Raw genomic sequence first — 57,671 nt, 5'->3', positions numbered from 1 at the left:
CGATTATGACGATGGGTTTGCCAGCGTTTAAACTGAAACGTCCGATCATAAAATCCTCCCCCCATCCCTGTTCGATGTCCTTGTAAGTCAAAGCAGGTCAGCGGCATTAAAACCAGGTCGAGTTGTTGACCGGTTAAGTGATATTGGTTCTGGATTTGTGGCTCTAAAATACCAAAACGATTTGGTGCCAAGACGCTCTCAGGGGTATATTCAGCAAATGCCATATGACGCCCTCGTAAGGTTTTCAGCACGGGTAAAAAAACCTGATGATTTCGTTGCCACAGTGCGTCAATGAGTGAGTCGGTATTGAGTTCACCATCTTGTGAAAAATAAACAGCAATGCGTTTGGGGCGTTGTAGCCAATTGGATCGCAATAATAAATGGGAAGCTTGTCTAGCGTGATGAAATTGTTGCTCAGGGCTCAGCTGGTTGCGTCTTTCTCGACACGTATTTCTTAAGTTCATGCGGGATGAATCTCGTTGGTCACTAAAATCGATGAGACCCTGATGTCTCAAATAAGAAATGGGAATACGAACTAGGCCATTAATCCCTGAACCGTTAAGTTCAGGTGGCAGCCTCGACTAAAGACTTAGGATTCTCGGACATAAGCGAGATTCTCACCATCTAAAGTTTCTGGCCCCGAGATCATAGCTATCGGCAGGGGATTTGAACCTAGTCCGTATGAGTCATTATTATAACAATTTATAGAGTTATTAATAGGGTCAAAGCGGTTTTTCTTATCAGTTGTTTTGATTAGAAACCGGTTACAAATTAAAACATTCTATAAACAAAGGCAAAACTCAGGGGAGTGCTTGATTTAGCGATATTAAATTAAAGGAAGAAGTTATCAGTTTTCTTTTGAAGTGTTGGCAACCTGCGTGATGGCATCTTCAATTTGTTCGTCTAGTCGTAAGCAATATTGTGTGGTTTCTTGTTTCATTTGCAGGTGGTCGTAACATAAGTTTAACGCCACCATTAGAACTTTGCTTTCTCCCTTTAAAGTCGTGACTTGGTCTAGCTTATCTTCCAACATGGTGGCCGCTTCAATCAAGCGTTCACGGTCCTCAGGCTCGCACGGTACTTCAAAAGTGTGGTTCATTAAAGATAACGTTAGCATGGAATTCTCACGTAAAAGGGGTTAAATAAAAAGCCAGTAAGCATTGTGACAAAATCAACCAGTCAAAGTCGATACACAACTTAATCTAAGTTATATATTACGCATTTCGTTTGGGTTTGTCATCCTAGAAAAAATTTAAAAAGACCTTGTCCATTTGGTTAAGCAAAACGCTCATGGTATTATTTGCTCATAAATGCATGAATTCTAGCAAATTAGCTTCTCCTTTAGGTTTGGAGGAGAGTTTGAAAAGAATTTGGAATTTTAATAAATAAAATAAAATGGATTCGTCTTGAATGGAATTTGATCAAATAAATGACGCTTTGCAAGCGTACCCCGAATTGGAATCGCCTTCGTTTTTGCAAGGGATGCTGGTCGGCTTGATGTGTGGTGATGCGAATTTAAAAGAAAGCGCTTGGATTAAAAAAATTCTGGAAGAAGCGAATGTGAAGTCGGTGAAAGAAAGTTTTCTGATCGCATTGCACGAGCTGTATTTAGAGACCGATAAAACTTTGAATGGATCAGGGTTTGAATTGATTCTTTGTCTGCCAGATGAAAATGATCCTTTGCCTGCACGCGCTGCTATGTTGGGTCAATGGTGTGAAGGATTTTTATATGGCATGGGCTTAGGAGGTCAATCAGAGCAAAAACTCAAGGGCGAGGTGGCAGAATTATTCCGCGATTTCGGTGATATTGCTCGCATTGAAGTAGATGGACTTGACGATGTCAGTGATCAGGACGAGTCAGATTTTATGCAGCTTGTTGAGTTTGTCAAAATTGGTGTTTTAACGATTAATGAAGAGCTGAACCCTGTTGAAGGCTCTCCTATCATGATGCAGGATGCGCCCACGGATACATTGCATTAATTATGATTTCAATGACTTTATTTCAAGCCCGTAGAAAGGCCTTGTTGGAAAAATTACCTGACAACAGTGTCGCTTTTATTGCTTCCGGAGAAGAAAAAATTCGGAATCGAGATGTTGAATATGAATTTCGTGCCGAGTCGGATTTTTATTACCTGACGGGATTTGCCGAACCCGATGCGGTTTTGATGTTAATCAAACGCACAAATTCTTCTGATGTGACACAACAGAGTATGTTGTTTTTACGACCGAAAGATGAAGAACAGGAGATCTGGCAGGGTCGACGTTTAGGTGTGGATAAAGCGCCCGAAACATTAAATATTGACCAGGCCTGGTCTATTGATGATTTTGAAGAGCAAGTGCCAGAGTTAATGGAGGGAATGAGCAGCCTCTTTTTTACCTTCGCACAGTTGTCGGAATGGTCAGAGCTGGCTTCAAGTTGGATTCAAGCGCAAAAAGCCAAAGCTCGAAAAGGCATTCAAGCTCCAACTCAGTTACAGGATTTAGATGCAATCTTGCATGAAATGCGGGTGATTAAATCGGCAGAAGAAATCGACTGGATGCGTCAAGCTGCCCAAATAACCGTCAAAGGGCATTTAGCTGCGATGCGATCGGTGGCGCCGGAGAAATATGAATATCAAGTACAGTCCGATTTAGAGAATGCCTTTAAGCAAAACGGTTCCCCGCGTGTGGCTTTTAACACCATTGTGGCGGGGGGAGAGAATGCGTGTGTGCTGCATTACACCGAAAATACCGCGTTGATTCAAGACGGAACGCTTGTCTTGGTTGATGCCGGCGCTGAATTTGCCGGTTATGCAGGGGACATTACGTCAACTTTTCCTGCAAATGGTCAGTTTTCAGAATCTCAAGCGGCTTTGTATGAAATTGTACTGGCTGCTCAAAAAGCAGCCATTGAAGTCATTCAGCCAGGCCTTCGTTATGATGTGATGCATCAAGCTTCCGCAAAGGTTTTAACTGAAGGGTTGGTTCGTTTAGGTATTTTGCGAGGGGACGTGGATCAACTCGTTGAAGAAGAAGCGTATAAACGTTTCTTTATGCATGGCACCGGACATTGGTTGGGAATGGATGTGCATGATGTGGGGCTTTATAAGCACCAAGGTGAATGGCGAACTTTGCAGGCCGGAATGGTCGTCACCGTTGAACCGGGAATCTATATTTCAAGTGATTGCGTAGATGTAGACGCTCAATACCGTGGTATTGGAATCCGGATTGAAGATGATGTGGTGGTGACAGAAACCGGGCATGATGTGCTAACGACAGGGCTACCAAGAACCGTGGCGGAAATTGAACAATGGATGGCACAAAATCGTGATTAAGCGGGCTTTACATGACAATTGAGAAGAAAGACGTCTTTATTTCAGGCGGTGGCCCGGTTGGGTTGATTTTGGCGATCGGGCTTGCACGTGCCGGAAAATCGGTTGTGTTGGCTGAAAAAAATGCGTTTGATCAAGGCGAAAAAGGGTCCTTTGATGGGCGGGTGTTGGCGTTAACGTATGGCAGTGTCTGTTTTTTAGAGTCGTTAGGCATTTGGCAAGAGCTCAAGTCATATGCTACACCGATTGAGCATGTTCATGTCTCGCAAAAAGGGTATCTGGGGTTAACACACCTGCATGCGGCTGAAATGAAGGTACCTGCTTTGGGGTACAGTGTCACTGCCTCTGATTTAGGGAATGTATTATGGCAACTGGCGACCGACTTAAAAGAGGTGGCTTTATTTTCCCGGTCAGGCCTGGCTGATTTTCAGCAAAAAGACTCTTTTCAGCAAGTTTGTCTGGATACTCCTAGTGGTCAGCGAAACTTTGAGGTCAGCTTAGTGGTGGGGGCGGATGGCACTCAGTCAACGGTTCGACAGGTATTAGATCTTCCCATCGAGGTTAAAGATTATCAAGCGTTTGGTGTGATTGCTAAAATCGAAACGGAGCAGCACCCTAATGGTTGGGCGTTTGAACGTTTTACCGAGCAAGGCCCCGTCGCATTGTTACCGATGCACGGTCATGAAAGTAAAGCTGTCTGGGTGGTGCCCGCCGATGAAATCGAACAGGTAAGAGCATTGGATGATAAAGCTTTTATGCAGACCTTTTCTCAAAGAATGGGGGAACGCTTGGGGGGCTTTGTCTCAGTCAGTGAGCGAGTGTTTTATCCGTTGACGGAAACGTATGTTCCAACCTTTATCAAGCCTCGTGCAGTATTGATGGGGAATGCTTCGCATACACAGCATCCGGTTGCCGCTCAAGGATTAAACTTGGGTATCAGTGACATTCAGGCCTTCTTGGAGGAGTCGCAAGAGATGACTGATTTAGGTGAATGGACGTTGTTATCGAGCTATGCCGAAGAGCGTAAAGAGCATCATGAAAAAATCATGGGGTTGACTGATGGGTTGATTCAGTTATTTCAGACGGAATCTCCTGCCATAGGTCATATGCGAGGCTTGGGTTTGATGGCGATGAATGCCATTCCATCTTTCAGAAAGCGGTTTACTAAAATGACGATGGGCATGAAATGATTGAAAACACACATTCAAAATCCACTTTAGAGTCCAGCGTTTGGGATGTTGTGGTTGTCGGTGGCGGAATGGTCGGTGCCACAGTGGCGCTAGGGCTTGCAAAAAGTGGGTTTGAAGTGTTGATGCTGGAACGCCAAGCGCCTGACTTAAATTGGGATGAAAACGCACCAATGCAAACACGAGTCAGTGCTTTAACACGGGCTTCCGAACATATTTTAAAAAATCTGGGAGCCTGGACGGGAATTCAAAATCGTCGTTATCATGCTTTTACAGACATGCATGTTTGGGAGTCTATATCGGATGCTCAAGTGCATTTCGCGTCTAAAGAAATCAATGAACCTAACTTAGGGTATGTGGTTGAGAATCAGGTGATTCAAGCTGCGTTATGGGAAGAGATTATTTCCCATGAAAATGTACACGTTGCCGTGGGACATGCTTTAACCGGATTGGTATTGTCCTTAGATCATGCGAGCTTAGAGTTAGACGCTTCTATTGAAATAAAAGCCAAGTTGGTTGTAGGGGCTGATGGCGCATTTTCGAAAACCCGAGATATGGTTGGTATCGCTATTGAAGAGCATGATTATAATCAGTGTGCCGTGGTGGGCTGTGTGAAAACAGAGTTGCCTAACCAAGATACGTGTTGGCAACGTTATCAACCCGATGGGCCTTTTGCCTATTTGGCCATGCAAGACAGCTGGAGTTCGATTGCTTGGTATTTACCGACAGAAAAAATGCAATGGGCACTGTCGTTGTCTGATAACGCTTTTGCTGAAGCCATTGCCGAAGCATCGGCTTATAAGTTAGGAAATGTGATAGAAGTAGCTGATCGTACTGCTTTTCCATTGGTTCGGCGTCATGCGGGACATTATGTGAAGCCGCATTTTGCATTGGTAGGCGACGCAGCGCATACCATTCACCCGCAAGCGGGGCAGGGGGTGAATCTCGGTTTGTTGGATGCCGCTGCCTTGGTCGAAACCTTGTCTCAGGCACGTCAAGAATCTGATAAAGATTGGAGTCGTTTAAGTGTTTTGCGGCGTTATGAACGTTGGCGTCGAGGCGATAATGCGATTGTGCAGCGCTCAATGGAAGGGTTTGATTGGTTGTTTAAACAAGAAAATACATTTAAAAATGAAATTCGTAAACGGGTTTTGCCATTAGCTGATCAAGCTGTTCCGATTAAAAACTGGTTGATGGGGCAAGCGCTAAAAGGTCGGGGTGTGTTGCCGGAGTTAGCACAAGTATGAGTTTTAACTTTCGAAGTGTGAATATCAAAGCATTTTTGGGTGTTGAAGGGGTGTCGCCTTTTGAAAATACCCGTGCGATTAAGGTAGGGGGGTATCTTTCCTACGCGGTTTTTTTAGCGTTATTGATTGTTGTCGTGCAATTGGTGTTGGATTATTCCGATACCATTCAGGATGGCTTCTGGGTCTCCGTATTGGTTTGGCTGGTGTTCACAACTGAGTTAGTGATTAATTTATGGTTGGTGGATAATCGAAAGCGCTACCTCAAACATAATTGGTTAAATGTTTTAATCATTATTATTGTGTTTCCGTGGTTCAGTTATGGAAGTGAATGGGCCGCGATTCTGCGAGGACTCAGACTTCTTCTCTTTTTAAGAGTGGTGCTGGATGTGTTTGGCGATGTGGTCAACTTGCTGAAACAAAACAGCTTTGGATTGGTTCTGGCCGGTGCTTTCTTTTTCATTATCCTTGCAGGTGCTATTTTCTCGGTAATTGAGGGTGTCGACTTCACTGATGGTGTTTGGTATGCCCTAGTGACGATTACCACTGTGGGGTATGGTGATGTGGTTCCGCTGACAGGGGAAGGTCGGCTGTTTGGCGGCGCTTTAATTATTATTGGGGTTGCACTGTTTTCATTGGTTATGGCAAATATCTCAGCTTTTTTGATTGGATCAGAGCAAAAAGAAAGAGAAAAAGACATCTTGAACCATGTCAAAAAAATGCAGGATCACTTGGATGTTCAGGCGGAGCTGAATGAAAAACGACTAGCAGAGATATTGTCTGAAATGTCATCCAAGGTTGATGATTTGGAAAAAAGAATGCAAGCATTTCATGCGGAAAGATTTGATAGCAGCTTGGGACTTTTGGATAAAAAAGTTCGTATGGAAAAAGAAGAAATTCTGCAAAAAATGCGGCAAGAGAATGAAGCTGTTTTATCAGAACTAAGACGTACGACTTTAAAAAAAGAAGATAATAAAAAAACCTAATAAATTCATAAAGAAAAGTGCTTAAGTGTTTGTCGATATAAGCTTTATTGGGGGGTAGCCATAAAATTAATTTTGACATTTTTTTAAGATAGAACTATAGTCTATTCACGATAGTTTTATAGACGAAAAGGCATTTTCATAATGGCTGATAGACGGCTTCAAGTATTTTACACAGTAGCAAAAGTATTAAGTTTTACTAAAGCAGCTGAAACGCTTCACATGACGCAACCTGCGGTGACTTTTCAGGTTAAGCAGTTAGAAGAGTTTTTTAACACTCGGCTATTTGACCGAACGCATAATAAGATTACCCTGACTGATGCGGGAAAGATTGTTTACGATTATGCGGAAAAAATACTGGATCACTATGAGAAGATGAATAGTGAGGTCAGGGAGTTGACCGGGGAAGTCACCGGCAGCTTGTTGATTGGAGCCAGCACCACGATTGCCGAGTATATGCTGCCAAGTCTACTGGGCGCATTCAAGAAGCAGTTTGAAGATGTAAATATTCGTCTTCAAGTTGGTAACACCGATGCGATTGTTGCCATGGTCGAAAACAATATGATTGACCTTGGGGTGGTTGAAGCGCCGGTTTATAACAAAAACCTGGAAGTGGAAGTGTGTCGTCTAGATGAGATGGTTCTGATTGTGCCACACGGTCACCCACTTTCTAATCGTGACAAGATTTCAATCGAAGATATGCGTAAGTATCGCTATATCTCCCGAGAAGAAGGGTCTGGTTCACGCTCCGTGATTGATAATTACATTCGTGAGCAAGGTTTGAGCTACTCTGATTTGAATGTTGTGATGGAGTTGGGAAGCCCAGAAGCCGTCAAGATGGCTGTTGAATCAGATGTTGGTTTGGCCATTGTCTCGAGAACCACGATTTCTAAAGAATTGAAGCTTGGAACGCTGAAGGCGTTGCCACTTGATCCTCCGCTGAATCGACCATTTTCGCATGTACGACAGAAGCACAAGTTCCGTCACCGTGCCGTTGGCGAGTTGCTTGATTTTGCAGTGGATTACTGCAAAGAAAAAGCCGTTGAGCAAGGGTTTAGATTGCCGAGCGAAGAAGATATGGAGAAGTACACTTCTAAATAACTTGGAAGTGGCTAGAAAGATAAAAGCCCTAAAAACAACCAGGCCTGGTTGTTTTTAGGGCTTTTTTGTTTATGGCGTTATGGCATGAATAAGCAATGGCTCTGTGTCTGAATGCAGTGTGACGAAGAGCCATTGTCAAAGGAAGTTATAAAGAGTCGGAGGCAAACTCTGCTAAACGGGAGCGTTCTCCTTGTCTAAGAGTGATGTGCGCACTGTGAGGCCAGTTTTTGAATCGATCTACAATGTAGGTGAGCCCTGTTGTGGTTTCGGTTAAGTAAGGGGAGTCAATTTGCCCGATATTCCCCAGGCAGACGATTTTAGTTCCTTCACCAGAACGTGTTATTAATGTTTTCATTTGTTTCGGTGTCAGGTTTTGTGATTCGTCAATAATGATGAATTTATTTTGGAAGGTACGCCCGCGCATAAAGTTAAGAGATTTGATTTTAATACGCTTGTTGAGCAGTTCCTGGGTCGATTCTTTTTCCCAGTCTGTAACATGTCCATCTGAATGCGTTAACACTTCCAAATTATCCATCAATGCGCCCATCCACGGCGTCATTTTTTCTTCTTCCGTGCCGGGTAGGAACCCGATGTCATCCCCAATGGGGATGGTAGCGCGAGTCATGATGATTTCGTTGTAGATACCTTCATCAAGGGTTTGTTCGAGTGCTGCGGCCAAAGCTAACAAGGTTTTCCCTGTTCCAGCCGTTCCCAATAATGAAACAAAGTCAATGTTAGGGTCCATTAAGAAGTTTAAAGCCAAGTTTTGTTCTTGATTACGTGCGGTAATACCCCAAACACTGCGTTTTGATTGCTCAAAGTTGTGCATGTATTCCAAGGTGGCAATGTTATGTTCCACTTTGCGAACAATGGCGCTGAAGCCAGATTCGTTTGCACTGAGTAAACACTGGTTTGGATACCAATGATGCGTTTCATCTAACTCCAGTTCATAGAAGGTTTTGTTGTCTTCCTGCCAGGATTTCATTTTGCTGAAGTTCTCTTCAAAAAAATGTTCAGGCAAGATCTCCCAGCCGCTGAACAATAAGTCCGCATCTTCCAATACGCGGTCATTGTAATAGTCTTCAGAATGGAGACCGACTGTAGAGGATTTGATGCGCATGTTGATGTCTTTTGTCACCAAAGTGACGTTGCGACTGGGGTATTGTAGTTTTAGGGCTAAGCCGGTTTGAAGGATGTGGTTGTCTGCTTTGTGGCTTGGCAAGGTTTCAGGGAGTTGAGCCACCATTGGTTCAGTTTCGAAAAATAGTTTGCCTAAATGCAGGTTTTCGCGTTCTTTATTCGGATGAATGCGCTCCAAATCCAATCCTAACTTAATTTGTTCAAAGCTGGCGTTGCTAATGATCTGATCGATCAAACGGTTGGTTTCACGTACATTACGGGAGACTTCAGACATCCCTTTTTTGCCGGCATCAAGCTCTTCGAGTACCGTCATGGAAATGAATACGTCATGCTCTTCAAAATTGAAAAGTGCCATCGGGTCGTGCATTAAAACGTTGGTATCAAGAATGAATAATCTTTTTGGGCTGTCGGTCATTTAATAGCATCCTATGTTAATGCGGCTTGCGCCAGAATCAGGTTAATTCTTTACATTTTGTACGGCTTCCAAAACTTCTTTTACATGGTTAGGAACTTTGACTTTTCGCCATTCCTGAATCAGTTCTCCTTCTGGGTTGATTAGAAAAGTGCTGCGCTCAATTCCCATGTATTCACGACCATAATTTTTTTTAAGTTTGATGACATCGAAAATATTGCATAAGGTTTCGTCAGGGTCTGAAATTAGCTCAAATGGGAAATCGAATTTGCTTTTAAAGTTTTCATGTTTTTTGATGGAGTCTTTTGAGACGCCATAAATGACAGTATTCTCTGCTTCGAAGTTCGGATAAGCCTGGGTGAAGTCTTGGCCTTCTGTGGTGCACCCCGGGGTGTTGTCTTTGGGGTAAAAGTAAATGACAGTGTAATGGCCTGTTAGGTCTTTTTCGGAAACGGTTTGGTTGTTTGTGGTTTCGAGTGAGAATGAAGGGACTTTTTGCCCGATTTGTAGAGAAGGTGTTGTGGTCATTTGTACTCCTTTTTTTAATCAGTATGCAAGGTTTAAATTAATTGTTCAATGAAAAATTTATGAAAAAGAAATTATCCTGTCGAAACTGTGAATAAGCGAAATAATCGCTTGAAGAAAAAGGGGTGAAAAGGTAATATTACTCTTTTATTTTACATTCATTTTGTTGGAGAAAATCATCGTGTTTAGAGGGAGTATGGTGGCCTTGGTCACACCCATGATGGGGGACGAATCTGTGGATTTTGATGCACTTGAAAGATTAATCGAGTTTCATATCAAATCCAAGACTAAAGCCATCGTTGCGATGGGAACAACAGGTGAATCAGCTACGTTGGATTTCCAAGAACATCGTGACGTGGTACGTTTTGTGGTGGAAAAAACAGCAGGTCGCATCCCGGTAATAGCAGGAACGGGTGCTAATTCAACGACAGAAGCGATTGAATTGACACAATATGCAAAAGAAGTGGGGGCGGATGCCTGTTTATTAGTAACGCCTTACTACAACAAACCAACCCAAGAAGGGTTGTATCTTCATTATAAGAAGATTGCTCAGACGGTTGATATCCCTCAGATTCTTTATAATGTGCCAGGTCGAACAGCTTGTGATTTGTTGCCTGAGACCATTGGGCGATTATCCACTATCAACAACATCATCGGTGTGAAAGAAGCCACCGGAGACGTCAGTCGTGTTGGTCAGATTAAAGAGCTGGTTGATGAAGACTTTGACTTATACACCGGAGATGATGCGACAGCGGTTGACTTCATTTTAGAAGGTGGACATGGAGGCATCTCGGTTACCGCGAATGTGATGCCGGCATTAGTGTCAGAAGTGTATGATGAAGCTCTGGCAGGTAATGCAGAAAAAGCGAGAATGATGGATGCACCGTTAACCGAGCTGCATAAAAATTTATTTGTGGAAGCTAACCCGATTCCTGTGAAGTGGGCGATGGCAGAAATGGGATTGATGGGTGGGGCAATTCGTTTGCCTTTAACACCGTTGTCTGAAAAGTATCATGCTTTGGTGCGTCAAGCTTTACAAACTGCAGGAGCGTTATAACTTTATGTTTCTGCTAACTCAGAACCCCTCTCTTAATCCTCGCAGCGTGTCTATTATGGCGGCCGCTATCAGTTTCTCATTGCTTGTAACCGGCTGCTCTTCAACGCCTTCAAGTCAAAAAAATGCTGATAGTGTATTGGACTATGATGCCGATACTTCTTATCGGGAGACTGAAAAAAGCCTGTCAAAAGACCTTGCGGTTCCACCTAATCTATTTTTACCTTCTAAAAAGCAAGATGAATTTGATATTGCCATCTCAAACACAGGTAAGTTAGAAGAAGAATATCGCTATATCCCAACGTACCGTGCTGACCATTTAGCGGTTAAATCAAACTTATCTGGACGTTGGCTTGAAATCAAAGGAATGTCGAGTGAAAAGGTTTGGCAAGGGGTTCAATCCTTCTTAGTGTCGTTGGGGATGCCTGTTAAAGAAGCCCGCAAAGATACCGGGTTTATCCGTACAGAGTTCGTTCCCCGTAAAGAGCTTGTTCCCTTGGATGATCAAGGGCCTTTGACGAAACTGTTGAACAGTTGGCGTCCAGAATTGGCAGATGGTCTTTATGATCGTTTGATTGCTCAAGTGGAGTATGATGCGGGTCAAGACGTTACCCGTGTTTATTTCCACCACTATATGGTAGCCGATCCAAGTGTGGCGGACTCTGAAGATGCTGCAGTTGTTGTAGATTCAGGCTGGAAGGTGAAGCCTTACAACCCCTTGATTGAGGCGGAAGCAACATATCAGGCCATGATTTTCTTTGGTGCCTCTCAAGGAGAGTCCTTAAAAGCCATCCAAATGACCCAAAACCAAGTGCATTCGGAACAAGAGGATTCCACGAATGGTTTAAAAGTGGATGCTTCTGCTGCGGAAACTTGGTCTTATTTAAAAGCCATGTTGTATCGTTCTGGCTGGTTCTATGAGCATATCAAACCAGTTACTAAGGAAGTTTGGGTGGTTGTTCCGGCATCGGTGCGTAAAGAAAATAGTTTAGGGTCAAAATTAGCCTTTTGGCGTAGTGACGATGATGCTGAAAAATATATTCCAAAGCGCATCAAGTTCACTGTTGAAACGCTTAATGAGCAAACGCCAGATCGTTCCAGCGGAAGTTTGTTAAAGGTGGATACGGCTGAGTCATCTGAACCTTTAACGCCTGAGAAACGCCGTTATATTTTTGAGTCCTTAGGCTTGCTGAAGCCGTAAAACTCATTCATTTCAAATCATTTACTATTCACCCTTGGTTACATACCGAGGGTTTTTTGTATAAGGAAAGACTATGCAAATTATCTGGGGAAATTCGGCTCATTCTGAGTATCGTTTAAACCAACTTTTAAATAAACTCTCGAAAGTAGGGTCTATTTCAAGCTTAAAATCACAATTCATTTACGCAGTTGATTTGAATGATGATGCCTCTGAACTGAGCGCTTCTGACTTAACAAAGTTAGGTGTGTTGTTAAACGATACAGAAAAGGATCTGTCGTCTGAATTCAACGAGACGGCTTGTGTTGTAACGCCGCGTTTGGGTACGATTTCTCCTTGGGCTTCTAAGGCAACTGATATTACTCACACATGTGGTATTGAGACTATCCATCGAGTTGAACGTGGTATTGTGTATTTTCTGGAAGGGGTAACATCAGAAGATCGCGCTGCGATGGAAGCCTTGTTGTTTGATCGTATGGTTGAGCAGGTTTTCCATTCCTTAGAAAATTTGAAAGGCCTGTTCTCGCATCAGTCACCTAAAGCATATGAAACGGTTGATGTGTTAAATAGTGGTGCTGAAGCACTTCAACAAGCGAACTCTGCAATGGGGTTGGCTTTATCAGATGATGAAATCGATTATTTAGTCTCGGCTTTTAAAGGGTTGGAGCGAAACCCGGTGGATGCTGAGCTGATGATGTTCGCGCAAGCCAATTCCGAGCATTGTCGTCATAAAATTTTTAATGCCGATTGGACCATCGATGGCGCGGATAAACCGAACTCGTTATTTGGTATGATTCGAAACACGTATCAAAAGAATCCGCAAGGCGTATTATCGGCTTATAGTGACAATGCCGCGGTGGTGGAAGGGTATAAAGCGACTCGTTTTTTTCCGAACCCTGAATCTCGTCAGTATCAATACAGTGATGAAAATGTTCACTTCCAAATTAAAGTAGAAACGCATAATCACCCAACCGCGATTTCGCCTTGGTCAGGTGCCGCAACAGGATCCGGTGGTGAAATTCGAGATGAAGGTGCGACTGGACGAGGGTCTAAACCAAAAGCCGGTTTAACGGGCTTTACGGTTTCCAATCTAAATATTCCTGATTTCAAGCAACCTTGGGAATCGGTTTATGGAAAACCAACACGAATTGTCAGTCCGCTTGAAATTATGATTGAAGGCCCTCTTGGGGCTGCAGGATTTAATAACGAATTTGGTCGTCCGGCCATCAATGGATATTTCCGTACTTATGAAAATGCATTGATTACGCATGATGGAGAAGAAATCCGTGGGTATCACAAGCCTATTATGCTGGCAGGTGGGCTAGGCAGTATTCGTGAGCAACATATTCAAAAGAACGACATTCCGGTCGGTGCGAAGCTTGTCGTATTAGGTGGCCCTGCCATGCTAATTGGTCTAGGTGGTGGTGCAGCGTCATCGGTAGACAGTGGTGCAGGCTCAGAGACATTAGACTTTGCTTCGGTTCAGCGTGAAAACCCTGAAATGGAGCGTCGTGCTCAAGAAGTGATCGACCGTTGTACTTATTTAGGCGATCAGTCTCCTATTGCCTCTATTCATGATGTTGGGGCTGGTGGACTATCGAATGCTTTCCCTGAATTAGTGAATGATGCTGGACGGGGTGGAAAATTCCAGTTGCGCGATATACCGAATGATGAGCCAGGTATGTCTCCAATGGAAATCTGGTGTAATGAATCACAAGAGCGGTATGTTATTGCGATTTATCCGGATCAAATTGAACAATTTGAAGCCATTTGTCAGCGTGAAAGATGTTTATACGCCATTGTCGGTGAAGCAACCGAAGAACAAAAATTAGTGGTGAATGATACGGTGTTTGATAATAACCCGGTCGATATGCCATTGAATGTCTTGTTAGGGAAACCGCCTAAAATGCATCGTACCGTTGAATCTCGTTTGATTCCTCAGCCGGGGTTTGAGCCAGCGGTTCTTGATTTTAATGATGTAACTGAGCGCTTGTTGAAGTTGCCGACGGTTGCGAACAAAAGCTTTTTGATTACCATCGGAGATCGTAGCATCACTGGGATGGTCACACGAGATCAAATGGTCGGCCCATGGCAAGTTCCAGTCGCGAATGCTGGGGTTACCTGTTCTGATTATCAAGGGTATACGGGAGAGGCGATGGCAACAGGCGAGCGTCCTCCTGTGGCTTTGATTAATCCGAAAGCTTCTGCGCGTTTATCCATTGCAGAAGCCATTACCAATATTGCTTGTGCCAAAATTGAAAAGATGAGTGATATTAAGATTTCGGCAAACTGGATGGCAGCAGCCGGACACCCTGGTGAAGATTCAGCTTTGTATGATGCTGTTGAAACCGTTGGATTGGAACTTTGCCCTGCCTTAGGTATTGCGGTTCCGGTTGGAAAAGACTCTATGTCGATGAAGACGGTTTGGCAAGACGGTGATGAATCAAAATCAGTGACTTCTCCGGTTTCTTTGAATATCACCACGTTTGCACCGGTTCAGGATGTTCGTAAGACTGTCACACCTCAGCTGAGAACCGATTTGGGTGAAACCGAGCTGTTAGCGATTGATTTAAGTCGTGGGCAAAACCGACTGGGTGGAAGCTGTTTAGCGCAGGTTTATAACCAAGTAGGTGATGTGTCGGCCGATTTAGATTCGGCCGAAGACTTACTGAACCTCTTCAACTTCGTACAGACTTTAATGGCCGATGATTTGATCCAAGCTTACCATGATCGTGCAGATGGTGGCTTCCTTGTGACGCTATTGGAAATGGCATTTGCAGGGCATTGCGGGTTGAACTTGGATACGAGTGCATTAGGTGAGGAAGCGATTTCCGCCTTGTGTTCCGAGGAAGTAGGGGTCGTGGTTCAAGTGAAGGCCGATGATAAGACTGCTGTTGAAGCGCTGCTCAACTCATATAATTTATCGGATGCTGCTCATTGGGTCGGAACGCCTTCTGATTCCGATCAAATTGAAATCACGGCGCATGGCAAAACGTTGTTGAAAGGTTCTCGTAAAACTTACCAGGCCTGGTGGTCAGAGACCAGCTATCGCATGCAAGCGTTGAGAGATAACGAAGCTTGTGCTAAACAGGAATTTGATGCTATTCAGCAAGATGCCAATACGCGTATTCAGCCTGTTGTGACATTCGACCAGAATGAGGATATTACGGCAGAGTTCTCTCGAACTAACCGTCCGAAAGTTGCGATTTTACGCGAACAGGGCGTCAATGGTCAGCAAGAAATGGCGGCGGCATTTGATCGTGCCGGCTTTGAAGCCATTGATGTTCATATGTCGGATGTGCTTTCTGGAGAAGTGTCATTTGAAGATTATCGAGGCTTAGTCGCCTGTGGTGGTTTCTCTTATGGGGATGTATTGGGTGCCGGACGCGGTTGGGCAAATTCGATTCTATTCAACGAGACGGCTCGCCAAACCTTTGAAGGATTCTTTAAGCGAGAAGATACGTTTACGCTGGGGGTCTGTAACGGCTGCCAGATGCTATCAAATCTAAAAGAGATCATTCCGGGTGCGGACAGCTGGCCGAAGTTTGTTCGAAATGAGTCTGAACAATTTGAAGCTCGTTTTTCTTTGGTGGAGATTCAAGAATCCCCTTCTATTTTGCTAAAAGGAATGGCTGGGACGCGTATTCCCGTTGCTGTTGCACATGGAGAAGGTCGTATGGACTTTGGTCAGCGCTCAGCGCAAGAGGTCGATGGTTTGGTTGGCGTGCGATATGTGGATTCTGCAGGGAATCCTACTGAAGCCTATCCCTTTAACCCAAATGGATCTGAAGCGGGTATGACAGGATTAACCACAACCGATGGTCGTGTCACCATCATGATGCCGCATCCAGAACGCGTATTTAGAACTGTTCAGAACTCATGGCACCCAGATGACTGGTTAGAAGATGCCCCTTGGATGCGTTTGTTCCGTAATGCACGTAAATGGGTGGGGTGATTTCTAACTTATTGAATGTCATGTGAAAGGTTTGTCTAAAGTCAAAGCTGAGTCGATTTCACTATAAGTGATTTTTATAATGTATAAATAAAATTATTTTTGTGATAACTTTAGTTTATTTGACTTTTTATAGGCCTTTCTTTAATGTTATACAACTTTATTTTTCGACCTTGTTTCAAGTCAGAGGCTTGAAACGGCTTTTTTAAATTTCAAACGGAGTAGGGCACTATGTCTTTAAATCGTCGTGAATTTCTTCATGTAATGTCTATGGCTGCAGCAGCCGGTATGCTACCTGGTACAGCCAGCGCTATGTCTACAAGCCCAGATTATAAAGGTGCACCAGCATCAATGGATATGTATAACTTGCCAATGAAAGGGAAAGTTCGTTTATTACATATTACAGACACACACGCTCAGTTAAAGCCTATCTACTTCCGTGAGCCTAATGTTAACTTAGGAACAGGACCTGCATTTGGTAAATTGCCACATGTTGTAGGGCACAAACTATTAAAAGAATTAAACATCAAAGAAAACACGCCTTTAGCGCATGCTTTCACTTACCTAAACTTCCAAGATGCTTCTGAGCAATATGGTAAAGTTGGTGGGTTTGCTCACCTTAAAACATTGCTAGACAAGTTGCGTGAATCAGCAGGTGGGCGTGAGAACACTTTATTAATGGATGGTGGTGACCTTTGGCACGGTTCAGGGACAGCTCTTTGGACACGTGGTGCGGACATGGTTGAAGCATCAAACCTAATCGGGGTGGATGTGATGACAGGTCACTGGGAGTTCACTTATAAAGAAAACGAAGTTTTAACAAACTTAAATAACTTCAAAGGTGAATTCTTAGCGCAAAACATCCGTGTTAAAGAAGATTCACTATTTGGTGATGCATACCGTGATATGGTTGATCGTCATAACGGTACCGGTCTGTATGATGAAGATGAAGGGCGTGCATTTAAGCCTTACACAATCAAAATCATCAACGGTGAGCGTATTGCTGTTGTAGGTCAAGCGTTCCCTCGTACTGCGAATGCTAACCCACAATCTAACTTCCCAGATTGGTCATTCGGTTTGCGTGAAGATGCACTACAAGAAACGGTTAACGAAATTCGTGAAACGAAAAAAGTAGCAGCGATTGTAATGATCTCTCATAACGGGATGGACGTTGATTTGAAGATGGCTTCACGTATCAACGGTATCGATGCAATCTTCGGTGGTCATACACATGATGGTATTCCGAAAACAACACCTGTTAAAACACCAGAAGGCGGTGTTTGTCACGTAACAAATGCTGGTTCTAACGGTAAGTTTGTTGGTTGCATGGATTTAGACATTCAAAACGGTAAGCTACGTGGTGTGAACTACAACTTGTTACCTGTTTTCTCTAACATCTTACCAGCCGATGAAACGGTTCAAACTTTCATTGATCACCTATATACAAAAGTATATGACAAGTCGATCGTTGAATCTCGTGACCCATCTCGTGCGTATAACAAAGATCGTCTAGGTAAAACGTATGGCGATATCCTAAATGAAGAACTAGCGGTTGCAGAAGATACTCTGTATCGTCGTGGTAACTTCATGGGTACATGGGACCAAATCATTGTAAACTCTCTACGTGAAGAGCATGACGCACAAATCGCGATGTCTGCTGGTGTACGTTGGGGGACATCTGTTCTAGCGGGTGAAATGATCACTATGGAACGTGTTATGGATGAAACGTCAATGACTTATGGTGAAACTTATAAGTCTGAAGTGACGGGTGCTCAAATGAAAGATATCCTAGAAGGTATCTGTGAAAACCTATTCCAAAAAGACCCGTACCTACAGTCTGGTGGGGACATGGTTCGTCTAGGTGGTATGGATTACACATGTGAGCCAAATGCAACTTTAGGTAACCGTATCTCTGACATGCGTTTAGATGACGGTACGCCACTAGAAGCAAACAAAACTTATAGTGTTGCTGGTTGGGCGCAAGTTGAATCTGTTGGTGATGGCCGCTTAATGTGGGATGTTGCAGCAGACTACCTACGTAACCACAAAAACGACATGAAGCTTAAGAAAGTAAACCATCCTAAGCTGAAAGGTGTTAAAAACAACCCAGGTATCGAAGACTACCCAGGTGAAATGGCTTAATTGTTAAAGATTAGCTATGAATAAAAAAGCCCGCCATTGAGCGGGCTTTTTTATTTAAACTCTTAAATATTTATTGTGTATATATGCGATTTCTTAATCCAATTCATGTAACTTTTAGGATATAAATTTTGTAATATTTACACGACTAATGATAGTTAAGAATAGGTAAACTGCATTCCGCATTATTATATTTTTGGTTTGAATTTAGGTCGTTGGTTATATCCAACTTCGGGATTATTTGATTGGTACTCTCTGATAAGTTCAACTTCCTTTCGATTTATTTCTTTTGTGTTTTCTGATTCAAAGATAATTTCTTTCCTGATGCTAAAATCTTTTTGTTGCTCTGTAGAAAAATCTTTAGATACTAAATTAGTATCAACACTTCCAAAATAAGTGAGAGTATTTGTTAAGTCCTTACCTATATAGATTTTACCGTTTGGGTAAGTGATTTTATAGATGACCTTATTGCTCATATAACTATCCTGACGTGAAAACTATTTTTACTGTAATGATACAAGGTAATAACTTAGGTTAGTTCAAATTCTTTTTGTTCCTATTTATTGTTTTGGGCATAAAAAAACCACCAGGCCTGGTGGTTTTTTATAGGAATGGTGGGGCATTAACTTAAGAAGTTGTTTCTTGTGTTTTCTTTTCCTCAGCCGGTGTATCGACAGTCTTACTTAAATATTGTTTTAAAGCACTGGATTTACTTCGGATATGAAAAGTCAGCTTCGCTACATCATCAAAATGTTTTGCAAAGTGCAACGTCATGCCTTCTTTTAAGTAGTCCGGCAGTTCATCATAATCTTTACGGTTTTCATCCGGTAAAATCAACTCCTTGATGCCAACACGTCGAGCAGCGATGACCTTTTCACGAATGCCTCCGACAGGCAGAACTTGTCCGGTTAAGCTCAGCTCACCCGTCATCGCCAGTGGTTTTTTAATCGCTTCATTACGTGCCAGTGAGAGCAACGCGGTTGCCATAGTGACACCTGCACTGGGACCATCTTTCGGCGTAGCACCATCGGGAACGTGTAAGTGCACAAATGCTTTATCGAAAAACTCCGGGTCCGCTTTATACTTATCCAGATTAGATGCGATATAACTGTAAGCAATGCTGGCCGATTCCTGCATCACATCACCTAATTGACCAGATAATTTAAACCCTCTATTCAACGTATGAACTCGGCTGGCTTCTATCGTTAGGGTTGCGCCCCCCATTGAGGTCCATGCCAAGCCGGTCACTGTTCCCATTTGTTGGCTGGTTTTTTCAGGGGTGAAGCGCGGTTGTCCTAGCATTTCTTCCAAATCATTGACGTGCAAAGTGGTTTGTTCCATTTCACCATTGACGAATTTAATCGCCTGTTTACGAATCAATTTGGCTAATTGTTTTTTCAGGTTTCGAACACCAGCTTCACGTGCATAGCCTTCAATGACATGACGTATGGTTGCTGGTGTGATCTGGATCTGTTTTTTATTCAGCCCTGCATCCTCCAGCAAAGACGGCCATAAATGATGTTTGGCAATCTGGATTTTTTCTTCGGTGATGTAACCGGATAAACGAATCACTTCCATTCGATCCAATAATGGCCCTGGAATACTGTCTAGCGTATTCGCCGTACAAACAAATAGGGTTTTGGATAAATCGAAACGAATATCCATATAATGATCCATAAATTCTGAGTTTTGTTCAGGGTCCAGTACTTCCAATAGCGCTGAAGCAGGGTCGCCTTGGTAAGAAGACCCTATTTTATCGATTTCATCGAGCATAATGACCGGGTTGGCGGTTTCACAATCTTTCAAAGCCTGTACAAACTTACCGGGCATTGCCCCAATATAAGTACGACGATGCCCTTTGATTTCAGCTTCATCTCGCATGCCTCCCACGGAAAAACGATAAAATTTACGTCCCAGTGTATCGGCGATGGAGCGCCCAATAGACGTTTTCCCTACTCCCGGAGGACCGACCAAGCAGATAATCGAACCTGAAATTTCGCCTTTTAACGCACCTACTGCTAAAAATTCCAGAATACGGTCTTTAACATCATCCAGACCATCATGGCCTTTGTTAAGGATTTTACGGGCACGACCAAGGTCAAGTTTATCGTCGCTGTATTTCCCCCAAGGAAGCTGTGTCAACCAGTCTAACCAGTTGCGAGCCACGCCATATTCAGGTGATTGAGGATCCAGCATATTAATTTTACCGAGCTCTTCTTCGGCTTTTTTGGTTGCTTCTTCTGACAGCTCAAGCTTGTCTAAGCGCTCCTTGAACAAATCGGCATCCGCAGTACGGTCATCTTTGACCATGCCCAGTTCTTTCTGAATCTCTTTTAATTGCTGGTGCAAGAAGAATTCTCTTTGTTGTTGACTCAGGTTTTCTTCCACGCGCTCACGGATATTAAATTGAAGTTTGGTCACTTCAATCTCATGTTTGAATAAAGAGAGTACTTTTTCCAAGCGCTCACTTAAATCTAATGTATCTAACAAGTCTTGGAGTTTTTCATTGCTGGCAGCTGTCAAACTGGCTGCGAAGTCAGCTAAGTGCTGAGAGTCAGATGCACTGTATCGATTTAAGAAGTACTTCAACTCTTCGCTGTATAGTGGGTTGAGCGGAAGCAATTCTTTAAAAGCGTTCATAATCGCTAGACCATATGCCTTAAACTCTTTCGGGCTGCCATTGCGAATATCGTTTGGATAATTGACCCGAGCGCGAAAAGGCGCAGAGCTACTGAGCCAGTCGGTTATTTGAAAACGACAAACCCCTTCCGCAATCAGCTGAATATAATCGTCTTTGATTTTAGGTTCGTGGATACGAATCAACGTTCCAGTCTTGGCAAAATCTTTCGGTTTGGCTTTATGGTGATCTTCTGCTTCGACGTAAATGATTCCGATATAGTGAATTTTGTCATCAATTACTTTTTGGATGGTTTTAGACCAAGAATTTTTATCCAGAATGATCGGCAATGTCTGACCCGGAAAGAAAGGACGCTCCTTAACCGGTAATAGATATAACGAGTCTGGTTTGGAGCTATTGGCAGTAACCAATTGCGTCATGGTGGAATCCATGTCAGATTGGTCATTGGCAATGTGCTCTCCGTCGATTGCTTCACTTTGCTGATTTAACTCAGTCTCTTCAAACTCGGAAGTGTTGTCTACAAATTCATTAAATTCGATTTCTTCTTCATGCATAGAATCGTCCATTTCTGCTTCAAGCTCTTGAATTTCTACGGTTTCTAAATCGGTTGAGTCATTGTCGTGTGTCATGTAAACAGTCTTCTTTATTTCAATGGGTTTTTTATGGGGGGAAAAGCTGTAAATTCAAGGGAAATCGGGATAATTTTTGAAAATTTTGTAGGAAATTTCAGCGAGGTAAAAAAACAGCTTTGGTTCTTTGTTTTCTGGTTATGCAGTATGATATGCACAATTAAGAAAAAATAGTAGAAAAGAAGGTAAAAAAGAATCATGAAAGAAATCAAAATAGGATTTGTCACCGTTTCCGACCGAGCAAGCCGTGGAGAATATGAAGACCTGGGTGGTCCGGCTATGCAAGAATGGATTGGAAAAGCACTGACTTCTGAATGGACGCCGGTTGCAAGAGTGATAGAGGATGAGCAGGGTTTAATTGAAAAAACGCTGAAAGAGCTAGCGGATGAAGAAAATTGTGATTTGATTTTAACGACCGGTGGTACAGGCCCTGCCAAACGAGACGTAACGCCTGAAGCGACTGCTGCGGTGTGCGATAAAATCTTGGACGGGTTTGCGGAACAAATGCGAGCGGTTTCCCTCCAGTATGTACCGACCGCGATTTTATCTCGACAAATCGCAGGGACTCGTGGCGCCAGCCTAATTATCAATTTACCAGGAAAACCTTCTGCCATCAGTGAGTGTTTAGAGGCTGTCTTTCCGGCCGTGCCTTATTGCATTGATTTGATTGAAGGGGCGTATTTGGAAACGGATGATGATTTTGTTAAAGCGTTCCGCCCAAAACACGCGAAAAAACCAAACTAAATTGACCTTTTGAGATGTCTAAAAAAGAGAGAACCGCATGACTAATTTTAATTATCAATATGAACACTTGGAAACGGTGAGTGACTTTGTCAGATGGGGAGGCACATTGTTTCAAAAAGCGGGACTCTCTTTTGGTCATGGGACAGACAATGCGTTTGACGATGCCCGAGTGTTGGTGTTTTATGCTTTGAGGTTGCCATGGGATATCCCTGAAACGTATCTATTGTCCCGTTTAACGATTACCGAAAAACGGGAAGTCACCGATCTTTTTCGTCAACGGATTGAAAGTCGAAAACCTACGCCTTACTTAACGGGGGAGGCCTGGTTTGCCGGTCTTAAATTTAAAGTCTCCGAAGCGACATTGGTACCGCGTTCTCCGATTGCTGAGTTAATCGCCCAAGAATATCGACCATGGGTTGAGCCTGAATCAGTTCATCGTATTTTGGATTTATGCACTGGAAGTGGTTGTATTGGTTTGGCCAGTTTACAAGCTTGCCCAAATGCAACAGTTGATTTAGTGGACATCTCTCCAGAAGCATTGGAAGTGGCGCAACAGAATATTGAAATGTACCATTTGGAAGAAGTGGCCAGTGCGATTGAATCTGATTTATTTTCAGCCTTGAATGGTCGAAAGTATGATTTGATTGTTTCAAATCCTCCTTATGTCGATGCGATTGAAATGGATGCTTTACCTGAAGAATTTCACCAAGAACCGCGTTTGGGATTGGAAGCTGGACAAGATGGTTTGGACTTGGTTCGTCGTATTCTTGCCGAAGCCTCAGCGCATTTGACCGAAGAAGGGACATTGATTGTGGAAGTGGGCGTCTCTCAATTTTATTTGGAGCAAGCGTATCCGGAATTGCCTTTTTATTGGTTTGAGTTCGAGCATGGTGGGGAAGGGGTTTTTGCGATTCAAAAATCTGAATTAGATGCTTTTCAAGCGCTTTTAAATCAACGTGTAAATCCTTAGAAAGGGTGTAAGTTTTCTTAAACTCATGGTCAATAGCGCAAATTGGTTAATTATTTGCTTTAAAAAGTTTCATTAGGAACTTGCTGTCAAAAAAATGCTAATTTTAAGGAAGACAAATGAAGAAACGGTTTAGCTTTATTGTTATTTTGCTGGTCGCTTTGCCTCTTTATTCAGCCAACAATGTGGCTGCACCATTGATTGATTTAGGTGCTGAAGCAAAAAAACAAGCGCAGAAATCGACCACGACTCAGCCTGCCGAGCCTGAAAAAGAAGCGGCTACTAAAGTCGCTGAAAAGCAGAAAGAAAGCCAAAAGAAATCCAAACCAAAACCGAAAAAACCACCACATTGGGGATACTTTGGTGAAGAAGGGCCGAAATATTGGGGTGAGCTTGCGCCTGAATTTGCCACTTGTAAAACTGGCAAGAACCAGTCACCGATTAATTTAAAGCCTAAAGAAGCGATTGGAACCACCAGTTTGCCAGGGTTTGATGTGTATTATCGTGAAACGGCGTTAAAACTGGTGAATAATGGACATACGCTGCAAGTCAATATTCCATTAGGCAGTTATATTAAAATCAATGGTCATCGATATGAATTGTTGCAATATCATTTCCATACGCCTTCAGAGCACCAGAGAGATGGCTTTAATTATCCGATGGAAATGCACCTCGTGCATAAAGATGGCGATGGAAATCTTGCCGTGATTGCGATTTTATTCCAAGAAGGGGAAGAAAACGAAACCTTAGCGAAATTGATGTCGTTCTTACCTCAAACATTAAAGAAGCAAGAAATTCATGAATCGGTCAAGATTCATCCGGCAAAATTTTTTCCAGCAGATAAAAAGTTTTATAAATACAGTGGCTCTTTAACCACGCCGCCTTGCTCAGAAGGGGTTTACTGGATGGTTTTCAAACAGCCGATTCAAGCTTCTGTGATGCAACTTGAAAAAATGCATGAGTATTTAGGTTCCAATGCACGTCCTGTGCAGCCTAAGAATGCCAGAACCCTTTTGAAGTCTTGGCCGGATCGTAATCGAGCCAACACGGTTTACGAATTTTACTAATCGGTTAACGGGATTCCGTTTTATAAGGCGTTGTCTCGAACCTCCAAAAACGGCCAGGCCTGACCGTTTTTGGAGGTGGTTTTGTCATCTATGGCATTTAAAATCTTTCTGTTACAATGAATTAATATCATTATCTGAGAGCTGAAAGACGCATGAAAGCCATTCTGTTACGCTGGAAATCCCTTAAAACACGTTATAAATCTTTTATTATTACGGCTCTTGTTCTGGCTGTTTTCTTATTCTTTTTACCCTTAATGCTTAAAAAAACCATTGAATATGCACTGGTTCAGCAAGGAGCGGAATCGGCTCAGGTCGAAAAAGTGATTATTAACCCTTTCAGTGGTCGCTTGGAACTGTTTAACCTTTCCGTGTCAACGAACCAGCAACAGCAGCTCAATCTGGGGCATTTAAAAGTTAATTTGGGGTGGTTGGACTTGCTGCAAAGGCATATTAATCTGCAAACCTTAGAGTTGTTCGACACAACATTGTTTCTGACATATCAGCCGAATGAGTACATTCGAGTGGGAGGCATAAGCTTTCCTTTAAACACCAAACAATCCGTGACGACGCCTGAAGAAGCGGCAAAAAAGCCTTTCTTTTGGGGGTTGGGGTTTCAAAACCTGGTTTTAAAAAATGCGACTTTAAACCTTAAGACACCCGAATTGAATAAGGTTATTCAGTTTGAAGACGTCTCCGTGTCCAGAACAGCTAATTGGAAACCAGAACTGTATTCACAGCTGGGTTTTCGTATTCAGGATGATAAAGGACTGTTAACGGGGAATTTAGATACCAAGATATTCTCCGATACTCAGGTCATTAAAGGTCAAATCCAAATTTCAGATTTTGATTTGCACTCTTACCAAGGGTATTTGCCAAAAACATGGGAAATGTTTTCGGGATTAGCTTCCGGTGAACTGGAGGTTAAGGTAAAAAACCACTATGGTGCAGTTGATATTCAGCAAAGTGGTCAAATTGGTGTACGTAATCTAACCTTGCAACAGCAAGATTTTCAAATCCAATCCAATGCGGTTGACTGGAACGGTCAGCTGACTTTTAGCATTGATAAAAATGACGGTTACACACTGCAGGCGAATGGCGAATGGCAATTGAATCAGTTTGCTCTGACGCAACCACAGCAACTCATTCACCTGGAGGATTTGAAGTGGTTAGGGCAAGTCAATATAGAACAGCAGTCAAAGAAGCTACAAGTTGAAAGTCGTAATCAATTAATGGTATCCGAGTCTGGATTTAAGCAAGATCATTTGGATACCAAGATTAAGACGTTGTTCTGGAAAGGGCCTCTCACCTATCAAGAAACAACAGCGACCCCATCGCAGAAAAAATCCAAGATTATGTTGCAAGGAACGCAATTGGCGTTAGAAAAAACATCCGTGGCTTTGGACGATCTGCGAGTCAGTAACGATTTGCTTCAATGGCAAGGCGGTGTAAATATAGAGCCAAATGCAGAAAAGCCTATGGACATGTCGGGGCAGTTAGGGAGCTCGAAACTGATTGTTCGCAATGCAACATTGAACAAAAGGGTTCTACAATTAGCGCAAATGAAATCAAATGTGCAGTTTCAGTCTCCAAAAACCATTCAATTCAAACAGTTGTCATTGGATGATATTGCGGTCGGTCAGAAAGTTGATTCCGCTGCGCCATTTCTACAGGTGGCGGGAATACAACTGTCAGATTTGATGATGGATGGTAATAGTAAAACCGAATTAGGAAAAGTGACCGTTCACAATGTCGATGCCCATTTAACATTAAATGCGCAGCATGAATTGGAAGAAGTGCAGGCGCTGATTAAATCTTTGGGTGAAACCAGTGAATCCCCATCCAGCAAAATGAAATCTGAATCGACACAGAACCCGGTTGAACCTGTATCCAGTGAAACAAAAAATGCAGCCATAAAATTAGAGCAATTTTCCGTCACCGGACAGAAGAATCACATCGTTTTTGAAACGCACGGGCTGGATTCAAAAATGAAACAGAATATTCATTTAAAGCGGGTTGAATTGGGCTCTTTAAATTCTGAAAAACCGTTATTAAAGACACCTGTCAAACTGGAAGCGACGGTTGGGAAATATACTAAAATTGGCCTAGAAGGGAGTCTTCATCCTTTTACTCAAAAAACGAATATGGATGTAAGGTTTAACGTGGATGAATTGGATTTGTATGCCTTTTCGCCTTTGATTAAAGATGCTTTGGGTTATCGAATTCAAAGTGGAGCGCTGACTCTGGAATCGGATATTCAAATCCAAGAGGACATGCTCAAATCTAAAAACCATCTGGCCTTGAAAGGGTTTGAGCTAGAGAACAGTACAGAAGAAAGTACTTCTACCGACGCATCCAACAGCCAAGATATTCAAGCAGACGGATCATTAACAGGTGGGACAGCGAGTCTGGCATTGAACCTATTGCGCGATAATGAAGGAAAAATAGAACTGGATATTCCTATTGAAGGCGACTTGTCTGATCCAAGTTTTCGCTTAGATCAAGTGATACAAAAAGCCGTACTTAACGCTTTGCAAAGTGGTTCAAAAACGATGTTAGCCATGACGCTTCAACCCTATGGTGCGATTTATCTGGCGGCAGAGTATGCTTTTAAGCAAGCTAATACCGTGACGTTACAACCGATTTCTTATGAAGTTGGGCAGAATAAAATTAAACCGGGCATGGCACAATATTTACAAAAAATTGTGACGTTATTGGAAGATAAAAAAAAGATTACTTTAAAAGTGTGTGGTTTCTACAACCAGCAAGATCGAAACTATTGGATTCAGAAGGGACTGAAAGATCAAGCATTGCAAGACACGCTTTATTCTTTAGCTCAAACGCGTCAAAACCAGGTTAAAGACTGGTTGGTTGAGCAAGGAGGCATTCATTCCAGTCGATTGACGACGTGTCACCCTTCCTTTGAAGATTTACCCGAGACCGGTGTTTTGTTGTCAATGTAGTCTTTTAAAGATTTTAATGAAAAAGTAGCTGTGGAGCTTTCATGTTAAGCAAAGAAGAATTAATTTCAAAACCGATTGTTTTAAATAAGTGAGAGGTCAGTAGCAAACGGACTGAAATCAAAGCGTATTTTAATGCGACTTATAATGCGTATGAAACCTTGTTTGAAACCCTCACAGCCGAGGATGCTTTTTATGAAAGACCCTGTGAACTTCGTCATCCTTTAATTTTTTATTTCGGTCATACGGCCACTTTTTTTGTAAATAAATTGTTGTTAGCCAAATTGCTACCTAATCGTATCAATCCTGAAATTGAGTCGATGTGCGCCATCGGGGTGGATGAAATGTCTTGGGATGATTTGGACGAAACACATTACGACTGGCCAAGCGTGGAAGCTGTTCGCGAGTATCGAAATCAGGTGCGGGATGCCGTGAATCACTTGATTGATACGATTGACTTCAGTCTGCCGATTGATTGGGAAAGCCCAATGTGGCCCATCATGATGGGGATTGAACATGAGCGTATTCATTTAGAAACCTCATCGGTGCTGATTCGGCAGTTGCCGATTCACTTTGTGAAGCCTCACCCACTATTTCCAGTTTGTCCGGACAGTGATGATGCTCCGGAAAATATTTTGTTTGAAGTGCCGGCTGGAGAAGTGCAGATTAATCATCAGGATCCAGCAGAGACTTATGGCTGGGATAATGAGTACGGCATGCACCAAGCGGAAGTAAGTACATTTAAAGCGGCCGCCTTTTTGGTTTCCAACCAGGAGTTTTTGGCCTTTTTGGAAGCCGGCGGCTATGACAATCCAGAATATTGGGATGAAGAGGGGAATCGTTGGCGACAATTTACGCCTGATAAGCATCCAACCTTTTGGGTTAAGAAAGGGGAAGATTGGTGGCTACGCTGTATGACCGAAGAAATTCCAATGCCTTGGGATTGGCCGGTTGAGGTCAATTATCTGGAAGCGCACGCTTTTTGTAACTGGAAAGGTCATGAAACGGGGCGCCCGATTCGGCTTCCCAGCGAAGATGAATATTTACGGTTGCGTGATCACACTGATGCGCTTTCTTATCAGTCAGAGGCGAACATCAATTTACAGCAATATGCCTCATCGATACCTGTTAACCAATTTGAAACGGGCGATTTTTTTGACGTAATCGGGAATGTCTGGCAATGGACGCAAACCCCGATTTATCCTTATGAAAGCTTTAAGGTGCATCCCCTATACGATGATTTCACGACGCCCACATTTGATAATCAGCACAATTTGTTTAAAGGCGGCAGCTGGATCTCGACCGGCAATGAAATCAACGGACATTCACGTTATGCATTTCGTCGTCATTTTTTCCAGCATGCTGGGTTTCGTTATATCGAGTCGGCAGAGAAAGTGCAAACCCATTTTTCCACCTATGAGACCGATGCGTTGGTATCGCAATATTGTGAATTTCACTATGGAGAAGAGCACTTTGGTGTTGCTAATTTTGCTCAAGCCTATGCTGAATTAGCAATTCAAATGATTCAGTCGGATAGTGATTTTGCCGGGCGTGATGATTTAAGTGTTTTGGAAGTGGGGTGCTCAGTTGGGCGAGCCAGTTTTGAGTTAGCGCATTATTTTGCACAGGTGACGGGGTTGGACTTTTCGGCTCGTTTCATTCAAGTGGCGAATCAATTAAAAGAGACCGGGTCGGTACTTTACACTTTGCCCGTGGAAGGTGAGATTGTTGATTTTAAAGAACAAACATTGGCGGACTTAGGGTTAGCGGCCGTTACGTCGCGTTGTGAGTTCTTACAACAGGATGCGGCTAACTTGAAACCTCATTTAAGCGGGTATGATATGGTTGTGGCGGTCAATTTGATTGATCGTTTGTATGAACCGAACCGTTTCTTGAAAATGATTCATGAGCGGTTGAATGCCGGCGGGATTCTGATGTTGGCATCGCCTTATACTTGGTTGGAGGAATTTACTGCCAAAGAGCATTGGATTGGGGGATATAAAGACCCTGACAGTGGTGAAAATGTCACCACCTTAGAAGGGTTGCATAAGATATTGGATGCGGAATTCGAGTTAATGAAAACGCCGCTAGAATTGCCCTTTGTTATTCGAGAAACACAACGTAAGTACCAGCACACATTGTCTGAAGTGACGTTTTGGAAAAAGAAATCTTAAATGAAAGTGGAATTTATCAATTCTATCTCCCGGTTGGGTACGGATGCGGAAAAGTATGAGTTGCGCCAAAAACTGTTTGGTACGGACGATGTGTTGCCCATGTGGGTGGCAGATCAGGATTTGCCTACCCCCTCTTTCATATTAGAGGTGTTGAAGAAGCGTCTGGAGCATCCCATTCTAGGGTATAACCATATGCCAGATTCACTGTATCAATCAATTGTAGATTGGCAAGCGCAGTATTATTATGAGGTTGATTCCTCTGATATTGTGTTTACCCATAATGTTGCGAATGGGTTTTTTATGGCCGTTTCTGCGTTTACGAATCCCGGCGATGCCATTTTGGTTCAGCCTCCGGTTTATCCCCCTTTTTTGACGGCTTCGGCAATTGAAAGTCGTCAGTGTGTCGAAGCGCCATTGATATTGCAAAACGATCGTTATGAAATTGATTTTGACGTTTTTGAACAAAAAATCATCGATCACCAAGTGAAATTATTTTTGTTTTGTAACCCTCAGAACCCTTCTGGACGGGTTTGGTTAAAATCGGAACTGGAAAAACTCGCAGCGATTTGTTTAAAACATGACGTGGTTGTGGTGTCGGATGAAATTCATGCGGATATGACGTATCCAGAGCATCAGCATATTCCGATGGCATCTATAACAGAAGAAAGTCAAAACAACACCGTTACGTTGAGCTCTCCCGGTAAAACCTTTAATTTGGGTGGGTTGCAGATCGGCTATGCCATTATCGCCAATCCGGAGTTAAAAGCGGCTTACTTGAAAATTTGCCAAGCCAATGCCATTCAAGATTTGAACTTGTTTGGTTATCTAGCAACGCAAGCGGCTTATTCAGACGAGGGCCGTCAATATCGTGATCAGTTATTACAGTATTTTTTAGAAAATATTGAGCGCGTGAAAACCTTTTTTCATCGTTTTTTACCTCAGGTAAAAGTAATGATACCGGAGGCTTCTTATTTGGTTTGGCTGGACTTTTCAGCCATTTTTGAGTCCCAAGAGGCGTTGAAAGACTGGCTGGTTTACAATGCGAAGCTGGGGTTGAATGACGGTGAAAGTTTCGGCAAAGCCGGCAAAGGATTTATGCGAATGAATTTAGCCGTTCCAGAAGAGACATTGACTCAAGCCCTTGCCCAGCTTAAACAAGCGATTACATCAAATACGTTGCCAAAATAGCCAGGCCTGGCCGTTTTTTTGTGGTTTTTATCTAATAATGGAATTTTCATCAAGGAGTTTGCATGATTTATAACACGTTAGGACACTCTGATATCCAAGTCAGCCGTATTTGTTTAGGCACGATGACATGGGGCGAACAAAATACCCAGGCAGAAGCGTTTGAGCAAATGGATTATGCGCTGTCACAGGGAGTGAATTTCTGGGATACGGCCGAGCTTTATGCGGTGCCTCCTCGTGCGGAAACTTATGGAAAGACTGAAGAAATCATTGGGCATTGGTTGACCAAAACCGGAAAACGTAATGAGATCGTGTTGGCTTCGAAAATTGCCGGACCTTCAGATCTTTCCCTTCATATTCGTGACGGTAAAACAAAATTCAATCGGGCGCATATTACGGCGGCTTTGGAAGGGTCTCTAAAGCGCCTTCAAACGGATTACCTTGATTTGTATCAATTGCATTGGCCGGAAAGACAGACTAATTTCTTTGGCGATCTGGGTTATACACCTGCCGACGAAGATGTTTTTACCCCGATTGAAGAAACATTGGAAGTTCTGAGTGATTTTGTGAAGCAAGGCAAAATTCGTCATATCGGTTTGTCGAACGAAACGCCTTGGGGCACGATGAAATTCATCGAAACGGCAGAACGTTTAGGGTTGGAAAAAATCGTTACGGTTCAAAACCCATACAGTTTGTTAAATCGAAGCTATGAAGTCGGGTTAGCAGAAGTATCACACCGTGAAGACGTGGGGTTATTAGCCTATTCACCGTTAGGGTTTGGGGTGCTAAGTGGTAAATACTTAAACGGAACGGCGGCTGAAAATGCCCGTTTGAATTTATTTCCGGGCTATGATCGCTACTCCAATAATAATGCCGTGAAAGCGACGGAGTTGTATGCTGCATTGGCGCATGGTAACGGGTTGACGCCAACCCTGTTGGCCTTAGCATTTGTGAACAGCCGTCCGTTTTTGTCAGCCAACATCATCGGCGCAACCACGATGGCACAACTAAAGGAAAATATTGACTCCATCAATGTGACACTGGATGACGAAACATTGCATCAAATTGAACGCATTCACGCACAATACACCATCCCTTCTCCATAAATAAATGTGAGAGGTATTACTTAAGTTTATTAGCATCTCATAATATTCTATTGTTATTTTATGAGTGAAACACAGTAGGATAGACTTTGTCTGTTTTAGACAACTGCTTTGACGTTGGTGTTCAGCAGCAAGGCAAGCGTATTACAAAAGGGGATTTGCTATGCGTATTAAAGAGCTTGGTTATGGCGTTGTATTCAGTCTGTTTGGAGGTATTTTGTCTGCCCAAGCCTCCGATACTGAAGCGATTTTCTTAAATGGCCTGTATGGTGAAGCCACGCAGCAAAATCCTTTGCCAGTAAAATTGAAAGTCATCAGTGGCAAAGCGAAAGGGTGCATTATTAAAGGCAAAGCAGTCCTAAATAAGAACCATCGACGCTATGAATACAGCTTGGAAACGCCAAAATGCTTTCATCAAGGTGAAGCCGTGCCGGTTGGAACTGTACTAAGAGGGCAACACAATATTCCCGGTACGATGGCGAATAGCGGCATGGGGCGCGGGTATTGGTTTTCTAATAAAGGACTGATTGTCACGCTGTCCGACCAATAAGCCGTCAATGTTTAAGATAGGGTTGGATAAACTCGTCAGGAATGACGCTGGCGCGATAGGTTTTTAAGTCCATGCACGCCCATAGTGTGTGACCTGAGAACACCAAGCGTTGATCTGATTTTCTAAAAATTTGATAAAAACGCTTACGCTGACAACAACCGATTTGCTCTCCAACCCAAGTGCCAATAAGCAGCTCATCGTCTAAAAAACAACCCGCGTGGTAATTCAATTCATGCTGCTTAACCACCATGATTTTGCCAACTTTCTGCTGTAATGCCTGGTCAATGCCAACAGACAGGCTGTGTTGCCAAGAAACCCACTCAAGCCAATTTAAATATTTTTTATTATTCACGTGTCGAAGAAAATCCAAATCTTCTTCTGAGACGGTATGTTCTAAAATAAATGGTGAGGGATGCTGCCATTTCATAAATAAAAGCCGTTTTTTACGTAAATTGAAAGAGATAATTTTGAGTGCGCTTGGGCTGGTCTAGTATAATGCACAGATTATAATATTAAAGCGATTTGAGAAATACGTTATGTCGGGTAATACATTAGGACAAAATTTTCGTGTCACCACGTTTGGCGAAAGTCATGGCATTGCATTAGGCGCCATCATAGATGGCTGCCCGCCGGGGATGGAACTGTCGGAAGAAGACATTCAGATTGAATTGGATCGTCGCAAGCCGGGTACCTCAAAGCATGCGACTGCCCGTCGTGAAGACGATAAAGTACAGATTTTGTCCGGTGTGTTTGAAGGCAAAACCACCGGTACGCCGATTGGTTTAATGATTCACAATACTGATCAACGTTCAAAAGACTATTCAAAAGTAGCGGAAACGTTTCGTCCGGCGCATGCCGATTATACCTATACCCAAAAATACGGTATCCGAGACTATCGTGGCGGCGGGCGCTCTTCTGCGCGCGAAACGGCCATGCGGGTTGCAGCAGGTGCCGTGGCGAAAAAATACCTGAAAGAACGCCTTGGAATTGAAATTAAAGGCTACCTGTCTCAGTTGGGTCCGATTACGGTCGACCATGTTTCCTGGCCATTTGATAACGATAATGAATATTTTTGTCCGGATAAAAACAAGCAAGAAGAAATTCGCCAGTACATGGATAACCTGCTAAAGCAGAAAGATTCTGTTGGGGCTAAGATCTCTATTATTGCGAAAAATGTACCTGTGGGTCTGGGTGAGCCGGTGTTTGATCGGCTAGATGCCGATTTAGCCCATGCGCTGATGAGTATCAATGCGGTAAAAGGGGTCGAGATTGGTGACGGGTTTGCCGTGGCGGCACAACGTGGGACGGAACATCGAGATGAAATGACACCGGAGGGGTTCGTTTCCAATCATGCCGGCGGTATTTTAGGCGGCATTTCTACCGGACAGGATATTGTGGCACACATTGCTTTGAAACCAACCTCTAGTATTATGACGCCTGGTCGAAGCATTAATACTGAAGGGGAGGCCATTGAAATGGTCACGAAAGGGCGCCACGACCCTTGTGTGGGTATTCGTGCCACCCCGATTGCGGAAGCAAAAGTGGCGTTAGTTTTGATGGATCATTTTATGCGTAATCGTGCTCAAAACGGGGATGTGATTCCTCCAGTCATGGACTTGGCACACCCTGAAACCTAAGCGTGGTGTATTCCCCTTTCTTTGAACGCGCGATTGGGTTCAAGAAAGGGGTGATTTTATGATTGCTGTTATTTTTAACCTTTTTGAGGTTTTTCATGCCTGATCAGCATTACCGAGCTGCCTACCCAAAACTTTCCAGTTTTTATTTTTTCTATTTCATGCTGTTTGGCGCCTTAATTCCCTATATTGGTTTGTATTATCAATCGTTAGGGTTTAATGCCATTCAGATCGGCCAACTGATGGCGGTGTTTATTGGCACCAAAATCGTGGCTCCGAATGTTTTAGGGTGGTGGGCAGATCGAACGGGCGAAACCATTCGCTGGCTTAGATGGACCGCCTTCCTGACGTTGTTGTTTTCTTTTGGATTAGTGTATTACCACTCTTTTATCGGTTTGCTGCTTACTGTCTTTGGGTTCAGCTTTTTCTTCCATGCTGCCTTACCTTTGTTTGAGTCCTATACTTTCAAAAACTTGTACGGTGTTAAAGAGCGGTATGGTCTGGTGCGTCTGTGGGGGTCAGTTGGCTTTATCGTTGCGGTATTGTGGGTGGGATGGCAAATCGATGTCTTTGCCATTCAAACCTTTCCTTGGTTGTTATCTCTGTTAGCACTGATTATCTGGTTGGCGACTTTTTGGGTGAAAGAACAAGGGCGGTCGTTCAAAAAAGAATCAAGCGCTTCTTTTTTTAAAGTTGTGCAACAACCCTGGGTCGCCAGTTTGTTGGTTGTGAGTATCTTAATTCAATTTTCGCATGGCACCTATTACAGTTTTTACAGTATCTTTTTGTCGGATTATGGGTACAGTAAAACGCTGATAGCTTGGCTGTGGGCTGTAGGGGTCATTGCTGAAATTGCGGTATTTTTTTGGATGGTGCCGCTTTTTCAACGTTACTCCGTCAAATTCTTATTGATGTTCAGTTTGATTCTGACTTTATTACGCTGGGTTATGATTCCTTTGGTACCCGAGTCATTGATTTTACTGGTGTTCGCACAAACACTGCATGCCGCCAGTTATGGATTGTTTCATGCGGCCGCCATTTATTTGATTGATCATCATTTTCGAGGCGATAACCAAAGCAGAGGTCAGGCAGTGTATGCTTCAGCCAGTCATGGTGTTGGTGGTGCTTTAGGGATGTTGATTGCAGGATATGCCTGGCATGATGGTGGCGCTTATTTAGCTTTTGGTATCAGTGCTGTTGCCATTGTGTTTGCAATGCTTATTGCGCAGAAATGGATTGAATCTGATCAAAATGAAAAGATTTCAAGAACAGGTTAAAAGCTTTCATTTGACAGCTATTAAAAAGCATTCTAGGATTCTTATTCACGACTCAAAAATAATAAAACACAGGAAGGATATGGATGAAACTTGAATCAATTGCGTTACATCATGGTTATGAATCTGAGGCGACAACCAAGGCAGCGGCAGTGCCGATTTACCAAACCACCTCTTACACGTTTGATAACACTCAGCACGGTGCAGACTTATTTGATTTGAAAGTACCCGGTAATATTTATAGTCGCATTATGAATCCGACCAACGATGTTTTAGAAAAACGGATGGCGGAAATGGAGGGTGGCGTAGCCGCATTAGCGGTTGCATCGGGAATGTCTGCCATTACTTATGCCATTCAAACGATTGCCCAAGCTGGCGATAACATTGTCAGTACGAGTCAATTATACGGCGGGACCTATAACCTGTTTGCGCACACCTTGCCGCGACAAGGAATTGAGGTTCGAATGATTCCTGCAGACGATTTTGACGCATTTGAAGCCGCCATTGATGAAAATACCCGAGCGATTTTTTGTGAGTCGATTGGGAATCCTGCCGGTAATGTGGTCGATGTCGCAAAGTTGGCCGAGATTGGTCATAAACACGGTGTCCCCTTGATGGTCGATAATACCGTCGCAACCCCTTTTTTGTGTCGTCCTTTTGAGTTGGGGGCAGATATTGTGATCCATTCCTTGACGAAATTTATTGGTGGACACGGTACCACCATTGGCGGCATTGTGATCGATTCAGGAAAGTTTGATTGGGTGGAGAATAAAGAGCGTTTTCCAATGTTGAACGAGCCTGATCCGTCTTATCACGGCGTGGTGTATACGCGTGATATTGGCGCGGCGGCTTTCATTGCACGCTGTCGTGTCGTGCCTTTGCGTAATACGGGCGCCGCATTGGCACCTCACAGTGCATTTTTGTTGATGCAAGGTTTGGAAACACTTGGGTTGCGAATGGAACGTCATTGCGAAAATGCATTAAAAGTGGCAGAGTACTTACAACAACATCCTAAAGTATCCTGGGTCAATTATGCGGCGTTACCGAATGACAAATACCATAGTATTTGCCAAAAAACGACAAAAGGGTTGGCTTCGGGCATTTTAAGTTTTGGCATAAAAGGTGGACGTGAAGCCGGCGGTCAGTTCATTGATGCGTTACAAATGATTTTACGTTTGGTCAATATCGGTGATGCGAAGTCATTAGCCTGTCATCCTGCGACAACGACCCATCGACAATTAAGTGCGGAAGAGCTTGAAAAAGCGGGCGTTTCAGAAGATTTGGTCAGACTGTCTGTTGGTATTGAGCATATCGATGACATTCTGGCAGACATTGAACAAGCGTTAGATAACGTTAAGGTTTAAATTTTAACCCTATGGTGATTGATCTCATCAAACTTAATAGGAGAGTATATGCGTTTTTTACATACCATGTTACGCGTGGGTGACTTACAGAAATCGATTGATTTTTATACCAACGTTCTTGGAATGAAGTTATTGCGTCAAAAAGAGTACCCAAAAGGGGAGTTTACCTTGGCTTTTTTAGGCTATGGCAGCGAGGAAGATCATACGGTACTGGAATTAACCTATAACTGGGATGTCAGCTCTTACGATTTGGGCGACGGTTATGGGCATATTGCCATTGAAGTAGATGACGTTTATAAGGCTGCGGAAGCAGTGAAAAAAGCAGGCGGAAAGATTATTAGAGAAGCTGGTCCCATGAATGCCGGCACAACTATCATCGCCTTTGCTGAAGATCCCGATGGGTATCAGATTGAATTCATTGGCGCAGATCATACGCGCGGTTAATTGAAATTTTCTGAATTTTATTCATAACTATACTTAAAGGGTTATCAATGTCTGAAGATTGGAGGTTATTAATTGAAGCCATCGAAGGTCTAAAGCAAGAATCAAGTTTTTTGAAAGATTATTTATGGCCAATTTTAACAGGACTTTTTTCAGCTTTGCTTGGTGCAGGAATCGCGTTTTGGACTATAAAGCACCAAGAAAGGGTTCAGATAGAGAAAGAAAAATTAGACAGTGTAAACTCTTTAATGCTTACTGTTTTGCAAGCACAGGCTAACTTGCTTGCTTGGAAGAATAATTATGCCCAAACTATTAATATTGATCAATCAGTAAGTACTGATCCGCTATATAGATTGCTTTCCATACCAAGAATGGTTGGTGTCAAAAATTCAATAGACTATAAAACGGAATCAATTATTTTTATTGCAAAAAATGAGCAAGAAGTATCAGAATTTTCTGATTGGCAAAACATTGCAAGAATCTTTTCAATGATTGGGAATTATAATGAACTTCAAACAGTTTTAGACAAACGGAGTGAGTCATATGAAAAGGTAGTGAAAATTATTGCTGCATCGCAGAATGGGACAGACATAAATCGTACAGAGCTCTATCAATTAATACCATGGGATCTTCTTAAAGAGACCATTGACTTAACAGAAAAGATGATAGTAATGGTGGATGATTTAATAATTGAAATGACAAGCTTTCTCCAAAAATTTCCTGATATTTCTAAAAATTCAATTAAAACTAAAAAAATAAAACATTATGGAAATGTAATTACGGCTAGTTCACCACCTGATGAATTTCTTTATCTATATCAAAGATGTATGGAAGTTAATTACCAAAAGCTCGCAAAAATTTTTCATGAAAATGAAGAGCTTGTTAAAGTTCGATATAAACGTGGACAAATGACATCTGAAGATTAGTCGGAGCGGTGTAAATTAAGTTTGTTAAATATGTCTTTTTGTTCTTAAATTTGAAGTATATGGAAATCGTCAATATATTTTATTATTCATCAGAGTAAGTCATATAGTACTTAAACGATCATTAAATAGAAGGAATCGGCGATGCTGGAACTCTTTTCCTCTGAAGTCAGTTCGGTCAACACGGTGTCTCATTTGATTCAGCTTTCGGTCGCGCCGGTTTTCTTACTTGCCGGTGTAGGTAGTTTGCTGGGCGTACTGGTTAGCCGACTGTCTCGCATCGTTGAAAAGTCCGAACGGCTGAATGCCCTTCTGATGACAGAAAAAGCCGATAATCCTATCGATAAGCGTTCAAGCGAAATCAGGTTGGAAAGGCAAGCTTTGGAAAAGCGTCGACACCTGTTAAATCAAGCCATTTTAGCCTGTACGATGACCGGGCTGTTTGTCGCTTTGGTGATTATGATCATGTTTTTAAGTGCTTTTTTCGCATTTAATGGGTCTTTGGCCATCGCTGTATTATTCATTGTTGCAATGGGATCTCTCATTGCCGGCTTGTTACTCTTTTTAAGAGAGATTTATTTCGCCTCTCATTAATGCTAAATAGATTTTAAACGTATTTTTGGAAAAGCTTTCCGTTATAATGGCGCGCGTTTTTAATCGGTTTGATGAAGGAAAAATGATGTCTCAATTTGAAAATGTAACGGTCGTTAAAGCAGCGAACGTATACTATGATGGAAAAGTCAGCAGCCGTACGGTTTTATTTGCGGATGGTTCGAAAAAAACCTTAGGCTTATTGTTACCGGGTGAATATGAATTTGGTACGGAAGCAGCAGAAATTATGGAAATGTTAGCGGGTGATGTTGAAGTATTGCTTCCCGGTGAAACAGCATGGCAAGCGGTGTCTGCTGGAGAATCTTTCAATGTGCCAGCGAATTCAAAATTTGGTATCAAAGTAAAAACAGTTACGGATTATTGCTGTTCTTATATCGATTGATGTCTGAATGACTTTACCTTGTTAAAAATGACCAGGCCTGGTCATTTTTAACGGGTTTCTCTCTTTTTGATTGGTTTTTCAAGAAGACTCTTTTTTTGATCCCTCTTTATTTTTTTCTTTTTTACGTTTGACGTATTTAAAATAAAAATGCAATCCGAAGTGTGCCAAAATAAGTAAGCCAAGCACGGCAATCATGATTTCTCCGATATGATGAATCCACATATTTTTCCTTTTATTTTATAGAGTTATTTAATTTTTCGTATTTTCATTGTATTGATTAAACCTTAATTTTACGTGTTTTTCTGTTAAAATTTGCGCGGTCTTAAATATTAAAGGATTTCAAATGAATCAAGCCTCTCCCAACGCTTTCGATTGGCGTAAATATAAAGCGGATACTTTATCCGGTATCACCGTTTCATTAGCCCTTGTTCCAGAAGCCGTAGCATTTGCTTTTGTAGCCGGTGTTCACCCCTTAGTTGGGCTTTATGCCGCGATTATTGTCGGATTTATTACCGCCGTCTTCGGGGGGCGTCCAGGGATGATTTCTGCAGCTGCCGGTTCATTGGCCGTGGTTATGATGCATTTGGTGATGGAGCATGGCGCTTCGTATCTATTTGCCGCGGTTATTATGATGGGAGTCTTTCAAATATTTATTGGTTGGATGAAATGGGGGCGGTTTATTCGAATGGTGCCCAGTCCCGTCATGCTCGGATTTGTTAACGGGTTGGCGTTGGTTATTTTGATGGCGCAATTCACTCAGTTCACAGATTCAACTGGGGCTTGGTTGAGCGGTGATGCGTTGATGATTATGATTGGTATTATCATCGCAACTATGGCGATTATTTATTTGTTACCTCGTTTGACAAAAGCGGTGCCTTCAGCGTTAGCAGCGATTGTTTTAGTGACTTTGGCTGTGATCTTTTTTGATATGAATGCGGTCACTGTTGGCGATAGAGCTTCTGTTTCGGGCACATTGGAATCATTAGTGTTTGGTGACGGCAATGAAGGTGGTTTCCAAGGCTTGAGTTGGCTGACAGCCTTGCCAGAAGGGTTTTTCAGCTTGGAGACACTTTGGATTATTTTGCCTTATGCGCTTATCTTAACAGTCATCGGGTCAGTGGAATCATTACTGACCATGACTTTAATTGATGACATTACGGAAACACGTGGTCAAGGTAATCGTGAGTGTGTTGCATTAGGCGCAGCAAACTGTACTGCTGGTGCGTTTGGTACAATGGGCGGCTGTGCTCTGATTGGCCAATCGATGATCAACGTGAATTCGGGGGGAACAGGGCGGTTGTCTGGTATTTCAGCCGCGCTGGGTCTACTGGTGATTGTCTTGATTGCCTCTACCTGGATTGAAATGGTTCCAATTGGTGCTTTGGTTGGTTTGATGTTTTTTGTGGTCATTGCAACCTTTAACTGGTCAAGTTGGAACATCATGCGAGGTATGTCTAAAATGGATGCCTTTGTGATGGTTCTGGTAACGGTGTTGACGGTTATTTTCGACTTGGCAATTGCCGTAATTGCTGGGGTGATTGTTTCAGCACTTGTGTTCGCCTGGCAACATGCTCAGAAAGTCATGGTTGAAACCGAAGAAATGGAAATTGACGGTAAGAAAGGTAAAGTTTATCGGGTTAACGGTCCTTTATTTTTCGCTTCGTCTCAGAACTTTATTGAAATGTTTAGTCCGAAACACGATCCGGAATGTGTTCAGATTGACTTCCAGCGTTCACGTGTTTACGACCATACCGGTGTGGAAGCCATTAATAATCTGACACAAAAGTATAAAGCCGAAGGTAAAAAAGTGGTCTTAAAACACTTGAGCCCAGAATGTCAGGCCTTGTTGAAAGATGCAAAAGACTTGGTGGAAGTGAATGTATCGGAAGATCCGCATTATCACGTTTCACTTGGGAAGTAAGGTTCCCTTTCACGTTGCTTGATTGAGTCAGCGTGATTAATAAAAAACCTCGCCAGATGACTTTCTGTGCGAGGTTTTTTTATGCCTATAGGTTGTTGGGATAGGTTGGTCTGTTATAAAAGTGGATAGATAGAAAAGGGAGCATGACAAGGTATTGCCTTAACGTTGCATGATGTTGTCGGCGCTTTGTTACCACTCAGTATTCATTGGGATTGTTAAGAAAGGATTTAAGACAGGTGAACAGCATATAAAAAAAGCCCTAGAAAGATGACCAGGCCTGGTCATTTCTAGAGCTTATATGTTTGATCTTTTTGTGACGCTATGGGATCTAGGATTTCATCTTTTTAATAAACCATTGTTCGACAATCACAAAGAACATCGGCACAAAGAAGATGCCCAGTGCGGTGGCACTGATCATTCCACCTAATACACCGGTTCCAATAGCGTTGTGAGCGCCGGAGCCAGCGCCGGAGCTGAGCGCAAGGGGTAGCACCCCAAACCCAAAGGCTAAAGACGTCATTAGGATAGGGCGTAAACGCATGCGTGCGGCGCGAATACTTGCCTCAACAATGTCCATCCCATCTTCCACCAGTTCTTTGGAAAACTCGACGATTAGGATGGCATTTTTGGTCGCTAAGCCGACAATGGTGAGCAGGCCAACCTGAAAATAAATGTCACTGGGTTTCCCTGTTAGGAAAGCCGCGACCAAAGTTCCAAGAATACCCAGCGGTACAATCAGCATGACCGAAATCGGCAGGCTCCAGCTTTCATACAAGGCCGCCAAAGCCAAAAAGACTACCATGATCGATAGGATATACAGCAAGGAGGCTTTATCGCCAGCCGCTTTTTCTTCATAAGATAATCCTGTCCATTCGATGCTGGCCCCTTTTGGCAGTTGCTTACTTAAAGCTTCAACGGTTTCCATGGCTTGACCGGAGCTGACAGAAGGCGGAGACATGCCTAACACTTCCAACGCCGGCTGCCCATTGTAGCGTTCCAGTTTGGGAGATTCCTTTGTCCAGTAAGTGCTGATAAAGGAAGAGGCTGGAATCATTTCACCTTCCTGATTTCGAACATACCAGTCATTGAAGTTTTCTGGTGTTGAACGGAAGTCAGCTTCTGATTGAACATAGATTTTTTTCACTTTGCCTTGCTTGATGAAATCGTCGACATAAGCACTTCCCCAAGCAATGGAGAGAGATTGATTAATGTCGGCAATAGAAAGTCCAAGCGCTTCCGCTTTTTGTTTATCGACTGTAATGCCTAGTACCGGAGCGGGTTCTTGGCCATTGGGGCGAACAGCAACCAAGTTAGGGTTTTGGCTTGCCATGCCCAAGAGTTGGTTTCGCGCGTTATAGAGTTGTTCACGTCCCATACCGATGTTGTCTTTAACATACAGGTCAAAACCGCTGGCATTCCCTAACTCCAAAACCGCTGGCGGTCCAAAAGCGAACACCATTGCTTCCTTGATTTGGCTGAAAGCGCCCATCGCTCGGCCGATAATCGCCTGTACACTTTGGCTTGGATCTGTTCTTTCCGACCAGTCCTTCAGGCGAACAAACGCGATCGCTGTGTTTTGACCCGTTCCTGAAAAGTTGAAGCCCAACACGGTAAAGAGTCCTTCGATATTGTCTTTTTCCGTGTTTAGGAAGTGGTTTTCCAGTTTTTTAACGACTTTTAGAGTGTCTTCACGTGTGGCACCTGAAGGCATCATAACCTGGCTGAACATAAAGCCTTGGTCTTCGTTAGGCAAGAAGCCTGCTGGGGTTTTGTGATACAAGAAACCGACCGCTGCCACAATGGCAATGTAGAGCCCAAAGAAAGCGAATCGGTGTTTGATGATACGTCGAACACTTTTTCCGTATCCGTTGGATGCCCGGTCAAAGTTACGATTGAACCAGCCAAAAAAGCCTTTTGACTCTGCTTCTTTGTCCACCGGTTTTAAAATCGTCGCACAGAGCGCGGGGGTCAAAATAAAAGCCGCCATTACCGACAATACCATCGCGGATACAATGGTCACCGCAAATTGCTGGTAAATCACACCGGCCGACCCTGGGAAGAAGGCCATTGGCAAAAAGACCGCACTGAGCACGAGTCCAATCCCAATCAGCGCCCCGGAAATCTGATTCATGGAACGGCGCGTAGCCTCTTTTGCGGGCAGGTTTTCTTCATGCATGACCCGCTCGACATTTTCGACCACCACGATGGCGTCATCGACCAGTAGCCCGATAGCCAGTACCATTGCAAACATGGTTAAGGTATTGATGGAATAGCCAAAGTAAGATAAAACACCAAATGTACCCAGTAATACAACCGGAACGGTAATGGTTGGGATTAAGGTGGCACGCAAGTTTCCTAAGAATAGGTACATGATGAGGACGACGAGGATAATCGCTTCCACCAAGGTTTGAATTACCCCTTCAATTGAAAGCTTGATAAAGGGTGTCGTGTCATAAGCGTTCACATAGTCCATACCTGCGGGGAAAAACTGAGAAAGCTCTTCCATGCGTTTAATAACCCGATCGCCGGTTTCCAGTGCGTTGGCATTGGAAGCTAGCTTAACGGCAAACCCTGCAGCGGGAGCGCCTTTGTATCGTGCCAGTTTGGTGTAAGTATCGGCACCGATTTCAACGCGCGCAACATCTGATACTTTAATGGTGGCGCCATCTTGAGCGGTTTTAATCACGACATTTTTGAATTCATCGGTCGTTTTTAAACGGCTTTGCAAGTTGACCGTGACATTGATGGGTTGATTTTCAACAGCTGGAACGGCACCTAATTGACCCGCGGTTACTACAGCGTTATTGGCTTTAATTGCATTGACCACATCGGCAGGCACTAAATTGTATTTGGCAAGTTTGTACGGGTCGACCCAAATGCGCATGGCATATTCGGAGCTGAATTGCACTACGTCGCCGACACCGTCAACTCGGCTAATCTGGTCGATGACATGGGTTGCAATATAATCTCCTAAATCAATTGCATTTAAGCTTTTGTCCGGAGAAATAAACCCAATGACCATTAAGAAGTTTTTAACGGATTTAACGACCTGTATCCCTTGTTTTTGAACGGCTTCAGGTAGAGAAGACATGGCCGTTTGCAGTTTGTTTTGTATCTGCATTTGAGCAATGTCGGGATCAGTCCCGGTTTTGAAGCTCAGTGTGATGTTAGCCTGACCAGTGGATTCACTGGTTGACGACATATACATTAATCCATCTAATCCCTTCATCTTGGTTTCGATAATTTGAGTGACAGTGTCCTCAATGGTTTTTGCCGATGCCCCTGGGTAGGTCGCAGTGATGGTAATGGAAGGTGGTGCAATGGCAGGGAATTGTGCAATCGGTAAGCTGACGACCGAAATGGCACCTGCAATCATTACCAAAAATGCGATTACCCAAGCAAAAACAGGCCGGTTGATAAAAAAGGTCGCAAAAGATTGACGACGTTTATGTGAAGTCTCTTCTGACATGGTTATTGTCCTTCCTTAGCATTTGAAGCGGTATCTTGTTTCGGTTTCGGCGCGCCAATAATATTGGCTTTCACGCCTGGACGAATATACTGCAGCCCTTTGGTGATGACCTGATCACCTGCTTTGAGGCCTTCTGTAATAATCCACTTATCTTCATAAAGCCCTTGCGACTTAACAGGTTTAACACCGACAACGCCTTCTGAGTTTAGGGTCATAACGAAGGCATTGCCGACAGCATCACGTTGCAACGCTAAGGTAGGGATGAGGAAAACTCCGCTCTGATAACCTGTGATGACTTTACCATGTAAGAACATTCCCGGAAGGAGTACCGCATTAGGGTTGGGAAATTCGGTTCTTAAAATAATGGCATCCGTTGAACGGTTGACTTCAAATTCAGAAAGGCGAATTTTTCCAGTGTGTTCATATTCGGTTCCGTCATCAAAAACGATTTTAGCTTCATGTTGTGCTAAGTCTTGTCCGTTATTTTTTGCCATGGCTTTTCTTAAAATGATGGCGTAATTTGAGGGGACGGAAAAGTCGACGTAAATTGGATCAAGTTGTTGAATGGTTGCCAAAGAGCCAGCCTGGTTGGTTGTGACCAAAGCCCCTTTAGTGACGGTAGAACGACCAATTCGACCACTAATAGGGGCTTTGATTTGCGTGCGCTCAAGGTTGATGGCAGCCGTCTTTAAAGCAGCTTCATTGGCTTCCAAGTTGGCTTTGGCTTCTCTTAAAGAAGCTTTGGCATCATCTAGTACTTGTTCACTGACGGCATTGATTTTAACCAAGCGCTCATTACGGCTGACTTTGATTTGAGCATTGGTTAACAAAGCTTTTGATCGTGCAATGGCAGCTTTGGCATTTTCATATAAGGCTTGGTAACTGGCATCGTCCAATTGGTAAAGTACATCGCCTTTTTGAACTAAAGAGCCTTCTTTGAATAGACGCTCAGTGATGATGCCTTCTACCTGAGGACGAATTTCTGCAACGGCATAAGCTTCCGCACGACCGGTAATAGAAAAGGTTTTAGGTACAGTGGTTTCTTCAACCGCTAAAACGCCTACTTGCGGTACTCGTTTATGCGAAGCTTGTTGAGGTTTGTCTTCTCCAAGTCCAAGCATGTCGCAGGCGGTTAAGCTGGAAATGATTCCAAGAGTTAAAAGCAGTTTGCTAGTCTTTAAAAAGGGAGATGCTAGAAAGCCTTTCATTTGTGTACCTTCCATTAATTGAGTGTTGTGGTTGAAGGAGTATTCGTTCCTAACGGTATCGATATAACAGTTCATTCCGCGTATTTCGATTGTTGGAATTGGATTATAATTGATAATGCGTTACTAATGTGTAACATTTTAGACGGTTTGAGGGAGAACAATCAAGCCTACAAAGTGTAAGTTTTTTAAAGACGGTGTAAAAGTACTTGGATTAAAGCAGAAAAGAGAAGAGAGAAGTGGTTTAAAAATGGCCAGGCCTGGCCATTTTTAATCTCAAACAGGGTTAAGGTAAAACAAAGCCAATAGATTCTTGAACGTCTCTAAGCGTCTTTTCCGCCTGTTCTTGTGCTTGATCCGCACCTTTCTTTAAAATGGCTTTTAATTCCGTTTCATCTGTGCGAATTTCATAGAATTTATCTTGAATCGGTTTGAGGTATTCCACAACCAATTCTCCTAGCTCTACCTTGAGGTGACCATACATTTTGCCTTCAAAGTGACGAACCACTTCTTCAATCGATTGACCACTGATGACAGAGTAGATCGTCAGCAGATTGGAAACCCCCGGCTTATTTTCCACATCATAAGAAATTTCTGAACCTGAGTCGGTTTGAGCTTTCTTAAACTTCTTGATGATGGTTTTGGGATCATCTAATAACGCAATAAAGTTGTTTTTGTTTTCATCCGATTTTGACATTTTTGAGGTCGGATCTTGTAAGCTCATGATTCGCCCCCCGGAAGTTGCCGGTGGAATGAATGGCTCAGGCACTTTGAAGATTTCACGATCAAAGCGGTTGTTGTAGCGCGTTGCGATGTCACGAGCCAGCTCCAAATGCTGTTTTTGATCAGCGCCAACCGGAACCATTTCGGTTTGGTATAACAAAATGTCCGCGGCCATTAAAACAGGATAGTCAAATAACCCGACATTGATATTCTGAGCATGTTTTTGCGACTTGTCCTTAAACTGAGTCATACGGTTCAGTTCGCCCATATAAGTCGAACAGTTTAAAATCCACGCCAGTTCGGAATGTGCCGGTACATGCGATTGAATAAAAACCGTGCTTTTATTGGGGTCGATGCCACTGGCCAGGTAAAGGGCGACAAAATCCAAACTGCGTTTCGCCAGCTCTTGAGGAGATTGCTCAACCGTAATGGCATGCATGTTCACCAACGAAAATAGACAGTCGTAATCATCCTGCATATTCACCCAGTTTTTGATTGATCCAATATAGTTTCCAATCATTAGGTCGCCAGAGGGTTGAATGCCACTGAATAAAGTCGGTTTGCTCATTGCTGTTTTCCGTAAGTTAAAAAGATTTAAAGAGTGTCAGGCGTAGTAAAACGCACGGTTTAAATTGATTTTAAGCCAGATATTTTCGCATGTTTCAAGGCAAAAAGCGACAGGAATAAGAGGGGGGATGCCGCTGTCTATGGAATTGACAAGCGGCTTGAGTGATTCGAATTTGTATGTCTAAACCGAATTACATCGATGTGTAAACTTTGCTTGGGTCAATTTTCCAGCTCCAAGGTAGATTGTTATATTTCCAACCCGCTTTTAAACGATAGCCTTTGTGCTCGCCACTTTTTAGTTTACCGCCTTCAAATCCATCGGTCATGATGTAAACGTTTTTGTAGCCATATTGATAAAGCATTTTAGCAGCCGGCTGGGCACGGCTTGAGCCTGAGCGACACATTAAAACATAGGTGGTGTTTTTATCGGCGCCCAAATCAAACAACTTGGCTTCAAATTCGGCAACAAAGTTGTCATTTACTTTGTCTGCGAAGCGCGCTTTTTTGTCATCCATTTTCGTAAAATCGAAATTGACAGAAGGGATCATGATTTGTGCCATTGGCGTGTAACCGACAAACTGCCATTCAGCGGGTGTTCGTACATCCACCAAAATGATACTAGGATCCTTTTTCATCATGGCATAAGTTTCTTTCGAATCTGCATACAATCCTTGCGGAGTTTGTTTTTTAGGATCCGAAGGGGCAGGGGAGGCCATGCTATTCATTGAGAAGATTAGAGCTAAAGCCGTTGCAGAGTGCAGGATTGTTTTTTTCATTATGGTTTCCTATTGTTATAAGTTTGATGTAAAAAACGGTTAAGTAATTTAACTTATCTTATAAGAAAGTGATAATATAAAGTTTAAATTAATTAATAAGTAAAATTTATTAAGGTGTATAGAAGGAAGTTATAAAGCTGAGGCAGCATAAAGACGTTTGTTTTTATGGAAGTTTTAGACGGTTTTCTTAATTCGGAAGAAAATTGAGTTCAATATTTGCCGAAATATCATACATATTAGGCCTTAATGTTCGCTTCTGATTGCAGTCTGGTGAAAAGTCGTTAAAATGTTTGCTTTAACCATACGAACCCTTCTTAATATATGCAACGATTTTTTAATAAAGTTAAATCTTTTTTCTCTTCGGATTCTAATAACGCGTCTAAACATTTTTCAGAACCTCCAGTATTAAAAGTTGTTGAACGTAAACAGCACGGTATTTCCCGTCGTCAAATTGATAAAGAAGCCTTGGATGTTTTGTATGGTTTGAAAAGAGCGGGTTATGATGCCTATTTAGTCGGCGGGGGGGTTAGAGATATCTTATTGGGCCTAGAGCCTAAAGATTTTGATGTGGTCACCAATGCCGAGCCCGAGCAGATTAAAGGGGTGTTTAAAAGTCGTTGTCGTTTGATTGGACGTCGTTTTCGGTTGGCGCATGTCTATTTTGGACGGAATGTCATTGAAGTGGCCACTTTTCGCGGTGATGGGGATGGCAAAAAAACTGCCGGTAAAAATCGTAAGCAAGTGAATCATACGCGTGCAGTTGATGACACGGGGCGATTGGTTCGTGACAATGTCTATGGCAGTATTGAAGAAGATGTTTGGCGTCGTGACTTTACCATTAACAGTTTGTATTACAATATTCGAGATTTTTCGGTATTGGATTATACAGGTGGAATGGAAGATATTGAAAAAGGGCAGCTACGTCTAATCGGTGACCCAGAAATGCGTTATCGTGAAGACCCGGTTCGAATGATTCGTGCCATTCGTTTTGCAGCCAAGCTAGGTTTTGAAATTGAACCGAATACCAAAGCGCCGATTTATGAGTTAGCGCACCTGTTGAAAGATGTATCCCATGCCCGTATGTTTGAAGAAGTGCTGAAATTATTTCACAGCGGCGTTGCGATTGAGGTGTTTGAAAAACTGAGACACTTCGGTCTGTTTACATTTTTGTTCCCACAGACGCATCACCTTTTATCGATGGAGTCGGAAGGTTTTCCAAGAATGCTGGTGATTGAAGCGTTAAAAAGTACCGACGCCAGAATACAATCCAATAAAGGGGTCAACCCTTCGTTCTTATTTGCAGCGATGCTTTGGGAACCGATGTTGCAACGCATGGAGCAACATTTAGCGGAAGATTTCTCACGCCAAGATGCAATGTTTGCGGCTGCAAATGATGTCATCGAGCAGCAAATTTATTCCACATCAATTCCTAAACGGTTTACAGCCCAGGTTAAAGATATTTGGAGTTTACAGTTCCGTTTGTTGAACCGTCAGGGAAATCGTCCTCAAAAACTTTTTGAGCATCCTCGTTTTAGAGCTGCTTATGACTTCATGGGCGTTCGAGTGGCAGCAGGTGATGATTCGGTCAAAGAAGTGTTTGACTGGTGGACTGAGTATCAAACGCTTGACAGTGTTCAGCAAGTTGCGTTTGCTAACGATATTAAAAAGAAACAGTCACGTCGTCGCCGTCCGAGACGAAACCGAAACCCTTATCGTAAACGTAGCCACCAAAATCCAAATAAGGCTTCAGAATCCAATTCAACGACTAACGATTAGTTTCTTTATATGACTGCCTGGCAAAATGTGTATATTGGACTAGGAAGTAATCTTTCTAATCCTGAAGAGCAAGTTTTAAAGGCATTAGAATCCTTAAAAACGTTGCCCGAAAGTCAATGGGTGACGCATTCCAAATTATATTTTTCTCGGCCTCAAGGCCCGCAGGATCAGCCTGATTTTGTGAATGCCGTTGCTTTATTAAAAACACGACTTTCGCCTATTGCATTACTGGACAAATTACAGGCTCTGGAGCAATCTCAAGGCAAAGTAAAAAAACGCCACTGGGGGGAACGTTTAATTGATTTGGATATTTTGTTATATGGAAATGAAACTCTAAATACACAGCGTTTGGTCATTCCCCATCCCTTTATGACTGAAAGAGATTTCGTGCTCTTACCTTTGGCTGAAATCTCTCCTGATTTAACCTTGCCTAATCACTCTAAAATTAAGGATTTAATTTCAGAATTGCCGGAAGGGTTTATAATGAGTGACCAAACAGCAGAGAAGAGTCGAGAGAAATGATGACGTTAACAAAACTGCATAAAATGAAACAAGCGGGTGAAAAAATTGTCTGTTTGACCGCATATGAAGCCAGCCAGGCATACTGGGCTGTTGAGGCAGGCGTTGAAGTTATCCTGGTAGGTGACTCATTAGGCATGGTGGTGCAAGGGCATCAAAACACCTTACCGGTTACCTTGAACGATATGGTTTACCATACACAAATGGTACAGCGCAAAAACCACCAGGCCTGGTGCATTGCCGATATTCCTTTTATGTCTGATATGGATCTATCGAGTGTATTAGGAGCGGCTGCTCGGTTGATGAAGGAAGGCCAAGCCAATATGGTAAAGCTTGAAGGTGGGCAAAGAGTGGTTGAGATGGTTAAATCTCTTGCCAATTTAGGCGTGCCTGTTTGTGGGCATTTGGGATTGTTGCCTCAATCTGTTCAGAAAAAAGGGTATCAAGTCGCAGGAAAAGAGGCAGAATCGGCTGCAAGGTTACTGGAAGAAGCAAAGATGTTAGAAAACGCCGGTGCAGATATGTTGGTGCTGGAATGTGTGCCTGCACTGTTAGCGAAACAAATTACAGATAGCCTATCGATCCCTGTTATTGGGATCGGTGCAGGGCATGAAACAGATGGGCAGGTACTTGTGTTGCACGATGTATTAGGTTTGACGATTGGCAAAGCGCCAAAATTTTCAAAGAATTTTTTGTCTGAAGTAGGTTCTATCCAAACTGCTTTATATCAGTATGTTTCAGATGTGAAGAGTGGCCAGTTTCCAGCTTCTGAACATTGCGTAGGATAAGCTATGGATATTTTTGAGTCGGTTGATGCGTTGCGTGAGACTGTCCAAAGATGGCGGCAAGCAGGATTAAGCATTGGGTTTGTACCGACAATGGGCAACCTACATGCTGGGCACTTAAGTTTGGTGGAAGAAGCTCGGCAAAAAAGCGATAAGGTCATTGTCAGTATCTTTGTGAACCCGCTTCAGTTTGGCCCTAATGAAGATTTCGATCGCTACCCAAGAACCTTTGATGCGGATAAGGTGTTGCTTCAACAGCAACAAGCGGATGCAATTTTTTGCCCCTCAGTTGATGAAATGTATCCTAATGGACACTCTCAGACGCGAGTGATCGCACCGGAAAAAATGACCGGCATTTTAGAAGGCGAAAAACGTCCTGGTCATTTTAATGGTGTAACGACCGTTGTCGCAAAACTCTTTAATATCGTTCAACCCGATATTGCTGTTTTTGGTCAAAAAGACTTCCAGCAGTTTGCCGTGTTGCAACAAATGGTAGATGATTTAGCCATCCCTGTTTCGTTGGTTCGAGCGCCTATCATTCGCGATGAGACTGGCTTAGCCTTGAGTTCAAGAAACCAGTATCTAACGGATGTTCAAAGGCGCGTCGCGCCTAAACTTTATGTGGCGTTGCAAGCAGTTGAAATGGCGGTTCAATCAGGTAATCGAAATTATGAAGCTTTGTGCCAAGTTGCAAGTCAGCAAATCATGTCTGACGGATTTGATTTTGTTGATTATGTAGAGATTTTAAACGCGACATCTTTAGAAAAAGCACAGGATAATGACCGAGAATTGATTATTGTTGCTGCAGCTAAATTGGGGCAGACACGATTATTGGACAACATTTTAGTGAATCTGTGATTTAGGTTGGCTATCCAGTTCATCTCAGGTATTCTAAAGCCTAAATAAAACGAAAACGGCCAGGCCTGGCTGTTATTGAGACGGGTATGAATTTTACGTCATGAGCTTTTCAACATTTATTGGACTATTTCTTGGGATTGCCATCGTCATTTCAGCTATGTCGATGGGGTCTTCTATTCTTATTTTCGTCAATATCCCAGGGTTGATGATTGTTTTAGGCGGTACGATTGCGGCAACAATGATCCGCTACTCTTTTAAAGAAACACTTCATGCAATCGGGATGTCTTTTCATATTCTCCTTCCTTCGAATGACATTAAAGATAAAAATGAATTGGTGGACTTAACTGAAGATTTATTAAGGCTATCGCGTAAAGATGGTTTTTTGGTGTTAGATAAACAGGAAGTCAATCATGATTTTTATCGTCACGGCGTGCGAATGCTGGTGGATGGCTATTCGCAAGATGTGATTAAACAGTCTTTGATGGAAGAAAATAAACTGTTTGTCGAGCGCGCTACAACTAGTGCAGGCGTATTTTCTTCGATAGGAGGGGCGGCGCCTGCTTTCGGAATGATTGGTACTTTGGTTGGGCTCATTCAAATGTTGTCTAATTTGTCAGACCCGAGTTCGATTGGTCCTGCCATGGCAGTGGCCATGCTGACAACTCTTTATGGTGCGATGATAGCCAATTTATTTGCTTTGCCGATGGCGGATAAAATTAATACTTGGGTGCAGGAAGAGTCCGTTCGTCAGCTTATGATTATTGAAGGGTTGATGGCGATTAGTGAAGGGCGTAATCCTGGTATGATGCGTGAACTGTTATCCCCTTACCTCGAAAACAAACCTTCTGTAGAAGAGGTAACCGCTTGATGACTAAGAAATCTGATGATTGTCCTACTTGGTTAGCGACATTTGCAGATTTGATGTCGTTGTTGATGGCGGTATTTGTTTTGCTGTTTGCCATGTCAACGCTGGATGCCAAGAAATATGAAGGGATTGTCGAGTCCCTGACAAATACTTTGGGGCATGGGGCGGGCATGAATCAAGTCCAGTTGGACTATTTTAAAAAAACAGAGCAAATTAACCCTATTCCAACGCCGTCATCAAAACCGGACCTGACGCCTGAAAAGCTCAAACCTTTGTATGAAAGTATTGCGAAAACGTATGAAAAGTCTCAACGGGAAAGCAATATCGAGGTATCTATTGATGAAGACCGTCAACAGGTTAAAGTCTCTTTTCCAGAGCGGATTTCATTTCCAACCGGAGAGGCCGACTTGAAGCCTGGTTTTTCGTTGCAACTACGAAAGTTAAAAAATCTAATCGATAACACCATTTTAGTGAAGGCGATCGGTCATACGGATAAGCGACCAATCAGCAGTGATCGTTTTAGGTCTAACTGGGAGTTATCTAGTGCGAGGGCGGCTGCCGTGATTCAACAACTCATTGATGATGAAATCATTACACCTGACCAGGCAGAAGTGATTGGTGTAGCAGATACGCATCCGGTGGATGAACGAGAAAATGATGCTGCTTATGCTTTAAATCGACGTGTGGAGATTGTTTTGATTCCACATTCACATGAGCACTTTAAAAGGCAAAAAATTGAAATAGAGTAAGATTTAGCGTTGCTCAGAAAAGAAAAAAGCCCAAATTATTGGGCTTTTTTCATGATGAGATAAAGCTGTTTTAAGCCATTTGCTGCATTTGTTGCGGTATCGTGTTACGAGTATGGGTAATTTGATTGTTTTCATCAAAATACACCATAATCGGCTTGAAGTCCTCAGCCTCTTTTTCGTCCATGCTTGCATAGGTTGCGATAATCAGCAAGTCACCTGGTGCTGCCTTATGGGCTGCTGCACCGTTTACTGAGATAATCCCAGTATTTTCTTCAGCACGAATGGCATAAGTCGTAAAACGATTACCATTATTGACATTGTAAATTTGAATTTGTTCGTATTCACGAATGCCTGCAACCTCCAAAAGGTGACCATCAATGGCGCAAGAACCTTCATAATCCAGTTCAGAGTGCGTCGTGGTTACACGGTGGAGTTTAGATTTCAGCAAGGTAATTTGCATGCTATGAACCTTTTCAGTGAATAAATCTGCGAGTTGCAGATTATAACTTATTTTTATGAAAAGTGTTTAAAAGCGCATCATGTTAACGAGTTTTCGTTAAGACCATGCGCAATTAATGAATTTAGGGTGGTTTAACCCGTGTTTCGCATTCCCGCCGCAATCGCATTAATGCTGTTTAGTAGAGGCGTTAGCCATTCTTCACGCTCTTCATCAGAAAGCGTTTCATCTTTATAACGCTTTAAAACCGCAACTTGGATATGGTTCAAAGGTTCTAAGTAAGGTGTTCTTCTTCCTAAAGACAGCGCTACTTGCGGTGTATCAGCCATCAGGTATTCATTGCCGCTGATTTTTAGGCAAGTTTCAACAGAACGAACATGCTCTTCAGCAATCATATTATAAATATGTTGAGCTTGCTTTTGATCCTGACCCAGTTCGCTATAGTCTTTACCAATAATCAGATCTGTCTTGAATAGAGCCATTTGGATGTTACTTAATAACCCTTTAAAGAAAGGCCAGTTTTCGTACATTTCTTTGAGCTGTTCTGGGTTTTGAGTTTTCATCCAATTGTGCAGTGCTGAACCGGTACCATACCAAGCAGGGAAGGTAAGACGTGCTTGCGCCCAACCAAAGATCCATGGAATCGCTCGGATGGAGGCTTTCGATAAATTGCCTTTCTTACGATGAGAAGGTCTGGAACCAATGTTCAGTAGACCGATTTCATTGACAGGTGTCGCTTCATAGAAAAATTTAAAGAAGCCTTCAGTATGATCTGTCAGTTCACGGAATGCATGCTCACCTTCTTTTGCCAGTTTTTGCATGGCTTCAAGATGCTGAGGATTATCTTCTTGTGCAGGTTTGACCAGGCATTTACTGGCTTTCATCAGGCCGGTAATCCCCATTGAAAGTTCATACATTGCTGTTTCAGCATTACTGTACTTGTAAGATAAAACTTCGCCTTGCTCAGTAAATTTAATTTCCCCTCGAACCGTTCCTGTCGGTTGAGACAAAATAGCACTGTGTGTTGGGCCGCCACCACGACCAACAGTTCCACCTCGACCGTGGAATAGACGACAGTCAATTTTATATTCATCCGCAAGCTTCATGATTTGTTGCTGAGCTTGGTATAACGTCCAGGCAGACGACAAGTTTCCACCATCTTTGGCAGAATCTGAGTAGCCCAGCATGATTTCTTGCTGATTACCAGAGGCTTTAAGTAAAGCATGATAGGTCGGGTTATCAAATAATGCTGAAGTTACTGGAACAATGTGTTCTAAATCCTGAATGGTTTCAAATAGAGGGGATACTCGAATTTTACAATAAGGTTCTCCAGCATTGTACCCAGCGAGCCCTGCTTGGTGTGCAAGGAAGAGTACTTCCATTACATGGCTGGCTTCATGCGTCATTGAAATCACGTAATTGTTAAATGCTTTTTCACTGATTTCTTCGCGCATTCTACGCATGACGTTGAACACTTCTAATACTTCAAGTGTCATTTCTTTCAAGTCAAGATGCTGAGTGTCAATCACAGTAGGGGAGGAAACCTGCTGCGCCAACAAATCTAATCTTTCAGCTTCCGATAGACTCAAATAGTCAATCCCTAAATGAGAGAGAAGGTCAGCCACAGCATCAGTATGAACCGTTGATTCTTGACGAATATCTAAACGCATTAGGTAGAAGCCAAATGTTTGAACCAGACGGATAAGGTCTTTTAAGTTCGCATCGGCCACTTCTTTGTCGCCGTGACTACAAAGTGAATCATAGATAAGTTCTAGATCGTCTAAGAACTCTTGCTCGCTGTTATAACCGAATTTTGGTTTCTCAGCGGTTTCTGCATTCAACTGTGCTTCGATATAGTTTAGGTTTTCTTGTAAGCGACCATGGATTAGGTATAAAAAGCGTCGATAAGGTTCATCACGGAAACGTTCAGAACGTTTATGGAAAACACGTTCCTGTAAGTCGGCATCAATAATCGTTGCGCGGTTAATGACTTCCTGCTTTATATCTGAAATATATCGTGATTGCGTTAAATGTGAACTGAGCTCATATACTCGTTTTTGGTACTCATAAATAGCCGCACGGCTTTGCATGAGCAGGGCATTGATTGTTGTATCATGTGTGACAAACGGGTTTCCGTCACGATCTCCCCCGATCCATGATCCAAAATTTAAGAAGTTTGGTGTTTGGATATTGTCTTCCGGATAATGGCGAGCCAAAGCACGTTCCATATAACGATAAACCGTCGGTACCGCTTTGAATAGAGATTGACGGAAGTAGTAGATACCATTTCGGATTTCATCTTCAACCGTTGGTTTCATTCGACGAACTTCGTCGGTTTTCCAAAGAACTTGAATTTGATATTGCAGTTTTTTAATGACTTCTTCTTGTGCGTAAGGGTTGTTGTAAGCTTCGGCTTCATTTAATTCGCCCAAAGTTAAGAAAATTCGACGTAAATTTTCCATCACAGCACGGCGTTTTGATTCGGTTGGATGTGCTGTGAAAACAGGGACGTAGCACAATTTATTAATCAAAGTTTCCACTTCAGAAGCGAGTAAGCCTTCTTGTTTGAATTCGCTGATGGTATTCAGAACAGATCCCATCCACAATGGACCGTCTGATTTTAACTGGCTCTGTCTTTCATGGAATTGATGTTCTTCTTCCGCAAGGTTGACCAGACTGAAGTACAGGTTGAAGGCTCTAATAATTAAGATAAGGTTGTCTGGCGTTTGTGCTTCAATAAAGGCTTTGAGTTCTTTGCGTAACTCGGGGTTTTCTTTTTCGTGCAGTTGGATATAACCTTTTCTTAGCTTTTCGACTGCATCCAGAGTCGTTTTACCAACTTGTGTTTCAATGACTTCACCGAGTAATGAACCCAGTAGTTTTACACGAGATCGAAGTTGTTTATCACGAAGTTCCTTAGCCATTATCTTTTCCGTTGCTTACTTAAATTTAAAAATATGAGGGATTATAGCATTTTTCCACTGATAAATATGGGCAGCAAGTCGCTAAAATCACAAGGGTTGCGAATTTTTGCGCACCTTAAAATTAAAAATCACGTCCTTTTTTAAGGTTCCAGCGATTATGTGTCCAAAGGTATTGTGCTGGGTTTGTTTTTATTTCGGCTTCATAAAGTTGGTGTAACCTTAAAATGTCTGAGTAATCATCTCCAGATGGAAAATTGTCCAGGCCTGGGAGGATGGTCATTTCATAATGCTGTCCGTTCCGTTTTGTAAAAACCGGGAGTACTTTAGCATTCCCGAGTTTTGCCAATTTACAAATACCAGGGTTGCTAGGCGCATCAACACCAAAGAAAGGCACTTTAATGTTCCCTTTAGCGCGGTAACGCTGGTCAGGCAGGATCATGATGTTTTCATGATCTTTAAGGGCCCTAATCATGGCACGAGTGTCTGAATTGGCTAGAGGTGCAACCGATTGCCCTGAATCGAGAACCAAAGTACGACTTTTTGTGATCAGATATTCCATTAAGGGGTTGTCGTGTTTGCGATAAATTGGACGAAATGGCATGATGTGAGACAGCATTAACCCCGTGGTCTCAATGGTTGTAAAGTGCGGAACAACCAGTAATAAACCTTGGCTTGGGTACTGTTGTAGGTTTTCCAAACCATGAAAGGTGAAAAAGGGCATTTTTATTGGTTTTTTTTGGGGATGTCGGTGGCTTCCCCAGAGATTGATTGTGGTTTCAATCAAACTGATTCCTAATGATTCAAAATGCTCTTTTAGAATGTTTTCGATCTGATTTTTATTCTTCTCTGGAAAGCTTAATTGTAAATTTTTTCGAGCCAGTGATTTTCGTGAAGGCGCAATGTAATAAAGCAACTGTCCAATTTTTTTTCCAGTAAAAAATTTTAACCGACGAGGTAAAAAGCTGATTAATCTGAGAAGTAAGAAACCCAACCATATGCCCCAATACTTAGGGCAAAGAAATTGGATTTTAAATGTTTGTGTTGACTTAAGCCTGCTCACTAAGATTGCCTTGTTTGTACAATTGGCTGTAAATAGAGTTTAACGCCATTAGTTCAGCGTGAGTCCCTTGTTCTTTCAGCGACCCTTCTTCTAATACGACGATTTTATCGGCATTTTCAATCGTGCT

Annotated in this window: 48 protein-coding genes (2 of these 48 only partly in view); 32 read left to right on the top strand and 16 right to left on the bottom strand. The window is 42.7% G+C overall.

All coding sequences use genetic code 11. From position 1 onward, the window contains the following. Together GHNINEIG_RS08265 and GHNINEIG_RS08260 are read right to left on the bottom strand one after the other, a co-directional pair. A protein-coding gene (locus GHNINEIG_RS08265; protein ID WP_135796204.1) for a 5-formyltetrahydrofolate cyclo-ligase crosses the window boundary here: on the bottom strand, positions 1-464 show its 5' portion. Its footprint begins 115 nt before the window's first position; 464 of the gene's 579 nt are visible here — the first part of the coding sequence; it begins with the start codon at positions 462-464; its stop codon lies off the left edge, out of view. Positions 465-847: 383 nt separating this feature from the next. Continuing rightward, a complete protein-coding gene (locus tag GHNINEIG_RS08260; protein WP_223260862.1) occupies positions 848-1,099 on the bottom strand; it encodes a cell division protein ZapA in 252 nt (83 codons plus the stop codon). Positions 1,100-1,410: 311 nt separating this feature from the next. On the opposite strand from GHNINEIG_RS08260, the gene GHNINEIG_RS08255 reads away from it, so the two are divergent. The 6 genes from GHNINEIG_RS08255 (at position 1,411) to GHNINEIG_RS08230 (ending at position 7,826) form a co-directional block, all read left to right on the top strand. Continuing rightward, positions 1,411-1,980 (top strand): UPF0149 family protein, encoded by a 570-nt coding sequence (locus tag GHNINEIG_RS08255; protein WP_135796202.1) that lies wholly within the window; start codon positions 1,411-1,413, stop codon positions 1,978-1,980. 11 nt (positions 1,981-1,991) lie between these two features. Further along, positions 1,992-3,314, top strand: a complete 1,323-nt coding sequence (gene pepP / locus GHNINEIG_RS08250; protein WP_317616025.1) for a Xaa-Pro aminopeptidase — start codon at positions 1,992-1,994, stop codon at positions 3,312-3,314. Positions 3,315-3,325: 11 nt separating this feature from the next. Further along, the gene (locus GHNINEIG_RS08245; RefSeq protein WP_135796200.1) at positions 3,326-4,501 is read left to right on the top strand and encodes an FAD-dependent monooxygenase; all 1,176 of its coding nucleotides are present in this window, start codon (positions 3,326-3,328) and stop codon (positions 4,499-4,501) included. Further along, the gene (locus tag GHNINEIG_RS08240; RefSeq protein ID WP_135796199.1) at positions 4,498-5,745 is read left to right on the top strand and encodes an FAD-dependent oxidoreductase; all 1,248 of its coding nucleotides are present in this window, start codon (positions 4,498-4,500) and stop codon (positions 5,743-5,745) included. Before GHNINEIG_RS08245 ends, GHNINEIG_RS08240 begins: the two co-directional genes overlap by 4 nt. Beyond that, positions 5,742-6,728, top strand: a complete 987-nt coding sequence (locus GHNINEIG_RS08235; protein ID WP_135796198.1) for an ion channel — start codon at positions 5,742-5,744, stop codon at positions 6,726-6,728. Before GHNINEIG_RS08240 ends, GHNINEIG_RS08235 begins: the two co-directional genes overlap by 4 nt. Before the next feature lie 141 nt (positions 6,729-6,869). After that, positions 6,870-7,826, top strand: a complete 957-nt coding sequence (locus GHNINEIG_RS08230) for a LysR family transcriptional regulator (RefSeq protein WP_135796197.1) — start codon at positions 6,870-6,872, stop codon at positions 7,824-7,826. Positions 7,827-7,971: 145 nt separating this feature from the next. Here the strand turns inward: GHNINEIG_RS08230 and GHNINEIG_RS08225 are convergent, their stop codons facing one another. Beyond that, positions 7,972-9,381 (bottom strand): PhoH family protein, encoded by a 1,410-nt coding sequence (locus tag GHNINEIG_RS08225; RefSeq protein WP_135796196.1) that lies wholly within the window; start codon positions 9,379-9,381, stop codon positions 7,972-7,974. A gap of 42 nt (positions 9,382-9,423) precedes the next feature. Beyond that, positions 9,424-9,906 carry a peroxiredoxin gene (locus GHNINEIG_RS08220; protein WP_135796195.1) on the bottom strand — a complete coding sequence of 161 codons (483 nt, stop codon included), beginning with the start codon at positions 9,904-9,906 and terminating at the stop codon, positions 9,424-9,426. A 178-nt stretch (positions 9,907-10,084) separates the two neighbouring features. On the opposite strand from GHNINEIG_RS08220, the gene dapA reads away from it, so the two are divergent. The 4 genes from dapA to soxB all read left to right on the top strand — a co-directional run bounded on the left by dapA (position 10,085) and on the right by soxB (position 18,249). After that, positions 10,085-10,960: a 4-hydroxy-tetrahydrodipicolinate synthase gene (gene dapA, locus GHNINEIG_RS08215; protein ID WP_135796194.1), complete on the top strand. Its 876-nt coding sequence runs from the start codon at positions 10,085-10,087 to the stop codon at positions 10,958-10,960. A gap of 4 nt (positions 10,961-10,964) precedes the next feature. Next, positions 10,965-12,158 (top strand): hypothetical protein, encoded by a 1,194-nt coding sequence (locus GHNINEIG_RS08210; protein ID WP_135796193.1) that lies wholly within the window; start codon positions 10,965-10,967, stop codon positions 12,156-12,158. Between the two features lie 73 nt (positions 12,159-12,231). Then, positions 12,232-16,110 carry a phosphoribosylformylglycinamidine synthase gene (gene purL, locus GHNINEIG_RS08205; protein WP_135796192.1) on the top strand — a complete coding sequence of 1,293 codons (3,879 nt, stop codon included), beginning with the start codon at positions 12,232-12,234 and terminating at the stop codon, positions 16,108-16,110. Between the two features lie 228 nt (positions 16,111-16,338). Further along, positions 16,339-18,249 (top strand): thiosulfohydrolase SoxB, encoded by a 1,911-nt coding sequence (soxB, locus tag GHNINEIG_RS08200; RefSeq protein ID WP_135796191.1) that lies wholly within the window; start codon positions 16,339-16,341, stop codon positions 18,247-18,249. 185 nt (positions 18,250-18,434) lie between these two features. Here soxB and GHNINEIG_RS08195 read toward each other — a convergent pair whose 3' ends face one another. Further along, positions 18,435-18,722 carry a GIY-YIG nuclease family protein gene (locus GHNINEIG_RS08195; protein ID WP_135796190.1) on the bottom strand — a complete coding sequence of 96 codons (288 nt, stop codon included), beginning with the start codon at positions 18,720-18,722 and terminating at the stop codon, positions 18,435-18,437. Positions 18,723-18,873: 151 nt separating this feature from the next. Next, a complete protein-coding gene (lon, locus tag GHNINEIG_RS08190; RefSeq protein ID WP_223260861.1) occupies positions 18,874-21,513 on the bottom strand; it encodes an endopeptidase La in 2,640 nt (879 codons plus the stop codon). 198 nt (positions 21,514-21,711) lie between these two features. Between lon and mog the strand changes: the two genes are divergently transcribed. The 8 genes from mog to GHNINEIG_RS08150 all read left to right on the top strand — a co-directional run bounded on the left by mog (position 21,712) and on the right by GHNINEIG_RS08150 (position 32,260). Then, positions 21,712-22,257, top strand: coding sequence for a molybdopterin adenylyltransferase (gene mog / locus GHNINEIG_RS08185; protein ID WP_135796189.1), 546 nt, complete (start codon positions 21,712-21,714; stop codon positions 22,255-22,257). 37 nt (positions 22,258-22,294) lie between these two features. Next, positions 22,295-23,227: a 50S ribosomal protein L3 N(5)-glutamine methyltransferase gene (prmB, locus tag GHNINEIG_RS08180; RefSeq protein WP_135796188.1), complete on the top strand. Its 933-nt coding sequence runs from the start codon at positions 22,295-22,297 to the stop codon at positions 23,225-23,227. Between the two features lie 116 nt (positions 23,228-23,343). After that, positions 23,344-24,291 (top strand): carbonic anhydrase, encoded by a 948-nt coding sequence (locus GHNINEIG_RS08175; RefSeq protein ID WP_135796187.1) that lies wholly within the window; start codon positions 23,344-23,346, stop codon positions 24,289-24,291. Positions 24,292-24,443: 152 nt separating this feature from the next. Beyond that, positions 24,444-27,251, top strand: coding sequence for a DUF748 domain-containing protein (locus GHNINEIG_RS08170; RefSeq protein WP_135796186.1), 2,808 nt, complete (start codon positions 24,444-24,446; stop codon positions 27,249-27,251). Between the two features lie 158 nt (positions 27,252-27,409). Further along, on the top strand, positions 27,410-29,422 hold the full coding sequence (ovoA, locus tag GHNINEIG_RS08165; RefSeq protein WP_317616024.1) for a 5-histidylcysteine sulfoxide synthase: 2,013 nt from the start codon (positions 27,410-27,412) through the stop codon (positions 29,420-29,422). After that, positions 29,423-30,610: a pyridoxal phosphate-dependent aminotransferase gene (locus tag GHNINEIG_RS08160; RefSeq protein WP_135796185.1), complete on the top strand. Its 1,188-nt coding sequence runs from the start codon at positions 29,423-29,425 to the stop codon at positions 30,608-30,610. Between the two features lie 62 nt (positions 30,611-30,672). Continuing rightward, positions 30,673-31,713 carry an NADP(H)-dependent aldo-keto reductase gene (locus GHNINEIG_RS08155; RefSeq protein WP_135796184.1) on the top strand — a complete coding sequence of 347 codons (1,041 nt, stop codon included), beginning with the start codon at positions 30,673-30,675 and terminating at the stop codon, positions 31,711-31,713. A gap of 160 nt (positions 31,714-31,873) precedes the next feature. Continuing rightward, a complete protein-coding gene (locus GHNINEIG_RS08150) occupies positions 31,874-32,260 on the top strand; it encodes a hypothetical protein (protein WP_135796183.1) in 387 nt (128 codons plus the stop codon). A 4-nt stretch (positions 32,261-32,264) separates the two neighbouring features. Here GHNINEIG_RS08150 and GHNINEIG_RS08145 read toward each other — a convergent pair whose 3' ends face one another. Next, positions 32,265-32,687 carry an acyl-CoA thioesterase gene (locus tag GHNINEIG_RS08145; protein ID WP_135796182.1) on the bottom strand — a complete coding sequence of 141 codons (423 nt, stop codon included), beginning with the start codon at positions 32,685-32,687 and terminating at the stop codon, positions 32,265-32,267. A 109-nt stretch (positions 32,688-32,796) separates the two neighbouring features. On the opposite strand from GHNINEIG_RS08145, the gene aroC reads away from it, so the two are divergent. The 7 genes from aroC to ppnP all read left to right on the top strand — a co-directional run bounded on the left by aroC (position 32,797) and on the right by ppnP (position 38,890). Continuing rightward, positions 32,797-33,897: a chorismate synthase gene (gene aroC / locus GHNINEIG_RS08140; RefSeq protein WP_135796181.1), complete on the top strand. Its 1,101-nt coding sequence runs from the start codon at positions 32,797-32,799 to the stop codon at positions 33,895-33,897. A 95-nt stretch (positions 33,898-33,992) separates the two neighbouring features. After that, positions 33,993-35,171 (top strand): MFS transporter, encoded by a 1,179-nt coding sequence (locus tag GHNINEIG_RS08135; protein ID WP_135796180.1) that lies wholly within the window; start codon positions 33,993-33,995, stop codon positions 35,169-35,171. 83 nt (positions 35,172-35,254) lie between these two features. Continuing rightward, positions 35,255-36,532: an O-acetylhomoserine aminocarboxypropyltransferase/cysteine synthase family protein gene (locus GHNINEIG_RS08130; RefSeq protein WP_135796179.1), complete on the top strand. Its 1,278-nt coding sequence runs from the start codon at positions 35,255-35,257 to the stop codon at positions 36,530-36,532. Between the two features lie 48 nt (positions 36,533-36,580). Then, positions 36,581-36,976, top strand: coding sequence for a lactoylglutathione lyase (gene gloA, locus GHNINEIG_RS08125; protein WP_135796178.1), 396 nt, complete (start codon positions 36,581-36,583; stop codon positions 36,974-36,976). 47 nt (positions 36,977-37,023) lie between these two features. Beyond that, positions 37,024-37,899: a hypothetical protein gene (locus GHNINEIG_RS08120; RefSeq protein ID WP_135796177.1), complete on the top strand. Its 876-nt coding sequence runs from the start codon at positions 37,024-37,026 to the stop codon at positions 37,897-37,899. A 141-nt stretch (positions 37,900-38,040) separates the two neighbouring features. Beyond that, positions 38,041-38,490 carry a DUF2721 domain-containing protein gene (locus tag GHNINEIG_RS08115; RefSeq protein ID WP_135796176.1) on the top strand — a complete coding sequence of 150 codons (450 nt, stop codon included), beginning with the start codon at positions 38,041-38,043 and terminating at the stop codon, positions 38,488-38,490. Positions 38,491-38,575: 85 nt separating this feature from the next. Beyond that, entirely contained in the window at positions 38,576-38,890 is a 315-nt protein-coding gene (ppnP, locus tag GHNINEIG_RS08110) for a pyrimidine/purine nucleoside phosphorylase (protein WP_135796854.1), read from the top strand. Between the two features lie 78 nt (positions 38,891-38,968). On the opposite strand, the gene GHNINEIG_RS11680 is transcribed toward ppnP, so the two are convergent. Further along, on the bottom strand, positions 38,969-39,112 hold the full coding sequence (locus GHNINEIG_RS11680) for a hypothetical protein (protein ID WP_189636860.1): 144 nt from the start codon (positions 39,110-39,112) through the stop codon (positions 38,969-38,971). 121 nt (positions 39,113-39,233) lie between these two features. Between GHNINEIG_RS11680 and GHNINEIG_RS08105 the strand changes: the two genes are divergently transcribed. Further along, on the top strand, positions 39,234-40,811 hold the full coding sequence (locus GHNINEIG_RS08105; protein ID WP_135796175.1) for a SulP family inorganic anion transporter: 1,578 nt from the start codon (positions 39,234-39,236) through the stop codon (positions 40,809-40,811). Between the two features lie 328 nt (positions 40,812-41,139). Here GHNINEIG_RS08105 and GHNINEIG_RS08100 read toward each other — a convergent pair whose 3' ends face one another. From GHNINEIG_RS08100 to GHNINEIG_RS08085, 4 genes are all read right to left on the bottom strand, one after another. Further along, a complete protein-coding gene (locus GHNINEIG_RS08100; RefSeq protein ID WP_135796174.1) occupies positions 41,140-44,280 on the bottom strand; it encodes an efflux RND transporter permease subunit in 3,141 nt (1,046 codons plus the stop codon). Between the two features lie 2 nt (positions 44,281-44,282). Beyond that, positions 44,283-45,488, bottom strand: a complete 1,206-nt coding sequence (locus GHNINEIG_RS08095; RefSeq protein WP_223260860.1) for an efflux RND transporter periplasmic adaptor subunit — start codon at positions 45,486-45,488, stop codon at positions 44,283-44,285. Positions 45,489-45,771: 283 nt separating this feature from the next. Continuing rightward, the gene (gene trpS / locus GHNINEIG_RS08090) at positions 45,772-46,776 is read right to left on the bottom strand and encodes a tryptophan--tRNA ligase (RefSeq protein WP_135796173.1); all 1,005 of its coding nucleotides are present in this window, start codon (positions 46,774-46,776) and stop codon (positions 45,772-45,774) included. 190 nt (positions 46,777-46,966) lie between these two features. Beyond that, positions 46,967-47,551 (bottom strand): rhodanese-like domain-containing protein, encoded by a 585-nt coding sequence (locus GHNINEIG_RS08085; protein ID WP_135796172.1) that lies wholly within the window; start codon positions 47,549-47,551, stop codon positions 46,967-46,969. 321 nt (positions 47,552-47,872) lie between these two features. On the opposite strand from GHNINEIG_RS08085, the gene pcnB reads away from it, so the two are divergent. The 6 genes from pcnB to GHNINEIG_RS08055 all read left to right on the top strand — a co-directional run bounded on the left by pcnB (position 47,873) and on the right by GHNINEIG_RS08055 (position 53,103). Continuing rightward, the gene (pcnB, locus tag GHNINEIG_RS08080; protein WP_135796171.1) at positions 47,873-49,327 is read left to right on the top strand and encodes a polynucleotide adenylyltransferase PcnB; all 1,455 of its coding nucleotides are present in this window, start codon (positions 47,873-47,875) and stop codon (positions 49,325-49,327) included. 9 nt (positions 49,328-49,336) lie between these two features. Next, positions 49,337-49,849 (top strand): 2-amino-4-hydroxy-6-hydroxymethyldihydropteridine diphosphokinase, encoded by a 513-nt coding sequence (gene folK / locus GHNINEIG_RS08075; RefSeq protein WP_135796170.1) that lies wholly within the window; start codon positions 49,337-49,339, stop codon positions 49,847-49,849. After that, entirely contained in the window at positions 49,849-50,634 is a 786-nt protein-coding gene (gene panB / locus GHNINEIG_RS08070; protein WP_135796852.1) for a 3-methyl-2-oxobutanoate hydroxymethyltransferase, read from the top strand. The genes folK and panB overlap by 1 nt, the downstream gene beginning before the upstream one ends. A 3-nt stretch (positions 50,635-50,637) precedes the next feature. Continuing rightward, positions 50,638-51,489, top strand: a complete 852-nt coding sequence (panC, locus tag GHNINEIG_RS08065) for a pantoate--beta-alanine ligase (RefSeq protein WP_135796169.1) — start codon at positions 50,638-50,640, stop codon at positions 51,487-51,489. A 100-nt stretch (positions 51,490-51,589) separates the two neighbouring features. Next, positions 51,590-52,357, top strand: coding sequence for a motility protein A (locus GHNINEIG_RS08060; RefSeq protein ID WP_135796168.1), 768 nt, complete (start codon positions 51,590-51,592; stop codon positions 52,355-52,357). Beyond that, positions 52,357-53,103 (top strand): OmpA/MotB family protein, encoded by a 747-nt coding sequence (locus GHNINEIG_RS08055; RefSeq protein WP_135796167.1) that lies wholly within the window; start codon positions 52,357-52,359, stop codon positions 53,101-53,103. Before GHNINEIG_RS08060 ends, GHNINEIG_RS08055 begins: the two co-directional genes overlap by 1 nt. 70 nt (positions 53,104-53,173) lie before the next feature. Here GHNINEIG_RS08055 and panD read toward each other — a convergent pair whose 3' ends face one another. The 4 genes from panD to msbA form a co-directional block, all read right to left on the bottom strand. Continuing rightward, on the bottom strand, positions 53,174-53,563 hold the full coding sequence (gene panD / locus GHNINEIG_RS08050; protein ID WP_135796166.1) for an aspartate 1-decarboxylase: 390 nt from the start codon (positions 53,561-53,563) through the stop codon (positions 53,174-53,176). A 131-nt stretch (positions 53,564-53,694) separates the two neighbouring features. Continuing rightward, positions 53,695-56,484, bottom strand: a complete 2,790-nt coding sequence (gene ppc / locus GHNINEIG_RS08045) for a phosphoenolpyruvate carboxylase (protein ID WP_135796165.1) — start codon at positions 56,482-56,484, stop codon at positions 53,695-53,697. 121 nt (positions 56,485-56,605) lie between these two features. Next, a complete protein-coding gene (locus tag GHNINEIG_RS08040) occupies positions 56,606-57,544 on the bottom strand; it encodes an LpxL/LpxP family acyltransferase (RefSeq protein ID WP_223260859.1) in 939 nt (312 codons plus the stop codon). After that, a protein-coding gene (gene msbA / locus GHNINEIG_RS08035; protein ID WP_135796164.1) for a lipid A export permease/ATP-binding protein MsbA crosses the window boundary here: on the bottom strand, positions 57,531-57,671 show its final stretch. Its footprint extends 1,605 nt past the window's final position; the window shows 141 of its 1,746 coding nt (coding positions 1,606-1,746); its start codon lies beyond the right edge, outside the window — the gene reads right to left on this strand; its stop codon occupies positions 57,531-57,533. The genes GHNINEIG_RS08040 and msbA overlap by 14 nt, the downstream gene beginning before the upstream one ends.

The sequence above is a fragment of the Hydrogenovibrio crunogenus genome (genome assembly GCF_004786015.1).
Taxonomy (GTDB): Bacteria; Pseudomonadota; Gammaproteobacteria; order Thiomicrospirales; family Thiomicrospiraceae; genus Hydrogenovibrio; species Hydrogenovibrio crunogenus.
Note: the sequence above shows the minus strand (reverse complement) of the source record. Positions and strands in the feature narration are given on the sequence as shown.

Bases quoted from the DNA above. Each gene is read 5' to 3' on its own strand.
- trpS (WP_135796173.1), bottom strand. From the start codon at position 46,776: ATGAGCAAACCGACTTTATTCAGTGGCATTCAACCCTCTGGCGACCTA.
- soxB (WP_135796191.1), top strand. From the start codon at position 16,339: ATGTCTTTAAATCGTCGTGAATTTCTTCATGTAATGTCTATGGCTGCA.
- GHNINEIG_RS08100 (WP_135796174.1), bottom strand. From the start codon at position 44,280: ATGTCAGAAGAGACTTCACATAAACGTCGTCAATCTTTTGCGACCTTT.
- GHNINEIG_RS08160 (WP_135796185.1), top strand. From the start codon at position 29,423: ATGAAAGTGGAATTTATCAATTCTATCTCCCGGTTGGGTACGGATGCG.
- GHNINEIG_RS08105 (WP_135796175.1), top strand. From the start codon at position 39,234: ATGAATCAAGCCTCTCCCAACGCTTTCGATTGGCGTAAATATAAAGCG.
- GHNINEIG_RS08055 (WP_135796167.1), top strand. From the start codon at position 52,357: ATGACTAAGAAATCTGATGATTGTCCTACTTGGTTAGCGACATTTGCA.
- prmB (WP_135796188.1), top strand. From the start codon at position 22,295: ATGACTAATTTTAATTATCAATATGAACACTTGGAAACGGTGAGTGAC.
- GHNINEIG_RS08155 (WP_135796184.1), top strand. From the start codon at position 30,673: ATGATTTATAACACGTTAGGACACTCTGATATCCAAGTCAGCCGTATT.
- ppc (WP_135796165.1), bottom strand. From the start codon at position 56,484: ATGGCTAAGGAACTTCGTGATAAACAACTTCGATCTCGTGTAAAACTA.
- GHNINEIG_RS08225 (WP_135796196.1), bottom strand. From the start codon at position 9,381: ATGACCGACAGCCCAAAAAGATTATTCATTCTTGATACCAACGTTTTA.
- panC (WP_135796169.1), top strand. From the start codon at position 50,638: ATGGATATTTTTGAGTCGGTTGATGCGTTGCGTGAGACTGTCCAAAGA.
- GHNINEIG_RS08175 (WP_135796187.1), top strand. From the start codon at position 23,344: ATGAAGAAACGGTTTAGCTTTATTGTTATTTTGCTGGTCGCTTTGCCT.
- GHNINEIG_RS08150 (WP_135796183.1), top strand. From the start codon at position 31,874: ATGCGTATTAAAGAGCTTGGTTATGGCGTTGTATTCAGTCTGTTTGGA.
- GHNINEIG_RS08085 (WP_135796172.1), bottom strand. From the start codon at position 47,551: ATGAAAAAAACAATCCTGCACTCTGCAACGGCTTTAGCTCTAATCTTC.
- ppnP (WP_135796854.1), top strand. From the start codon at position 38,576: ATGTCTCAATTTGAAAATGTAACGGTCGTTAAAGCAGCGAACGTATAC.
- GHNINEIG_RS08260 (WP_223260862.1), bottom strand. From the start codon at position 1,099: ATGAACCACACTTTTGAAGTACCGTGCGAGCCTGAGGACCGTGAACGC.
- GHNINEIG_RS08245 (WP_135796200.1), top strand. From the start codon at position 3,326: ATGACAATTGAGAAGAAAGACGTCTTTATTTCAGGCGGTGGCCCGGTT.
- GHNINEIG_RS08195 (WP_135796190.1), bottom strand. From the start codon at position 18,722: ATGAGCAATAAGGTCATCTATAAAATCACTTACCCAAACGGTAAAATC.
- GHNINEIG_RS08210 (WP_135796193.1), top strand. From the start codon at position 10,965: ATGTTTCTGCTAACTCAGAACCCCTCTCTTAATCCTCGCAGCGTGTCT.
- folK (WP_135796170.1), top strand. From the start codon at position 49,337: ATGACTGCCTGGCAAAATGTGTATATTGGACTAGGAAGTAATCTTTCT.
- GHNINEIG_RS08240 (WP_135796199.1), top strand. From the start codon at position 4,498: ATGATTGAAAACACACATTCAAAATCCACTTTAGAGTCCAGCGTTTGG.
- GHNINEIG_RS08120 (WP_135796177.1), top strand. From the start codon at position 37,024: ATGTCTGAAGATTGGAGGTTATTAATTGAAGCCATCGAAGGTCTAAAG.
- GHNINEIG_RS08060 (WP_135796168.1), top strand. From the start codon at position 51,590: ATGAGCTTTTCAACATTTATTGGACTATTTCTTGGGATTGCCATCGTC.
- panD (WP_135796166.1), bottom strand. From the start codon at position 53,563: ATGCAAATTACCTTGCTGAAATCTAAACTCCACCGTGTAACCACGACG.
- GHNINEIG_RS08170 (WP_135796186.1), top strand. From the start codon at position 24,444: ATGAAAGCCATTCTGTTACGCTGGAAATCCCTTAAAACACGTTATAAA.
- GHNINEIG_RS08095 (WP_223260860.1), bottom strand. From the start codon at position 45,488: ATGAAAGGCTTTCTAGCATCTCCCTTTTTAAAGACTAGCAAACTGCTT.
- mog (WP_135796189.1), top strand. From the start codon at position 21,712: ATGAAAGAAATCAAAATAGGATTTGTCACCGTTTCCGACCGAGCAAGC.
- GHNINEIG_RS08135 (WP_135796180.1), top strand. From the start codon at position 33,993: ATGCCTGATCAGCATTACCGAGCTGCCTACCCAAAACTTTCCAGTTTT.
- GHNINEIG_RS08220 (WP_135796195.1), bottom strand. From the start codon at position 9,906: ATGACCACAACACCTTCTCTACAAATCGGGCAAAAAGTCCCTTCATTC.
- panB (WP_135796852.1), top strand. From the start codon at position 49,849: ATGACGTTAACAAAACTGCATAAAATGAAACAAGCGGGTGAAAAAATT.
- aroC (WP_135796181.1), top strand. From the start codon at position 32,797: ATGTCGGGTAATACATTAGGACAAAATTTTCGTGTCACCACGTTTGGC.
- pepP (WP_317616025.1), top strand. From the start codon at position 1,992: ATGACTTTATTTCAAGCCCGTAGAAAGGCCTTGTTGGAAAAATTACCT.
- GHNINEIG_RS08255 (WP_135796202.1), top strand. From the start codon at position 1,411: ATGGAATTTGATCAAATAAATGACGCTTTGCAAGCGTACCCCGAATTG.
- GHNINEIG_RS08145 (WP_135796182.1), bottom strand. From the start codon at position 32,687: ATGAAATGGCAGCATCCCTCACCATTTATTTTAGAACATACCGTCTCA.
- GHNINEIG_RS08230 (WP_135796197.1), top strand. From the start codon at position 6,870: ATGGCTGATAGACGGCTTCAAGTATTTTACACAGTAGCAAAAGTATTA.
- GHNINEIG_RS08130 (WP_135796179.1), top strand. From the start codon at position 35,255: ATGAAACTTGAATCAATTGCGTTACATCATGGTTATGAATCTGAGGCG.
- GHNINEIG_RS08115 (WP_135796176.1), top strand. From the start codon at position 38,041: ATGCTGGAACTCTTTTCCTCTGAAGTCAGTTCGGTCAACACGGTGTCT.
- lon (WP_223260861.1), bottom strand. From the start codon at position 21,513: ATGACACACGACAATGACTCAACCGATTTAGAAACCGTAGAAATTCAA.
- GHNINEIG_RS08235 (WP_135796198.1), top strand. From the start codon at position 5,742: ATGAGTTTTAACTTTCGAAGTGTGAATATCAAAGCATTTTTGGGTGTT.
- purL (WP_135796192.1), top strand. From the start codon at position 12,232: ATGCAAATTATCTGGGGAAATTCGGCTCATTCTGAGTATCGTTTAAAC.
- gloA (WP_135796178.1), top strand. From the start codon at position 36,581: ATGCGTTTTTTACATACCATGTTACGCGTGGGTGACTTACAGAAATCG.
- pcnB (WP_135796171.1), top strand. From the start codon at position 47,873: ATGCAACGATTTTTTAATAAAGTTAAATCTTTTTTCTCTTCGGATTCT.
- GHNINEIG_RS11680 (WP_189636860.1), bottom strand. From the start codon at position 39,112: ATGTGGATTCATCATATCGGAGAAATCATGATTGCCGTGCTTGGCTTA.